Genomic DNA, 57,671 nt, shown 5'->3' with positions numbered 1-57,671 from the left:
TCACCCGTTTCGGGCCGCGTTGTCAGTGGTCCCGTTCACGATGGAGGGGCACGGACCGCCCGGTCCGCGCGCTGCCTCGGAACGGGGGAGACCATGACCATCAGCCGTCCTGAGCCCGTCACCGCCCGCCTCCACTCCGCCGCCCCGCCGTCCTCCCCGGGCGGGCGCCCGGGTGGCGGGGACGTCCACCCCGTGCTGCGCCGGACCGCCGCGCCGCCGGCCGCCCTCGACCTGCTCGCCGACGCCCACCGCACGCTCGCCCGGGCCCGCGTGCTGGAGGACCCGCTGGAGCGGTACGCCACCGCCCACCTGGCCGCGCTGCGCACGGTGGCGGCCGTGCTCGCGGTGCGGGGGCGGCCGGAGAAGAGCCCGCGCCGGCGCAAGGCCATCCGCAGTGCCTGGGAGGTGCTGCCCGAGGTGGCCCCCGAGCTGGCCGAGTGGGCGCTCTACTACGGCGCCGGCGCCCGCCGCCGGGCGGCCGCCGAGGCCGGGATCAGGGGTGCCGCCTCGGCCCGTGACGCCGACGACCTGGTCCGCAACTCCGCCCTGTTCCTGCGCCTGGTCGAGCGCCTGCTCGGCCTGCGCCCGACCCCGCCGGCCCCGCGGCTGCCGCTGGACGGCGACGACCCGCCGGGGGTGACGGGCCCCGCCACCCGCCCGGTCTAAGGTGGAGGCATCCTGATCGATCTGCATGTGCCGAGGAGCCCCGCCTTGTACCCGACGCGTCCCCGCAGTGCCCTGCGTACCGCCGTGGTGTGGGAGGTGGTGCGGGCCGCCCTGGAGAAGCGGGCGGCCGAGCTGGACCAGCCGGTGCTCGACGTGGTCGACACCGGTGGCGGCACCGGCAACTTCGCCGTGCCGGTGGCCAAGCTCGGCCACCGGGTCACCGTGGTCGACCCCAGCCCGGACGCGCTGTTCGCGCTGGAGCGCCGGGCCGCCGAGGCCGGGGTGACGGAGCTGGTCCGGGCCGTCCAGGGCGACACCCAGACGCTGCCCGAGCTGGTCGCCCCCGGCACCGTGGACGCGGTGCTCTGCCACGGCGTGCTGGAGGTCGTGGACGACCCGGCGGAGGCGCTCGGCAGCCTGGCCGGCACCCTGCGCCGGGGCGGCCTGGTCAGCCTGCTGGCCGCCAACCGCAACGGCGCCGTGCTGGCCCGCGCGCTGGCCGGCCACTTCACCGAGGCCCGTACGGTGCTGTCCGCGACCGACGGCCGCTGGGGCGAGCAGGACCCGATGCCGCGCCGCTTCACCGGCGAGGAGCTGGGCCGGCTGGCCGAGGGCGCGGGTCTGCGGGTGGAGTCGGTGCACGGCGTCCGGGTCTTCGCCGACCTGGTCCCCGGGGTGCTGGTGGACGCCGAGCCGGGCGCGATGGAGGCGCTGCTGAAGCTGGAGGAGGCCGCCGCCGAGCAGCCCGCGTTCCACGCCGTGGCGACCCAGCTGCACCTGCTGGCCACCCTGGCCTGAGCGGCCGCGGGACCGTCCGCCGCCGTACGGTTCGCACACCGTGCGGCGGCAGTTCGCCTTCCGGACGCCCCCCGGCCTCGTCCGGGTGGTCCCGAACCTGCCCAGGTCCGAACCGATTCCACCCGTTCGGGCACTTGTCCGCGTCCCGTGGCGTTGAGCCGGGTGCGGCCGTGCCCGGTCGAAGTGGCCCGTCCCACGCGGCGCAGACCACTCCGTAACGGGCCCACGGACCGTATGATCTGGGTAAAGCCGGAAAGCATGACAGCCGGATGTGTGGGGCATATGGACGACACGGGCCGGGTCCCCCCGCACAGGCGTCCGACCGTGTGCCCCGAAGGCTGATTGGACTTTGCCTCCCCGACCGGGGTGGCGGACCGGTCGCACCCGCGACCGACGAGTAGGAGGACTCCGTGCCGCTCTCGGAGCACGAGCAGCGACTGCTCGACCAGATGGAGCGAGCGCTGTATGCCGAAGATCCCAAATTCGCGACGGCGCTTGAGGGAACCGGGCTGCGCACCTACACCCGCCGGCGGGTGTACCTGGCCGTTGCCGGCTTCGTGGTGGGCATCGGCCTGCTGATGGGCGGCATGGTCGTCCCCGACCAGATCTGGGTCAGCGTCGTGGGCTTCCTGGTGATGCTCGGGTGCGCGGTGTTCGCCGTGACCGGCTGGCGCCGCGGCCCCGCCGGCCAGGGCTCCGGCCCCCGGCCGGCCGCCGCGCCCCGCCGCAAGGCCGGGATGATGGACCGGGTGGAACAGCGCTGGCAGCGTCGTCGGGACGAGCAGGCCGGCGGCTTCTGAGCCGCGCACGGCACGCCCGCCGGGGCGCGCACACGCTGGACGAACGCCGGGGCGGGCAGTCGATCGACTGCCCGCCCCGGCGTTCCCGCGTCCGCGCGACGGCCCGTTCGCCCGGGCCCCGCTCAGGACTCCCTGGAGGCCTGCTCGGACTCCGGCTTGCGCTTGCGCCGGGAGACCACCCGCCGCACCGGGCCGGTGACCGCGGCGGACACCCGGCCGACGCTGGTGCCGACCGCCTCCCGGGCCGCCCGCAGGGCGTCCGAGATCCGCCACCACAGCTGGGCCGAGGACGGCGGCAGCAGCACCGCCCTGGTCCGCCCGGCCCGGCCGGCGGTGGCCCGCAGGCCCTGCCGGGCGGTCCGGACGTCCGCCGACAGCGGGGCGGTGGTGACCTGGCCGGCCGGGGCGTAGAGCACCCGTTCGGTGGCCAGCGCCAGCCGCCCGGCGGCCGCCGCCGAGTCCGCGTCCAGCTCGGCCTTCTCGGTGATCCGCCGGGCGGCCGAGCGCGGGGTGCGTGACTCGTCCGGGGGAATTCCGAGGTCCCAGGCGGAGTCGATCAGTTCGTCCCAGGCGGCCAGCACCTGGGCGTCGGTGAGCTCGGCCGGGCCGCCGCCGGGGCCGCGCCGGCCGCCGGGGCCGAGCCGGCGCCGGCGCAGCGCCGACCGCCAGAGCATCGGCACCAGCAGCAGCGCGATCACCAGCACCACCACGGCGGCGCTGCCCAGGACCTGCCCGGACAGCAGCCAGGAGTCCTCGGCGGCGCTGCTGACGGCCTTGCTCCTGCCGCCGCACTCACCCAGCTGGCGCTGCTTCGCGTCGCAGTCCTTGCTGTCGGTCGGCGCCGCGACCGGCGCCGAGCTCTGCGCGGAGGCGGTCGGCTGCTGGGTCGGCGCGGTGGTCGGGGTGGTGGACTGCTCGGTGTAGCGGGGCTGGACGCCGCGGCTCGGGGTGGGCTCGAAGCGCAGCCAGCCGTAGCCCGAGAAGTACAGCTCGGGCCAGGCGTGGTACATCCGGCCGGTCACCGAGTAGACGTTGCCGCCCTTGGCGTCGCCGGGGGTGAAGCCGACGGCCACCCGGGACGGGATCTTCAGGGTGCGGGCCATCGCCGCCATGGTGGAGGCGAAGTGGACGCAGAAGCCCTTGCGGTCGCGCAGGAAGACCGCGATCGCGTTGCTGCCGGTGCCGCCGTTGACCGCGGTGTCGTACTGGAACTGCGGGCCGGTGAACCAGCTCACCAGCGCCATCGCCCGGTCGTAGTCGTTCGTCGCCTTGGCGGTGACCTCGTGGGCCTGCTGCGCGACGACCGGCGGGAGGTCCTGGGGGAGGCCGGTGTAGTGGTCCCGGATGTCCTGCGGCGCGGTCGACGCGGTGCGCAGCTCGTTCGCGGTGGGCCGCACGTCCAGCGCGCTGACGTGGTAGCGCAGGCTGCGGATCGCCCGGTCGTTGGTCGGCAGGACGGTGCGGGTGAGCGGGTCGAGCTTCCAGTCGGACCGGTTGGGGACCTGGACGGAGGCGGCCGGGTAGGGCATCGGCAGCCAGCTCTTCTCCAGCCGGTCGCTGATCTGGAAGTCGCCCTCGATCCGGGGGAGGTTGGCGTCCCGCAGGCCCTCGGGGGCGGGGAAGGAGGACGGGAGGTCGTTGACCGTGGTGCTGCCGAGCCGCCAGTTGGTGCCGTCGAACTGGTCCAGCGCCCCGGTGCGCAGGTAGATCTGGTCGGCGATCTCGCTGTCCAGGGTGTAGCTGAGCAGTTCGTTGTTGGTGGGCTTGGTGACCGCCGACTCCAGGCTGACCAGCGGGTCGAGGCTGGTGGCCGACCCGATGGAGCTCTTGCCCGAGGACCCGCCGGAGTCGGGGCTCAGCAGGCCGGAGTCCCAGTGCGGCAGGACGACCGGCAGCAGCAGCGCCGCGACCAGCGCGAGGACGCCGACCTGCTGGCCGCCCGGGCTGACCCGGCCGGAGCTCGTCCCGTCGCGCGAGCCGCCGTGGAAGACCCGGCCCCAGCGGGAGACCCGGTCCTGCCCCTCGGCGAACAGCAGCACCAGGTAGCCGGCCGACGCCAGGGCGAACCAGAGCCAGCTGCCGTGGTCTCCGGAGAGCCCGTTGCCGACCGAGTACAGCGCCAGCAGCGGCAGCCCGGCCAGCGCCGAGCGCCGGTACGTCACGGCGACGGTGTCCACCACGACGGCGACCAGGCCGACCGAGGTGACCAGGATCAGCCGCAGGCCGGGGTTGGGCGGCGCCGGGATGGCGTACACCTGGATGTCGTCCAGGCCGGAGTTGATGACGTGGTCGAGGGCGCGCAGCGAGGACGGCCCGGGCACCACGCCGCCCAGCAGCGAGCCGGAGCCGGCGAAGCCGATCAGGATCAGCAGGAACAGCACCAGCAGTTGGCCGACGGGCACCGTCCAGCGGTACAGCGGGGCCCGCCGCAGGCCCGCGCCGACCGCCGCGATCACCGCGATCACCAGGAAGGCGTGGGTGATCCAGCTCCTGGTGGTGAGCAGCGGGGTCAGGCAGAGCGACGCGAGGGCGGTGGCCAGCGCCGAGTAGACGGTCAGTTTGGCCCGGGTGGTCACGCGCCGGCCTCTTCTCGGTAGGGGGAGGTCGTCTTGGCGCCGTCGGCGGCCTGCCAGAGGTCCGGGACGGAGTCCCCGGAGCTGACCGGCAGGACGGTCCAGCCGGCCTCGCGCAGCTGCCGGACCCGGTTGCGGAACTCGTCGCCGCCGGTGTCGGGGGCGAGCATCCGCAGGCCCGCCCAGGTGCCGGTGTCGAGGAGGAACGCGACGGCCCCGCCGGTGCGGCTGCGCAGCCGGGCCAGCCGGGCGGTCTGCGCCTCGTCGAGTTCGCCGAGCACGGCGACCAGCAGTCCCTCGCCGCCGGCGCGCAGCGGCTCCTCTGCGCGGGAGAGGCCGGCGCCGTCGGACAGGTCGGCCACCGCGAGCGCGTCCAGGATCAGCCCGGAGGCGTCGGCCGCGGTGTTGCCGCCGCCGGCGCCGGGGCCGGGCACCCACTGGCCGGTGTCGGTGAGCAGCTGGGTCTGGTAGCCGCGCTCCAGCAGGTGCACGGCGACCGAGGCGGCGCAGCTCACGGCCCACTCGAAGGAGGAGGCGGGGCCGATGCCGCGGTGGCCGATCTCCCGGGTGTCCAGCAGGACGGTCGCGCGGGCCCGCTGCGGCTGCTCCTCGCGGCGCACCATCAGTTCGCCGTACCGGGCGGTGGACTTCCAGTGCACCCGGCGCAGGTCGTCGCCGGGCCGGTACTCGCGCAGGATCACGTCGTCGTCGCCGGCCAGCGCCAGGGTGCGGGCACGGCTCTCGCCCTGGCCGCCCCACTCGCCGCTCAGCCGCACGTGCGGCAGGGCCTGGACCTGGGGGACGACGGTGAGGACGTCGGAGGCGGAGAAGGAACGGTTCACCTCGCACATCCCGAACGGGTCGGACAGCCGCAGCTGGAGCGGCCCGAGCGGGTAGCGGCCGCGCAGGTCGGAGCGGACCCGGTAGGAGACCTCGCGGTGGCCGCGCGGCTCGACCCGGTCCAGCACGAAGCGCGGGCGCGGCCCGAGCACGTACGGGACCTTGTCCTCCAGGAGCAGCAGCCCGGTGGGCACCCGGGAGACGTTGTCGACCCGCAGGTGGACCCGGGCCTCCTGGCCGGCCACCGCGCGACGCGGGCTCAGCCGGCGGCCGCTGGCCACCCGGTAGCGGGTGTTGGCGACCACCAGCGCGGCGGCCAGCGGCAGCGCGGCGAGCAGCACGCCGACGCGCAGCAGCGCGTCCTGGTCGAGCAGGTAGGCGCAGCCGACCGCGGTGACGCCGGCGGCGAGGAAGGAGCGCCCCCGGGTGGTGAGGCCGCGCAGCCCGGTCCGCAGTCCTGACGTCGGGTCGGACGGGGCCACCTCAGCCCCTCCGGACGGCCGGGCCGCCCTGCGGGCGCGGCAGCGGCAGCCGGGCGACCAGGTCGGTCACGATCTGCTCGGCGGTGCGGCGGCTGAGCTGGGTCTCGGCGGTCGGCATCAGGCGGTGCGCGAGGACGGGCACGGCCAGGCGCTGGATGTCGTCCGGGGTGACGTAGTCGCGCCCGTCGAGCGCGGCGGCGGCGCGGGCGGCCCGGACCAGGTGCAGGGTGGCGCGCGGCGAGGCGCCCAGACGCAGCTCGTGGCTGGTTCGGGTGGCGCCGACCAGGTCGACGGCGTAGCGGCGGACCGGGTCGGCGATGTGCACGCTGCGCACCAGGTCGACCAGCTTGAGGATGTCGGCGGCGTGCGCCACCGGCTGGAGGTCCTCCAGGGGGCTGGCGCCGGAGTGCACGTCGAGCATCGCGAACTCGGCCTCGGGGCTGGGGTAGCCGATCGAGATCCGGGCCATGAAACGGTCCCGCTGGGCCTCCGGCAGGGGGTAGGTGCCCTCCATCTCGACCGGGTTCTGGGTGGCCACGACCATGAACGGCGAGGGCAGCTCGTAGCTGGTGCCGTCGATGGTGACCTGGCGTTCCTCCATCGACTCCAGCAGCGCGGACTGGGTCTTGGGCGAGGCGCGGTTGATCTCGTCGCCGACCACGATCTGCGCGAAGATCGCGCCCGGGCGGAACTCGAAGTCGCGCTGGTGCTGGTCGTAGATGTTGGTGCCGGTGACGTCCGAGGGCAGCAGGTCGGGCGTGAACTGGATGCGGCGGACGGTGCAGTCGACCGAGCGGGCGAGCGCCTTGGCCAGCATGGTCTTGCCGACGCCGGGCACGTCCTCCAGCAGCAGGTGGCCCTCGGCGAGCAGGACGGTCAGTGCGACCCGGACGGCCTCCGGCTTGCCCTCGATCACGCTCTCGATGTTGGCGCGGATCCGGTCCACGACCGCGGCGAGCTCGGGAAGTCCGGCCCGGTGGTACCCGTCCGTCCCCTGGCCGCCCCCCGCAGGACTGCCGAGACCGGCCTGATCGCTGTAGCTCGTCACCCGTATACGCTCCCTGGCACCCTGTGCCCGCCTCACCCCGAGGCCGGACCCCACCCCATGCTTGACGCGGCCTTCCCGGGGGCGGTTCCGTCGGGAATCCGGTGCCGGGGTAGCGGCCTGCGGCCTGGCCGCCCCAGGTGGTTCGGGGTCTGACCGGCAGGCGCATTCTCCCCTGACCGGTGACCAGAAGTCACCCTCGGGACGGCCCCGGATGCCCGGACGCCGTTGGCCGGGCGGTGCGCGGTGCGGGGCGGTGGTGCGGGTACGGGGTTCAGTGGATTTCGCGCAGGAGCCCGGTGTGGACGTCGAAGACGAAGCCGCGGACGTCGTCGGTGTGCAGCAGGAAGGGCGAGGTGCGGACCCGCTGCATGGACTGGCGGACGTCGCCGTCGAGGTCGACGAAGGCCTCCACCGCCCACTGCGGGCGCTGGCCGACCTCCAGCTCCAGCTCGCGGCGGAAGTCCTCGGTCAGCCCGAGCAGGCCGCAGCCGGTGTGGTGGATCAGCGCGACCGAGCGGGTGCCGAGGGCGCGCTGACTGATGGTGAGGGAGCGGATGGTGTCGTCGGTGACGACGCCGCCCGCGTTGCGGATGACGTGGGCGTCGCCCAGTTCGAGGCCGAGCGCCGCGAACAGGTCGAGGCGGGCGTCCATGCACGCCACCACGGCGATCTTCTGGACCGGGCGGGCGTCCATGCCGCCGTCCCGGAAGGTCACGGCGTACTCGCGGTTGTCCGTGACGAAGCGGTCGATGATGGCGGGTCGCGGGGAGTCGGCAGCGTCGGTCGGCGTCGGCCGGTCGGGGGTCACTGTCATGGTGGCGACGTTAGTGCGATTCGGGCGTCCGCGGTGGGGAGGAGAGCTACAGATCGGGCCGCTGTGATCGAGCGCATAGCCACAACAGGCGGACCGTTCCACGCGTTCGGGAGGGTTTGTCCGGGCTGGTCCCGGAGCGCCCGCGGGGCGGGTGCGCGGGTGGGGCGCGCGGCCGCTCCCGCGGGCCCCCGGCCGGCACCTCCGCGGGGCCACTCCCATGGCTGCGACCTGCGGTGATCCGTACCGCCGCCCGGGTGGTGCGCCGGAGCGGACCATTGACTGGCGGGGCCCGCGCGATAGAGTTTGCGGCGCAGTGGAGCACACCCGCCGGATCCCGTCAACCGGGCTTTTCCGGCCTGGGTGGCCCGGTTGATGCGGCCCGTGGCCTCCACCCGCTCCGTGCCCACCTGGCGCACCTTCCCCGGCGCCGGGCGGTCACGATCTTCCCCCTGGAGCGGGCGGGGACCACGGGCCGCGTCGTCGCGTCGTGCAGTGGTGGGCGAGAATGGTCGGAGCTCCCGGTCGTCGGGCTGCTCCGCACCTGAGGAAGGGCGCCACCGCGCATGACCACCAACGATCCGGGCCCCAAGCACGTTCCGGTCATGCTGCAGCGGTGCATGGACGCCCTGGCTCCGGCGATCTCGCGCCCCGGGGCGGTGGTGGTGGACGCCACCCTCGGCCTCGGCGGGCACAGCGAGGCGCTGCTCACCCAGTTCCCCGAGGTGCGGCTGGTCGCGGTGGACCGCGACCCGCAGGCGCTGAAGCTCTCCGGCGAGCGGCTGGCGCCCTTCGGAGACCGGGCCACCCTGGTGCACGCCGTCTACGACGAGATCCCCGAGGTGCTGGAGCGCCTGGACATCGACCGGGTGGACGGCGTCCTGTTCGACCTCGGCGTCTCCTCGATGCAGCTGGACGAGGCCGATCGCGGTTTCGCGTACGCGCAGGACGCGCCGCTGGACATGCGGATGGACCAGACCCGGGGGATCAGCGCGGCGGAGGTGTTGAACACCTACAGCCACGGTGCCCTGGCCCGGATCCTCAAGGTCTACGGCGAGGAGCGGTTCGCCGGGAAGATCGCCTCGGTGATCCTCCGGGAGCGGGAGAAGGAACCGTTCACCAACAGCGCGCGTCTGGTCGAGTTGGTGCGGAACGCCATTCCGGCGGCGACCCGCCGGACCGGCGGGAACCCGGCCAAGCGGACGTTCCAGGCGCTGCGGATCGAGGTCAACGGCGAGCTGGAGGTCCTGGACCGGGCGATTCCCGGTGCGCTGGAGGCCCTGGCGATCGGCGGTCGGATGGTCGTGATGTCCTACCAGTCGCTGGAAGACCGGCTGGTGAAGCAGTACTTCGCCGCCGGGTCGACCAACACCGCGCCGCCGGGGCTGCCGTTCATCCCGGAGGAGCACCAGCCCTGGCTCAAGCTGATCACCCGTGGTGCCGAGCTGGCCACGGAGGAGGAGATCGAGGAGAACCGGCGCGCCGCGCCCGTACGGCTGCGGGTGGCGGAGAGGATCAGGGACCGTAGCAAGCGGGGCTGAAACGTTGGCCCCGGCGGGGTCCGAAGGGCGGAGGAGAGCAGTGGGGCCGGTGGCCGGTGGGGTCCGGGCGGGGCGGGGATCGTTCCCCGGACAGGGCAGGGCGCGGATCACGGTCCGGCCGGGGCGGCGTCCGGTGCGGGGCCGCACGCCGTTCGCGGTGCTCGTGGTGGTGCTGCTCGCGGCGGGGCTGCTCGGGCTGCTGGCGCTGAACACGGCGCTCAACGAGGGCTCCTTCGAACTGTCCCGGCTGCAGAAGCAGACCACCGTGGCGACCGACGAGAAGCAGGGCCTCCAGCACCAGATCGACCAGAGCTCGGCGCCGGACGCGTTGGCGCGGCGGGCCGCCGAGCTGGGCATGGTCCCGGCCGGCGGGATGGCCTTCCTGGACGTCCCGAACGGCGGCAAGGTGATCGGCACGCCCGGACCGGCGCAGGACAGCCCGCCGGTCAAGCGCTCGACGGTCGACCCGTGGCCGATGAAGCAGCCGGCGCCGAGCGCCCCGGCGGGTGCGCCCCCGGCGAGCGCCCCCCCGGGCGCGCCGAGCCCGGCGGCGACGGCCGGTGACTCCGTGGTCCAGATCAACCCGGCCTCCCCGGCCGCGCCGTCGACCGGAGGTGCGGGCCGATGAGCACGCCACGTCAGCCGTCCGGAGGCTCCGGCAACGGCCGCCGCCAGCCGCCCAAGGGCGCCGCGCCCCGCGCGGCCGCGCCGCGCGGCCAGTCCGCCGGCAAGGCCCAGCCCGCGAAGGGACAACCCGTCAAGGGACAGTCCGCGAAGGGGCAGCCGGCCAAGGGCCAGCCCGCCAAGGCCGCCGCCGCCCGTACGCCCCGGGCACCGCAGCAGCGCCGCCCCGAGGGCCGCCCGCCGGCCCGGAGCCAGGCCGCCGTCCGGCCGCGCCGCCCGCTGCGCCCCAAGGCGCTCCGGCTGGCCGAGCCCAAGCGCCGCCTGCGGGTGATCACCGTGGTGATGTCGCTGGTGTTCTCGGTGTTCGCCGGCCGCCTGGTGCAGCTCCAGCTGCTGGACTCCGACGCGCTGGCCGCCGACGCCAACACCAACCGCTACCTGAACATCCCGATCACCGCCGAGCGCGGCTCGATAACGTCCTCCGACGGGGTGGCGCTGGCCGCCACCGTCGACGCGTACGACATCACCGCCGACCCGGCGATGTTCACCCCGGCGGCGACCGGCATCCCGGACGCCCCGGAGCAGGCGGCCGCCCTGCTGGCGCCGATCCTCGGCGTGCCCAAGGACAAGATCGCCGCCGACCTGCACACCCCCAAGACCCGCTACAAGCGGCTCGCCGCCCAGCAGACCCCGGCCACCAAGAGCCAGATCAGCGACCTCAAGGCGGGCCTGGAGAAGCAGGCCGGCTCGCGGACCTGCCAGGCCCAGAAGCGGCTGCTGACCAAGGCCGCCGACCAGGGCGGACGCACCCGGGTCGACAACGAGTGCGCCAACCCGCTGGCCGGGGTGTTCAACCGGGAGACCCAGAAGCGGATCTACCCCGCCGACGGCCTGGCCGCCAACCTGGTCGGCTTCGTCAACGGTGAGGGCGAGGGCGCCGGCGGCCTGGAGCTCCAGTACCAGAAGCAGCTGGCCGGCAAGGACGGGCACAGCAGCTACGCCCAGGCGGGCGGCCGGCTGGTGCCCACCGCCGGGGGCTCGATGGACCCGGCCGTGCCCGGCACCGACGTGAAGCTGACCATCAACCGGGACATCCAGTGGGCCGCCCAGCGGGCGCTCACCGACCAGGTCGCCAACTCCGGGGCGGAGAAGGGCTACGTCGTCGTCCAGGACGTGAAGACCGGTCAGGTCCTGGCGATGGCCACCGCGCCCGGCTTCAACCCGAACGACCTGAGCACCGCCAAGCAGTCCCAGATGGGCAACGCCGCGCTGGTCGACGCGTACGAGCCGGGCAGCACCGCCAAGCTGATGAGCCTGGCCGCCGTCCTGGACACCGGCAAGGCCAACTGGGACACCAAGGTCACCGTGCCCAACCGGCTGGTCCGGGCCGGCCAGCAGTTCAAGGACGACGTCGAGCACGGCGACTGGTACCTGACCCTGGCCGGGGTGCTGGCCAAGTCCTCCAACATCGGCACCATCGAGGCGGTCGAGACCCTCGGCGCCGACCAGTCGGAGGTCAACAAGACGCTGGACGGCTACATGCGCAAGTTCGGCGTGGGCCAGCCGACCGGTCTGAACTTCCCCGGCGAGACCCCTGGGATGCTCAAGAAGCCGGGGGACCTGGTCGCCTCGGAGAAGTACAACATCGCCTTCGGCCAGGGCCCGCTGCAGATGAACGCGCTGCAGGCCACCTCGGTGTACTCGACCATCGCCAACGGCGGCGTCCGGGTCGCGCCCAGCATCGTCCAGGGCACCACCAGTCCGGACGGCAAGTACACCGCGACCCCGCCGGGCGAGCAGACCCAGGTGGTCAGCGAACAGACCGCCAAGACCCTCACCTCGATGCTGGAGTCGGTCGTCGACGACGAGCAGGGCACCGGCGGCAAGGCCGCCATCCCCGGCTACCGGGTCGCCGGCAAGACCGGCACCGCCAACCGGGGGGCCGCCAACGGCAAGGGCTACGACGGCTACACCGCCTCCTTCATCGGCTTCGCCCCCGCCGACGCCCCCCGGTACACCGTCTCCTGCACCCTCCAGGGGCCGGTCAACGGCCACTTCGGCGGCCAGCTGTGCGGACCGGTGTTCAAGCAGGTGATGGAGTTCACCCTGAAGACCATGCAGGTCCCGCCCAGCGGCAGCCAGGCGCCCAACCTGCCCGTCGAGTGGAAGCCGTGAGCGAGTATGAGCAACGAGCGGGTCGGGCCGGACGGCGGCGCGGCGAAGGGCCGGTTTGGCCCTGGACACCCTTCGGCGGATAGCCTTCCCGCCGTGCCGAAACCCGATCAAATCACCGTGAGTCCGCCCCGCCCGGCCGGGACCGCCGCCCTGCCGCTCGCCGAACTGGCCCGCCAGCTGGGCCTCGATCCCGTCGAGGGGGGCCTCGTCAGCGGCGTCACCCACGACTCCCGGGCGGTGCGCCCCGGCGACGTGTACGTGGCCTTCCCCGGCGCCAACCACCACGGCGCGGCCTTCGCGGCCCAGGCCGCGGCGGCGGGCGCGGCGGCGCTGCTCACCGACCCGGCCGGCGCCGAGCTGGCGGCCGGCACCGGCCTGCCGCTGCTGGTCGTCGACCGGCCGCGGGCCCGGATGGGCGAGCTCGCGGCAGCCGTCTACGGCCGCCCCTCCGAGCGGCTGCTGATGATCGGGCTGACCGGCACCAACGGCAAGACCACCACGTCCTACCTGGTCGAGGGCGGCCTGCTCGGCGCCGGGCGCGCCCCCGGGGTGATCGGCACCGTCGAGATGCGGGTCGGCGACGAGCGGATCAAGAGCGAGCGCACCACCCCCGAGGCCACCGACCTGCACGCGATCCTCGGCGTGATGGCCGAGCGCGGCGCGGACGCGGTGACCATGGAGGTCTCCAGCCACGCGCTGGTCTACGGCCGCACCGACGGGGTGACGTACGACGTCTCCCTGTTCAACAACCTCACCCCCGAGCACCTCGACTTCCACCCGGACATGGAGGACTACTTCCAGGCGAAGGCCCGGCTCTTCCAGCCCGGCAAGTCCCGCCACGGCGTGGTCAACGTGGACGACGAGTACGGCCGCCGGCTGGCCGCCGAGGCCAAGATCCCGGTGACCACCTTCTCCGCCACCGGCGCCGTCGAGGCCGACTGGCGGGCCGTGGACGTCCAGCTCGGCCCGGTCGGCTCCACCTTCCGGGTGCTCGGCCCGGACGGCGCCGAGGCCGACGCGGCCGTGCCGCTGCCCGGCCCGTTCAACGTGGCCAACGCGCTCGCCGCGATCACCCTGCTGGTCGCCGCCGGCCTGCCGCTGGAGCGGGCCGTGGCCGGCGTCGCCGCGGTGCCCGGCGTGCCGGGTCGGCTGGAGCGGGTGGACGCCGGACAGGCGTTCGTCGCCGTGGTCGACTACGCGCACAAGCCGGACGCCCTCCAGGCCGTCCTCGGCTCGCTGCGCGAGGTCACCAAGGGCCGGCTGCACGTCGTCGTCGGCTGCGGCGGAGACCGGGACCCGCACAAGCGCGGCCCGATGGGCGCCATCGCCGCCCGGCTCGCCGACACCGCCCTGTTGACCAGCGACAACCCGCGCAGCGAAGACCCGCTGGCGATCCTCGCCAGCATGCTGACCGGCGCCGCCGCGGTGCCCGAGGCCGAGCGCGGGACCGTCCTGGTCGTCCCCGACCGGGCCGAGGCGATCCGGATCGCCGTCGCCCGCGCCCACGCCGGGGACACCGTGCTGGTGGCCGGCAAGGGCCACGAACTTGGCCAGTACGTACGAGACGAGATCCGCCCCTTCGACGACCGGGAGGTGCTGCGCGAATCCATCACGCAGACCACGGCCGCCCGGGGCGACCGAGGAGTAGAGCAGCAGTGATCGCACTGACCCTCGCCGAGGTGGCCGCCGCAGTCGGGGGCACCCTGGACGGCGCCGACCCCGGCGCCCTGGTGACCGGCCCGGTCGAGGTCGACTCGCGGAAGGTGCGCCCCGGCGGCCTGTTCGCGGCCTTCGTCGGCGAGCGCGTGGACGGCCACGACTACGCGGACGTCGCGGTCGGGGCCGGCGCCGTCGCGGTGCTGGCCGACCGCCCGGTCGGCGTGCCCGCCGTCCTGGTCGACAGTGTGGTGGACGCGCTCGGCAAGCTGGCCCGGGCCGTGGTCGCCCGCGCCGAGGGCACCGCCGTCGTCGCGCTGACCGGCTCGGCCGGCAAGACCAGCACCAAGGACCTGATCGCCCAGCTGCTGCAGCGCCTCGGCGACACGGTCTACCCGCCCGGCTCGCTCAACAACGAGATCGGCCACCCGATGACCGCGCTGCGGGTCGAGCCCGGCACCCGGCACCTGGTCATGGAGATGGGCGCCCGGCACAAGGGCGACATCGAGTACCTCACCTCGATCACGCCGCCCCGGATCGGCGTGGTGCTGAACGTCGGCACCGCGCACGTCGGCGAGTTCGGCTCGCAGGAGGCGATCGCCGAGGCCAAGGGCGAACTCGTCGAGGCGCTGCCCGCCGACGGCGCCGCGATCCTCAACGCGGACGACCGGCTGGTGCGCGCGATGGCCGGCCGTACCAGGGCGAAGGTGGTCCTGTTCGGGGAATCCCCGGATGCCCACGTCCGGGCGACGAACGTTCGGCTGGACGCCGCCGGACGGCCATCCTTCACGCTCACCACCCCGGCCGGTTCCGCGCCCGTGCAGCTGCGCCTGTACGGTGAGCACCACGTCTCGAACGCCCTCGCCGCCGCTGCGGTGGCGGTGGAGCTCGGGATGTCCGTCGACGACACCGCGACCGCCCTGGGCGAAGCGGGTGCGCTGTCCCGCTGGCGCATGGAGGTCGTCGACCGGGCCGATGGTGTCACCGTCGTCAACGACGCCTACAACGCGAACCCCGACTCGATGCGGGCCGCGTTGCGGGCGCTGGTCTCGATGGGGGGACGCGGCCCGGAGCGCCGCCGCACCTGGGCGGTGCTCGGCGAGATGCGGGAGCTCGGCGAGGAGAGCCTGGCCGAGCACGACGCCATCGGGCGGCTCGCCGTCCGACTGGACGTCACCAAGCTGGTGGCGGTCGGTGGACGCGAGGCGGCCTGCATGGAACTCGGCGCGAGGAACGAAGGTTCGTGGGGTGAGGAGTCGGTGCTGGTGTCCGACGCGGACGCGGCGGTCGAGCTGCTGCGCAGTCAACTTCGGCCGGGGGATGTGGTCCTGGTGAAGGCGTCCCGTTCGGTGGGGCTGGAGAAGGTGGCCGAGGCCCTCCTCTCGGACGGTGTGGCCGCGTAATGAAGCAGATCCTCTTCTCCGGCATGATCGGCCTGATCCTGTCGCTGGTCGGTACCCCCGCCCTGATCAAGCTGCTCGCCCGGCAGGGCTACGGCCAGTACATCCGCGACGACGGGCCGAAGGCGCACCACAGCAAGAAGGGCACGCCCACCATGGGCGGCATCGCCTTCATCCTGGCGACCCTGATCGCCTACTTCGGGACCAAGGCGATAACGGGCGAGAGCCCGACGGCCTCCGGCCTGCTGGTGCTCTTCCTGACGACCGGTCTGGGCCTGGTCGGCTTCCTGGACGACTACATCAAGGTGGTCAAGCGCCGCTCGCTCGGTCTGCGGGCCAAGGCGAAGCTGGCCGGCCAGTCCATCGTCGGCCTGGCCTTCGCCGTGCTGGCGCTGCAGTTCCAGGACGACCGCGGGCTCACCCCGGCGTCCCAGCACCTGTCCTTCGTCCGGGACTACGGCTGGTCGATCGGCCCCGTGCTGTTCGTCATCTTCGCCTACTTCATGATCGCCGCGACCTCCAACGGCGTGAACCTGACGGACGGTCTGGACGGCCTCGCCACCGGTGCCTCGGTGATGGCCTTCGGCGCCTACACCTTCATCGGCGTCTGGGAGTACGGGCAGAGCTGCGCCTACTCCGTCACCGCGACCGTCAGCTGCTACGACGTCCGCGACCCGCTGGACCTCGCGGTGGTCGCCGCCGCCCTGATGGGCTCCTGCTTCGGCTTCCTCTGGTGGAACACCTCGCCCGCCAAGATCTTCATGGGCGACACCGGCTCGCTCGCCCTCGGCGGCGCCCTGGCCGGCCTGGCGATCTGCTCGCGCACCGAGCTGCTGCTGATCCTGCTCGGCGGCCTCTTCATGATCATCACCCTGTCGGTGATCATCCAGGTCGGCTCGTTCCGGATGACCGGCAAGCGCGTCTTCAAGATGGCGCCACTGCAGCACCACTTCGAACTCAAGGGCTGGAGCGAAGTCCTGGTCGTGGTCCGGTTCTGGATCATCCAGGGACTCTGCGTGGCCGTCGGCCTCGGCCTCTTCTACGCGGGATACCGGACCGGATGACGAACCCTGACTTTGCGAACCTGCCCGTCGTCGTCGCCGGGCTCGGTGTCTCCGGCATCAGCGCCGCGCGCGTCCTGCACGGCCTCGGCGCCCGCGTCACCGTGGTGGACGGCGGCAGCGGCGCGGGCCTGACCGCCCGGGCCGCCGAGCTGGAGGCGCTCGGCGTCACCGTCCGCCTCGGCGACGGCGACAGCCTGCCCGAGGGCACCCGGCTGGTCGTCACCTCGCCCGGCTGGGCGCCCGACCGCCCGCTGTTCGCCGCCGCCGCGGCGGCCGGCATCGAGGTCTGGGGCGACGTCGAACTCGCCTGGCGCCTGCGCCGGCCGCTGCCCGCCACCGGCGAGCCCGCCCCCTGGCTGGCCGTCACCGGCACCAACGGCAAGACCACCACCGTCCAGATGCTCGCCTCGATCCTCACCGCCGCCGGGAAGCGCACCGCCGCCGTCGGCAACGTCGGGGTGTCGGTCCTGGACGCGGTCCTCGCCGAGGAGCCGTACGACGTGCTCGCCGTCGAGCTCTCCAGCTACCAGCTGCACTGGGCGCCCTCGCTGCGCCCGCACTCGGCGGTCGTGCTCAACCTGGCCCCCGACCACCTCGACTGGCACGGCTCGATGGAGGCGTACGCCGCCGACAAGGGCCGGATCTACCAGGGCAACACCGTCGCCTGCGTGTACAACCTGGCCGACCCGGCCACCGAGGCGCTGGTCCGCGAGGCCGACGTCGAGGAGGGCTGCCGGGCGATCGGCTTCGGCCTCGGCGCGCCCGCCCTGTCGAACCTCGGCGTGGTGGACGGGCTGCTGGTGGACCGCGCGTTCGTGGCCGACCGGGCCAAGAACGCGGCCGAGCTGGGCACCGTCGAGGACGTCAGCCCACCCGTCGCCCACCACCACCCTTCCGAGGAAGGCGCTGCGCGCCGCCCCGCTGCCCCGCACAACATCGCCAACGCGCTCGCCGCGGCGGCGCTGGCCCGGGCGTACGGCGTCGAGCCGAAGGCCGTCCGGGAGGGCCTGCGGGCCTTCCGCCCGGACGCCCACCGGATCGCCGAGGTCGGCGTGGTCGACGAGGTCACCTACATCGACGACTCCAAGGCCACCAACACCCACGCCGCCGCCGCCTCGCTGGCCGCCTACCGGCCGGTCGTCTGGATCGCCGGCGGCCTGGCCAAGGGCGCGACCTTCGACGACCTGGTCCAGGGCGCGGCCGGGCGGCTGCGCGCCGCCGTGCTGATCGGCGAGGACCGCGCGCTGATCCGGGAGGCGCTGGAGCGACACGCTCCGGATGTCCCGGTGATCGAGGCGGCCGAGGGCCAGACTGGCGCGGTGGCGATGGCGGAGGTCGTCCGGACGGCCGCCTCGCTCGCCCGGCCGGGTGACACGGTGCTGCTGGCACCGGCCTGCGCCTCGATGGACATGTTCACCAACTACGGCGAGCGCGGCGACCTCTTCGCCGCCGAGGTCCGGCAGCTGGCGGACCGCGGGGAGTGAGCCGAAGGGCCGTACCGGGCCGGGAGCGGCCCGGCGGCGGGTGAGCCGTGAAGAGAGAGTGAGCGGGGAGTGGCTGGGCAGGGCAGGGCGGGTTCCGGAGCACCGGAGCGGGAGGCCGCCGAGCCGTGGCGCGTGATCTCGGCCACCACGACCAAGTACAAGTCGGCCGGACCGCTGGCCCGGGTACGGGCCTTCCGGTACCGGGTGCGGTACTGGCTGGACCGGCCGCTCACGCCCTACCTGCTCGTCATCGGCACGACGCTGCTGCTGGTGGTGCTCGGCCTGATGATGGTCTTCTCGGCCTCGCAGATCCTCGCCCTGGGCCAGCACCACTCGGCGCAGTACTACTTCCTCAAGCAGCTGATCGCGGCCATCCTCGGCCTGGTCCTGCTGATCGGCTTCGCCTCCGTGCCGCTGGCGGTGCTGCGGGTGATCGTCTACCCGGTGATGTTCGGGGTGATCGGCGCGCTCGCGCTGGTCGCCGTACCCGGCATCGGGGTGCGGATCAACGGCAACCAGAACTGGCTGGACTTCGGCTTCTTCCAGTTCCAGCCCTCGGAGTTCGCCAAGCTCGCGCTGGTGCTCTGGGGCGCCGACCTGCTCGCCCGCAAGCAGAAGGCCGGCACCCTCACCACCTGGAAGCACCTGCTCGTCCCGCTGGTGCCGGGCGCCCTGCTGCTGCTCGCGCTGATCATGCTCGGCGGCGACATGGGCACCTCGATGATCCTGGTGGCGATGCTGTTCGCGCTGCTCTGGATGGTCGGCGCGCCGCTGCGGCTGTTCGTGGCCACCGTCGGGGTGGCCGTGGTCGTCTGCACCGCGCTGGTGATCACCGTCCCGCACCGGGCGGAGCGCCTGGGCTGCATCGGCGTCACCAAGCCCGACCCGGACGGGGCCTGCTTCCAGGCGCTGCACGGCGTGTACTCGTTCGCGCTCGGCGGAGGCTTCGGCACCGGTCTCGGTGCCGGCGTGGAGAAATGGGGCCAGCTGCCCGAGGCGCACACCGACTTCATCTTCGCCGCGACCGGCGAGGAACTGGGCCTGGTGGGGACGCTGTCGGTGATCGGTCTCTTCGCGGCACTAGGCTACGCGGGTATCCGTGTGGCCATCGGTACGAAGGACCCCTTCGTCAGGTACGCCGCGGGAGCCGTCACCACCTGGATCATGGCGCAGGCCATGATCAACCTGGGGTCGGCGCTGGGACTGCTGCCCATCGCGGGCGTCCCGCTCCCGCTGTTCTCCTACGGCGGTTCCGCCATGCTGTCGGCCATGTCCGCGATCGGTGTGCTGCTGTGCCTGGCGCGCAGCACCTCGGGCGCGAAGGCGGCGCTGGCCGCCCGGAGCAAGAACTCCCGGATCAGGAGACGACTGGCCCGGGTGCTGCCACGACGACGAACCACAGCGCGCCCGGCCCCGGGGCCGGCACGCAGGGAGCGGTGAATTTCGGTGCATGTCGTACTCGCCGGCGGGGGGACCGCCGGTCACATCGAGCCGGCGCTGGCCCTCGCGGACGCCCTCCGCAGGCACGACCCGTCCATCGGGATCACCGCCCTGGGAACCGAGCGCGGACTGGAGACCCGGCTGGTGCCGGAACGCGGCTACCAGTTGGAGCTGATTCCGGCCGTCCCGCTGCCCCGCAAGCCCACCCCCGAGCTGATCACCGTCCCCGGCCGGCTGCGCGGCACCGTCCGGGCCGCCCAGGAGATCATCGAGCGGGTCAACGCGGACGCCGTGGTCGGCTTCGGCGGCTACGTCGCGATGCCCGCCTACCTGGCCGCCAAGCGGGCCGGCGTGCCGATCGTGGTGCACGAGGCGAACGCCCGTCCGGGCCTGGCCAACAAGATCGGCGCCCGCTACACGGACTTCGTCGCGGTCTCCACGCCGGACAGCAAGCTGCGTGACTCCCGGTACATCGGCATCCCGCTGCGCCGGACCATCGCCACCCTGGACCGGGGCGCCGCCAGGCCGGAGGCCCGGCACTACTTCGGCCTCGACCAGCGGCTGCCCACCCTGCTGGTCTCCGGCGGGTCCCAGGGCGCGCGCCGGCTCAACGAGGTGGTCACCGCGATCGCCCCGCGGCTCCAGCAGTACGGCGTGCAGATCCTGCACGCCGTCGGCCCGAAGAACGAGCTGCCGCAGGTCGAGGACATCCCCGGGATGCCGCCGTACCGCGCGGTGCCGTACGTCGACCGGATGGACCTCGCCTACGCGGCGGCGGACCTGATGCTCTGCCGGGCCGGCGCCATGACCGTCGCCGAGCTGGCCGCCGTCGGGCTGCCCGCCGCGTTCGTCCCGCTGCCGATCGGCAACGGCGAGCAGCGGCTGAACGCCCAGCCGATGGTCAAGGCCGGCGGCGGCCTGCTGGTGGACGACGCCGAGCTGACCCCGGAGTGGGTGCTGCAGAACGTGCTGCCGGTGCTCACCGACCCGCAGCGGCTGTGGGACATGAGCCGGGCCGCCGCCGAGTTCGGCCGCCGGGACGCCGACGACCTGCTGGTCGGCATGGTCTACGAGGCGATCCAGGCCTCCCGCGGCGGTCGCCGCCGTGGCTGACGGCCGGCTCGCCGACCCGCTGGAGGAAGAGCTGGAGGCCGAGGAGTCCGCTCCTCGGCTCCGGCTCTCCCGGCGGGGCATCGTGGTGCTGAGCGTGCTCGGCGCCGCGGTGCTGGGCGTGCTGGCCTGGGTGGTGTTCTTCTCCTCGGTGCTGGACGTGCGCGAGGTCGCGGTCCAGGGGCCGAAGGACGAGAAGCTGACGGCGGACCAGGTCCGCGAGGCGATCGGCGGGATCGGTGACGGCCCGCTGGCCAGAGTGGACCTGGACGCCGTCCAGCGCCGGGTGGAGGCGATCCCCCGGGTGGCGAAGGCCGAGGTGTGGCGGGGCTGGCCGCACACCCTGCGGGTGAAGGTCGTCCAGCGCACGGCGGTGGCCGCCGTCAAGGGGGAGGACGGTCAGTTCACCCAGGTGGACGCCGCCGGCGTGAGCTTCGCCACCGAGGCGGCCCCGCCGGAGGGGGTGCCGGTGGTGGAACTGCGGCTCAGTCAGCAGGCCAAGGACGCGGACGGGGTGATCTCCCGTTCGCAGCTGGTTCAGGGCGCGGTGTCGGTGGCCGCCGGACTGCCGCCCGAGGTGGCGAAGCGGGCCGGAGCGGTGCTGGTGCACTCGTACGACGATATTCAGCTGCAGCTCAGCGGGGGTGCGACGGTGCGTTGGGGGAGCCCGGAGCAGACCGACCGCAAGGCCCGGACGCTGGTCGCGTTGATGGCTCAGAAGGGCTCGAACTTCGACGTGAGTGCGCCGGAGGCGCCGGCGGTGTCGGGATGATCCGGTAGGTTCTGTGCCTGAGGGAGGGGTTGACGCTGTGAAGTGTCGGCCCGACCCTTGGTGGTCACCCCGGTTTCATGTGCCGGCCGATGATCACATAGGCTCAAAAGAAAAGGGGAAGCTCGGCGTGTTCGTTGAAACACGTGCCTGGAGCCACCTAGTGTCCTGTGTCACCAGACTGTGCCCCCTGGTGATGTGACGGAGGCACAGGACTAACCCTAAAGGTCAAGTTTAGGGTTGGGGTCGGCGGTCGGCATTTCGGACATTCAGTCGGAAACCAGGCTCCCTACCCATCGACATCCGTCGGTACGATCCCCCGTCGGGTCGGGCCGACCCGGAAATTCGAGGCGAGAGGCCTTCGACGTGGCAGCACCGCAGAACTACCTCGCAGTCATCAAGGTCGTCGGAATCGGCGGCGGTGGTGTCAACGCCATCAACCGGATGATCGAGGTCGGTCTCAAGGGCGTCGAGTTCATCGCGATCAACACCGATGCGCAGGCCCTCCTGATGAGCGACGCCGACGTCAAGCTCGATGTGGGCCGTGAACTCACCCGGGGCCTCGGCGCCGGCGCCAACCCCGAGGTCGGCCGCAAGGCCGCCGAGGACCACCGCGAGGAGATCGAGGAGGTCCTCAAGGGGGCCGACATGGTCTTCGTCACCGCGGGTGAGGGTGGTGGCACGGGCACGGGCGGCGCGCCCGTGGTCGCCAACATCGCCCGTTCGCTCGGCGCCCTGACCATCGGCGTGGTCACCCGCCCCTTCACCTTCGAGGGCCGCCGCCGCGCCAACCAGGCCGAGGACGGCATCGCGAGCCTGCGCGAAGAGGTCGACACCCTCATCGTGATCCCCAACGACCGGCTGCTGTCCATCTCGGACCGCCAGGTCAGCGTGCTCGACGCGTTCCGCTCGGCCGACCAGGTCCTGCTCTCCGGTGTCCAGGGCATCACCGACCTGATCACCACCCCCGGCCTGATCAACCTCGACTTCGCCGACGTCAAGTCCGTCATGTCGGAGGCCGGTTCGGCGCTCATGGGCATCGGTTCGGCCCGCGGCGAGGACCGTGCCAAGGCGGCCGCCGTGATGGCGATCTCCTCGCCGCTGCTGGAGGCCTCGATCGACGGCGCCCGCGGCGTGCTGCTCTCCATCTCGGGCGGCTCCGACCTCGGCCTGTTCGAGATCAACGAGTCGGCCCAGCTGGTCAGCGAGGCCGCGCACCCCGAGGCCAACATCATCTTCGGCGCGGTCATCGACGACGCGCTCGGCGACGAGGTCCGGGTCACCGTCATCGCGGCCGGCTTCGACGGCGGGCAGCCGCCGGCGATCGTCCGCGACCCGGTGGTCAAGGCCACCCCCGCCGCGTCGGCCACGCCGCCGGCCGCCCCGGAGCGCCCGGCCACCCGGCCGTCCTACGGGAGCATCGGCTCGGTGACGTCGCGTTCGGAGGGAGAGACCCACGCCGCGCCGCGCGCCACCGAGACCGTGACCACCGCCCCGGTGCCGCCGCAGGTGCAGCCGGTCCGGCAGCCGTTCGTCGAGAGCCCGGCGGAGGAGCTCGACGTCCCGGATTTCCTTAAGTGATCGATCACGCCGTACGCGCGGGTGCTCACTTCGCCTTCACCGACAGGTGGGGCGGGGTGAGCACTTCGCCGTACGGGGAGCTCAACCTCGGCGGGGCGGTGGGGGACGACCCGGAGACCGTCCGGGAGAACCGGGCGATCGCCGCCGGGGAGCTCGGGCTCGACCCGGCCGACGTGGTCTGGATGAACCAGGTGCACGGCGCGCGGGTCGCCGTGGTGACGCAGCGCCAGTCGCCGGGGGACGTCCCCACGGTGGACGCGGTGGTCACCGACCGGCCGCTCGCGCTCGCCGTCCTGACCGCCGACTGCACTCCGGTGCTGCTGGCCGACCCGGTGGCGGGTGTGGTGGGCGCGGCCCACGCGGGCCGGCCCGGGCTGGCGGCCGGGGTGGTGCCCGCGGTCCTGCGGGCGATGGTCGAACTGGGGGCCGAACCCGGCCGGATCGCCGCGGCCACCGGCCCGTCGGTCTGCGGCCGGTGCTACGAGGTGCCGGCCGACCTGCGGGCGGAGGTCGCCGCGGTGGTGCCCGCCGCGTTCGCCGAGACCTCCTGGGGAACACCGGCGCTGGACGTGGCCGAGGGGGTCGCGGCCCAGCTGGCCGCCGCCGGGGTCACCGGGTTGGTGCGGTCACCGGTCTGCACCCTCGAATCCGCGGATCACTACTCCTATCGCCGCGAGCAGCGCACCGGCCGGCTCGCGAGCTACGTCTGGTTGGGCTCTGATCATTGATGACGAACGACATCTACGGACCGTTCCCGGGGAGTCGCGGCGGCCTTCCCGACCAGAGCTGGCTGGAGACCCTGACGGAGGGGCAGCGGGCCCGGTACGAGGAGCTGGGGACCAACCTCGACGTGGTCGAGCGGAGGATCGCCGACGCCTGTGCGGCTGCCGGACGGCCGCGCGACGAGGTCACCCTGGTCGTCGTCACCAAGACCTACCCCGCCGAGGACACCGCGCTGTTGGCCGGACTGGGTGTGACGGATGTCGCGGAGAACCGCGACCAGGACGCCGCACCCAAGGCAGAGCAGTGCAGAAACCTTCCTCTTGACTGGCACTTCGTCGGACAGCTGCAGACCAACAAGGTCCGCTCGGTCGTCCGGTACGCGAACCACGTGCACTCGGTGGACCGGCTGCGGCTGGTCGGGTCGCTCTCCGCGGCGGTGCTCAAGTCCGAGCGCCCGGAGCTGGGTTGCCTGGTGCAGGTGGCCCTGGACAAGGAGCACGGCGAGGGGGCCCACCGGGCCGGAGTCGCCCCGGAGGACGTCGCGGAACTCACGGACGCGATCGCCGACACGCCCGGACTGCGGCTGGACGGTGTGATGACCGTCGCTCCGTTGGCCGGTCCGCTCGCCGGAGACCCGCTCCGTGCCTTCGAGCGGCTGACGGAAATCGCAACCGCAGTACGCACGACCCATCCTGCTGCCACCATGGTCTCCGCGGGAATGAGCGGTGACCTTGAGCAGGCGATTGCCGCCGGGGCGACACATGTGCGCGTCGGAACGGCGGTACTCGGAGTGAGGTCACCCCTCAGGTAACGTCACCGGGTAGTAGATCAGACTGCAGGACAAAATAGGACAGAATCTAGCAGCTCCTCGGAGCGCTAGCGAACCGTGGATCGCAGCTCCGCGGCCCCCACCCCACGAACTCTGACCGGCCGTCGGCCTGACGGGCCGTCGTGGGTGGACCGCGGAATCCGCAGGCAGGGCCGCACGGCCTGGCCGCCGGGACGGAGTCGGTCCGCACGGAGCGAGCAGAGCGAGCGACCATCGGAAGGTGCGCGTTTCGCGAAGCCGCCACCGAGCGCCAGCGAGGTGGCTATGAGCGGAGGAGACAGGAGCATGGCCGGCGCAATGCGCAAGATGGCGGTCTACCTCGGCCTCGTGGAGGACGAGACGTACGACGGTCAGGGGTACGACCCTGACGACGACTACGACGCGGACCCCGAGCCGATTCGAACGGGACAGCGGACCGAGGACATCCCCCGGCCGGCCGCCGCGCCCGCCCCGGTCTCCTCGATCACTCCGCAGCCGGTCCCGGCCGCGGTGCCGATCCGGCAGGAGACCCCGAGGATGGCCCCAGTGTCGTCCATCACACCCGAACGCCGCCACAACCTGGAGAAGAGCGCCCCGGTGATCATGCCCAAGGTAGTGAACGAACGAGAGCCCTACCGCATCACCACGCTGCACCCGCGGACCTACAACGAGGCCCGTACCATCGGGGAACAGTTCCGTGGCGGGACCCCCGTGATCATGAATCTGACCGAGATGGACGACACCGACGCGAAGCGACTCGTAGACTTCGCCGCTGGACTCGTCTTCGGTCTGCACGGCAGTATCGAGCGCGTGACACAGAAGGTGTTCCTGCTGTCGCCTGCTAACGTCGATGTCACGGCGGAGGACAAGGCTCGGATCGCCGAGGGTGGGTTCTTCAACCAGAGCTGACCCGGCCACGACTTTACGTGTGGATCTGATCAACAGTGGATTAGCGACAGGTGACGAGCGGCAGGCCCAAGGGCCCGGAACCGGGGAGAGGGAAACGCGATGGACATCGTGTGGGCGGTGCTCTACTACGCCCTGACCGTCTTCCTGGTGTTCCTGCTCGTGCGACTGGTCATGGACTGGGTCTTCCAGTTCGCGCGTTCGTGGCGGCCCGGCAAGGCCATGGTCCTGGTCCTGGAGGCCACGTACACTGTCACGGATCCGCCGCTCAAGCTTCTTCGGCGGTTCATTCCGCCGTTGCGTTTCGGGGGCGTGGCGCTCGACCTGTCCTTCTTCGTACTGATGATCATTGTGTATGTCCTGATCTCGCTTGTGCGGCCCTAGTCGTAGGTGAGCGATGCGACAGGATGCCGGTGTGCCGACGATCACGTTGAGGTGAAGAGATGCCATTGACCCCCGAGGACGTTCGGAACAAGCAGTTCACGACCGTCCGCCTGCGCGAAGGCTATGACGAGGACGAGGTCGATGCCTTCCTCGACGAGGTCGAAGGAGAGCTGACCCGCCTGCTTCGCGAGAACGAGGACCTGCGCGCCAAGCTGGCCGCCGCGACTCGCGCCGCCGCGCAGAACCAGGCGAACATGCGGAAGGAGCCGCCGCAGGACGCCCGTTCGGGCGCCCCCGTTCCGGCCGCCATATCCGGCCCGCCGGTTCCCGGCCAGCAGGGCCCCGGCCCGCAGCAGCAGCAGATGGGCCCCGGTGGTCCGCAGCAGCAGCAGATGGGCGGCCCGCAGCAGCAGATGGGCAACCAGCCGCTCGGCCTGCCCTCCGGCGCCCCGCAGCTCCCCGCCGGCCCCCAGCAGATGGGCGGCCCGCAGCAGCAGCAGATGAACCAGACCATGGGCGGCCAGCAGCAGCTGGTCCAGCCGATGGGCGGTCAGATGCTCCAGCCCATGGGCGGCCCTGGTGGCCCGCAGCAGATGGGCAACCCGATGGGCCAGGGCATGGGCCAGCAGCAGCAGATGCAGCCGATGGGCGGCCCCATGGGCGGCCCGCAGCAGCAGCAGATGGGCGGCCCCATGGGCGCCCCCATGCAGCAGCAGGGCCCCGGTGGCGACAGTGCCGCCCGCGTCCTGGCGCTCGCTCAGCAGACCGCCGACCAGGCGATCTCGGAGGCCCGTTCCGAGGCCAACAAGATCGTCGGCGAGGCCCGCAGCCGCGCCGAGGGCCTGGAGCGCGACGCCCGTGCCAAGGCCGACGCCCTGGAGCGGGACGCGCAGGAGAAGCACCGCGTCGCGATGGGCTCGCTGGAGTCCGCGCGCGCCACGCTGGAGCGCAAGGTCGAGGACCTGCGGGCGTTCGAGCGCGAGTACCGGACGCGCCTCAAGTCGTACCTGGAGACCCAGCTGCGCCAGCTGGAGTCGCAGGCCGACGACTCGCTCGCCCCGCCGCGGATCCCCGCCACCGCGTCGCTGCCGCCGGCGGCCTCGTCGATGGCTCCGGCCGGTGCCGGTGCGATGAGCGGTGCCCCGGCCTTCGGTGGCAACCAGCCGGCCTTCGGCGGCAACGCGCCGTCGTTCGGCGGGCAGAGCTCCTTCGGCGGCAACCCGCCGGCGCCGAGCTTCGGCGGTCAGGCGTCCGGTGGCAACACCGGCGCGCCGCAGATGCAGCCGGCCGGGATGACGCAGCCGATGGCGGCCGTCCGCCCGCAGCCTCCGCAGCCGATGCAGCAGGCTCCGGCGCCGATGCGGGGCTTCCTGATCGACGAGGACGGCGACAACTGAGGTTGTAGCGAGGCCTTTTGAGAGCGCCCCCTGTTCGACCCGCGGGTCGAACAGGGGGCGCTCTGCTGTGGTGCGGACGAGGGTGGGGGACGGGCGCGCGCGGGGTGGTGACGTCGCTTCGGGGGCGCGCGGGTACGGCGAAGCCGCCGTCGCCCCGGGCGGGGTGACGGCGGCTTCGGAGTCGGTCAGGCCTTGCGGAGCTGGAAGGCGAGGCCGAGGGCTTCGTCGGCGAAGGTCTCGGAGTCCCAGTCGGCCGTGCCGGCGGCGAAGTCGGTGGCCAGGACCTCCTCGGCGACGAGGGGGCCGTGCTCGGCGATGGCCTCGGCGGTCTCCTCGGTGGTGGCCCGCCAGCGCAGGACGATCCGGTCGGCGACGTCGAGACCGGAGTTCTTGCGGGCCTCCTGGATCTGGCGGATGGCGTCGCGGGCGACGCCGAGCCGCTTGAGCTCCGGGGTGATGGCCAGGTCGAGGGCGACGGTGGCGCCGGACTCATTGGCGACGGCCCAGCCCTCGCGCGGGGTCTCGGTGATGATCACCTCGTCCGGGGAGAGGGCGACCGGCTCGCCGTTCAGTTCGACCGAGGTCTCGCCGTCGGCGCGCAGTTCGGCGGCCAGGCGGGCGGCGTCGGTGGCGGCGACCGCCTTGGCGACGTCCTGCACGCCCTTGCCGAACCGCTTGCCCAGGGCGCGGAAGTTGGCCTTGGCGCTGGTGTCGACGAGCGAGCCGCCGACCTCGGCGAGCGACTCCAGGGTGGAGACGTTGAGCTCCTCGGCGATCTGCGCGCGCAGGTCGGCGGGCAGCTCGTCCCAGCCCTGGGCGGCGATCAGCGCGCGGGACAGCGGCTGACGGGTCTTCACGCCGGACTCGGCGCGGGTGGCCCGGCCGAGCTCCACCAGGCGGCGGACCAGCGCCATGTGCCGGGAGAGGTCGGTGTCGATCAGCGACTCGTCCGCCTGCGGCCAGGTGGCCAGGTGGACCGAGGCCGGGGCGTCCGCGGCGACCGGGACGACCAGGTCCTGCCAGACCTGCTCGGTGATGAACGGGGTCATCGGGGCCATCAGGCGGGTGACCGTCTCCAGCGCCTCGTGCAGGGTGGCGAGCGCGGCCGCGTCGCCCTGCCAGAAGCGGCGGCGGCCGCGGCGGACGTACCAGTTGGACAGGTCGTCGACGAAGCCGGACAGCAGCTTGCCGGCGCGCTGGGTGTCGTACGCCTCGAAGGCGGCGTCGACCTCGCGGACCAGGGTGTTCAGCTCGGAGAGCACCCAGCGGTCCAGCTGCGGGCGGTCGGCCGGGGCCGGATCGGCCGCCGAGGGGGACCAGCCGGCGGTGCGGGCGTACAGGGCCTGGAAGGCGACGGTGTTCCAGTAGGTGAGGAGGGTCTTGCGGACCACCTCCTGGATGGTGCCGTGGCCGACCCGGCGGGCCGACCAGGGCGAACCGCCGGCGGCCATGAACCAGCGGACGGCGTCGGCGCCGTGCTGGTCCATCAGCGGGATCGGCTGCAGGATGTTGCCCAGGTGCTTGGACATCTTGCGGCCGTCCTCGGCCAGGATGTGGCCCAGGCAGACGACGTTCTCGTAGCTGTTCTTGTCGAACACCAGGGTGCCGACCGCCATCAGCGTGTAGAACCAGCCACGGGTCTGGTCGATCGCCTCGGAGATGAACTGCGCCGGGTAGCGCTTCTCGAACAGCTCCTTGTTCTGGTACGGGTAGCCGTACTGGGCGAAGGGCATCGAGCCCGAGTCGTACCAGGCGTCGATGACCTCGGGGACCCGGGTCGAGGCGCCGCCGCACTCGCGGCAGGCGAAGGTCACGTCGTCGATGTACGGGCGGTGCGGGTCGAGCTCGCTCTGGTCGGTGCCGGTGAGCTCGGAGAGCTCGGCCAGCGAGCCGACGCAGGTGAGGTGGCCCTCCTCGCAGCGCCAGATCGGCAGCGGGGTGCCCCAGTAGCGGTTACGGCTGAGCGCCCAGTCGATGTTGTTGTTCAGCCAGTCGCCGAAGCGGCCGTGCTTCACGTTCTCCGGGTACCAGTTGGTGGCCTCGTTCTCCCGGATCAGGGCGTCCTTGACCGCGGTGGTGCGGATGTACCAGGACGGCTGCGCGTAGTAGAGCAGCGCGGTGTGGCAGCGCCAGCAGTGCGGGTAGCTGTGCTCGTACGGGAGGTGGCGGAAGAGCAGGCCGCGCTCCTTGAGGTCCGCGACTAGGGCCTCGTCGGCCTTCTTGAAGAACTGGCCGCCGACCAGCGGGACCTCGGGGGCGAAGGTGCCGTCGGCGAGCACCGGGTTGACCACCGGCAGGCCGTACCTGCGGCAGGTCGCGAGGTCGTCCGCGCCGAAGGCGGGCGACTGGTGGACGATGCCGGTGCCGTCCTCGGTGGTGACGTAGTCGGCGTTGAGGACGTAGTGCGCGTTCTCGATCTCGACCAGGTCGAACGGGCGGCGGTAGGCCCAGCGCTCCATCTCGGCGCCGGTGAAGGACTCGCCGGTGGCCTCCCAGCCCTCGCCGAGGGCCTTGGCGAGCAGCGGCTCGGCGACGACCAGCTTCTCCTCGCCGTCGGTGGCCACCACGTAGGTGACCTCCGGGTGGACGGCGGCGGCGGTGTTGGAGACCAGGGTCCACGGGGTGGTGGTCCAGACCAGCAGCGCGGCCCGGCCGGCCAGCGGGCCGCTGGTCAGCGGGAAGCGGACGAAGACCGAGGGGTCGACGACGGTCTCGTAGCCCTGGGCCAGCTCGTGGTCGGACAGGCCGGTGCCGCAGCGCGGGCACCAGGGGGCGACCCGGTGGTCCTGGACCAGCAGGCCCTTGTCGAAGATCTGCTTGAGCGACCACCAGACGGACTGGACGTACGACGGGTCCATCGTCCGGTAGGCCTCGTCGAGGTCGACCCAGTACCCCATGCGGGTGGTCAGCTCGGTGAAGGCGTCGGTGTGGCGGGTCACCGACTCGCGGCACTTGGCGTTGAACTCGGCGATGCCGTACGCCTCGATGTCCTGCTTGCCGGAGAAGCCCAGCTCCTTCTCGACGGCGAGCTCGACCGGGAGGCCGTGGCAGTCCCAGCCGGCCTTGCGGGCGACGTGGTAGCCCTTCATCGTCCGGAAGCGGGGGAAGACGTCCTTGAAGACGCGGGCCTCGATGTGGTGGGCGCCGGGCATGCCGTTGGCGGTCGGCGGGCCCTCGTAGAAGACCCACTCGGGGCGGCCCTCGGACTGCTCCAGGCTGCGCTGGAAGATCTTGTTGTCCTGCCAGAACGACAGGATCTGGTGTTCGAGGGCGGGCAGGTCCACCTGTGCGGGGACGGAGTTGTAGGTGCTCATCGCGGGCGTCATACCTCCGGCGGATGTGAACGGGATCCGACGGAGGGACGAGACGGCGAGCCGCCCCGCGGTACCACCCTCCTTGGCCGCGGTGCTGCTGCGGCCCTCTTGTTTGGGCTTGCTGCCGGGTCTAGTGGGCCGGCCCGCGCGGTGGCGGGCGGCCGTTCTTCCGGCGGCTCCGGGGTGATCTTCCCGCCGTGCACACCCCCGGGCTCGCACCGTCCCCGGGTCGCTGGTGGCTGCGTACGTCGGTACTCGTCCCATCTGCGCCTTGCAGGGCCAGTGTATCGGCCGGGCGAGTCGGTTTGTCCAAATCGTTTTTCCCCGCGGTGGACGGCCGGGGCGCTCCGGGGCCGGCGGCGGTGGTGGTTAGGCGGGGGTGATCTGGGCACAAGTCTGGTCAGCGCGCGGGGCGTGGCGGCTGGGGCGGCTGCCTGGGTGGGGTCATCATGGGGCGTCGGAATGTCATGTTGTGACCGGTTTTGATCGGGATTATCGTTCCGGCACTGGAGGCCGCCGGGAACCGGCGGCTCGATTCGTTCGTAGATGGGGTCGAAGCCATGGCTGAGAAGGCAACCGGCGCGGGTACCGCCACCAAGCGGGCACGCAAGGCCGTGGCGGCCGATCCAGGGGAGGGGACCGTGACCACTACCGCACGGCAGAAGAGCAGCACCGACACCGTCACCGTGCCGCGCGGCGCCGAGTCGGTGGACCCGGCCACGCTGCCGGTCCGGCCCGGCGAGGACCCGTGGACCACCGACGAGGTCCACGAGCTGCACACCGAGCTCATCAGCGAGCTGGAGCGGCTGCAGAACGAGATCGACGCCGCGGAGGCGGCCATCTCCGGCCTGATGCGTGACTCCAACGACGGAGCCGGTGACGACCAGGTGGACGCCGGTACGAAGAACATCTCGCGGGAGAGCGAGCTCGCGCTCGCCAACAACGCCCGGGACAGCCTCGCCCAGACCGAGCGGGCCCTGACCAGACTGGAGGGCGTCGGCTTCGGCACCTGCGAGTCCTGCGGGCAGGCCATCGGGAAGGCCCGGATGCAGGCCTTCCCCCGGGCCACGCTCTGCGTGCAGTGCAAGGCCAAGCAGGAACGCCGCTGACGCGGCCGACCGGGGCGGCGCAGGGGGTCGGGCTTGCCGTACGCTCGACCCCGTAACGTCGCCTGAATCCTCGGGACACGTCCGGTTCGGAGGTGTCCGGTACGGCGACCAATGGGCCCACCCTCCCCCACCTCCAACCGGGGGAGCTCCACCGGCAGCGGAGCGGATCATCAGTACGCAAGGTTCCCCCCAGACGCGGGACGACGCCGTCCCGACCCCCGCCGAAGCCGTGGAGGTGGCCGTGGCCGAGTCCACCGAGCCCGCCGAGCCTGCTGGGCCCACCGAGGCGAGCGCCCCGGCCACGGCGGAGGCGCCGAAGGGCCGTCGGCGGGTCGGCGTGCTGATGGTCGTCGCGCTGCTCGCCTTCCTGATCGACCTCGGCAGCAAGCTGCTGGTCGTGGCCCGGCTGGAGAACCACGCGGCGATCAAGGTGATCGGGGACGTCGTCACCTTCCAGGTCATCCGCAACTCAGGCGCCGCCTTCGGCATGGGGCAGGCGCTGACCGTCGTCTTCACGATGATCGCCTCGGCCGTCATCGTGGTGATCTGGCGGATCGCCCGCCGGCTGTACAGCCTGCCCTGGGCGATCGCGCTCGGGCTGCTGCTCGGCGGGGCCCTGGGCAACCTCACCGACCGGCTGTTCCGCTCGCCGGGCGTCTTCCGCGGGCACGTCGTCGACTTCATCTCCGTCCAGCACTTCGCGGTCTTCAACCTCGCCGACTCGGCGATCGTCTGCGGCGGAATCCTCGTCGTGCTGCTCTCCTTCCGGGGCAGCAACCCGGACGGCACCGTCCACCAGCAGGGCGGCAAGACCGAGTAGCAGGGGCCCCCGGGCGGTCGGGCGGGCGGCGGAGGGCCGCGGTTCCGGCATACTCGTACGGGTGAGTACCGCAGCGCAGATCCGCAGCCTCCCCGTACCCGACGGCCTGGAGGGCGAGCGCCTCGACGCCGCCCTCGCCCGGATGTTCGGCTTCTCCCGGACGAAGGCCGCCGAGTTGGCCGCCGACGGCAAGGTGACGCTCGACGGCGCCGTGGCCGGAAAGTCGGACCGGGTGACCGCCGGCTCCTGGCTGGAGGTCGAGATCCCGGCCCCCGCCGCCCCCGTGCGGATCATCGCCGAGCCGGTCGAGGGCATGCGGATCATCCACGACGACGAGGACATCGTGCTCGTCGACAAGCCGGTCGGCGTCGCCGCCCACCCCAGCCCCGGCTGGACCGGCACCACCGTCATCGGCGGGCTCGCCGCGGCCGGCTACCGGATCTCCACCTCCGGCGCCGCCGAGCGCCAGGGCGTCGTGCACCGGCTGGACGTCGGCACCTCCGGGCTGATGGTCGTCGCCAAGTCCGAGCGCGCGTACACCGACCTCAAGCGGCAGTTCCACGACCGGATCACCGAGAAGCGCTACCACGCCCTCGTGCAGGGGCACCCGGACCCGCTGAGCGGCACCGTGGACGCGCCGATCGGGCGGCACCCCAGCTCGGACTGGAAGTGGGCCGTGACCAAGGACGGCAAGCCGTCCGTCACCCACTACGACCTGATCGAGGCCTACCGCTCGGCCTCGCTGCTCGACATCAAGCTGGAGACCGGGCGCACCCACCAGATCCGGGTCCACATGTCCGCGCTGCGCCACCCCTGCGTGGGCGACCTGACCTACGGCGCCGACCCGACGCTGGCCAAGCGGCTCGGGCTGACCCGGCAGTGGCTGCACGCCGTGTCGCTCGGCTTCGAGCACCCGGCGGACGGGCAGTGGGTCGAGTTCTCCAGCGAGTACTCGCCCGACCTGCGCAAGGCGCTCGACATCATCTCGTCGGAGAGCTGAGATGACGGCGGCCATCCGGACCGCGGCGGGCGCCGCGGACCTGGCGCTGGTGCGGGACGTGCGGCGCGAGGTGTTCATCGTCGAGCAGAACGTGCCGGAGGAGCTGGAGTACGACGAGTACGACGCGACCTCGGTGCACCTGCTGGCCGTGGCGGCGGACGGGACCGCGCTCGGGACCGGACGGCTGATCTTCGGGGAGCAGGCGCTGAAGCTCACCGGGGGTGTCGAGGGCAGGGTGCTGCTCGGACGCCTCGCGGTGGTGTCGGCGGCCCGGAGGACCGGGCTCGGGGCCCAGCTGGTGCGGGCGATCGAGGCGGCCGGGCTCGACCGCGGGGCCGTCGAGGTGGAACTGCACGCGCAGGTGCGGGCGCTGGGGTTCTACGAGCGGCTGGGGTACGCGGCCGAGGGCCCGGTGTACGAGGACGCGGGGATACCGCATCGGACGATGACGCGGGTGCTGTAGGGCGCGCCCTGTGGATCCCCGTACCCCTGGTGGGGTGCGGGGATCTCCGTCGTCCCGTGCCGTACCAGGGCGCAACGGGGTGAACGGGGCGGAAGCGGCGGCTTCGGCGGTGGCCTTATCGGACGCCTACCCGGGGGGCGGATACGATCAGCCCCCATGGAGTTCGGTGGGGCGTGGCGCCGGTGGCGCAGCCGGGGTACGACGGTGCGGCGCAGGGTGGTGGCCGGTGCGGTGGCCCTGGTGGTGGTGGCCGGGGTCGGTACGGCGACGGTGGCGTCCGGCGGTGAGCCGGCGGTCCATCAGGAGGACCGTTTCCTCGCCATGCCGGAGACCCCCGGCAGTGACCAGCAGGTCCAGGTGGACACCTCCTTCTTCACCACCGGCAGCACCCCGCGCCCGGCGGTCCTGCTCGCGCACGGCTTCGGCGGTTCCAAGGACGGCGAGCGCGAACGCGCCCAACAGCTGGCCCGGCAGGGCTACGCGGTGCTGACCTGGTCGGCGCGCGGCTTCGGGCACTCGGGCGGGAAGATCGGCCTCAACGCGCCCGACCGCGAGGTCGAGGACGTCAAGCACCTGGTGGACTGGCTGGCCCAGCGGCCCGAGGTGCAGCTCGACGGGCCCGGCGACCCCCGGGTCGGCATCACCGGTGCCTCGTACGGCGGCGCCGTCTCGCTGCTGGCCTCCGCGTACGACCACCGGATCGACGCGGTGGCCACCCAGATCACCTGGTGGAACCTCGCCGACGCGCTGTTCCCGCAGGGCGTGCAGGGCTCGGGCGCCGTCGACGGTGTGTTCAAGAAGCTCTGGGCCGGGATCTTCTTCACCACCGGCGCGGCCGGCGACCTCGGGCCCTCCGGCGGCGCGCCGCGCGGCGGCGGGGCCGGGCAGGGCGGGCCGGGGCAGGGCGGCGACGCCGCGGGCGGGCCGGTCGGCTGCGGGCGGTTCCTGGAGTCGCTCTGCCAGATGTACGACCGGGTCGCCACCGCCGGGCACGCCGACCCGGAGGCCGTCGCGCTGCTGGACCGCTCCAGCCCGTCCTCGGTGGCCGCGCAGCTCAAGGCGCCCACCCTGGTCGTGCAGGGCCAGCAGGACTCGCTGTTCCCGCTCGACCAGGGCGACCGGATCGCCCGGGCCGTCGCGGCCAACGGGGCGCCGGTCTCGGTGGACTGGTTCGCCGGCGGGCACGACGGCGGCACCGACACCAGCGCCCGGGTCGACGACCGGGTGACCGCCTGGTTCGACCACTACCTGAAGGGGCAGGGCGACGACACCGGCCCCGCGTTCCGGGTCACCCGCACCGGGGGCGTCGACTCCACCGGCTTCCAGGCCGTGCTGCGCGGCGCCTCCGCCGACCGCTACCCGGGCCTGGGCGGAACCGGCTCCCATGGTGTCGAACTGGCCGGTGGTGAGCAGACCATCGCCAACCCGCCCGGCGGGGCCCCGCCGGGGATCTCGACGCTGCCCGGGATCGGCGCGCTCAGCCAGGCCGCATCGCTGGGCGCCGGGCTGTCGCTCGACTTCCCCGGCCAGCACGCCGCCTTCGACTCCGCGCCGCTGGACCAGCCGCTGCACCTGACCGGGCAGCCCACCGTGCCCGTCCAGGTGCGCGCCGACCGGCCGGACGCGGTGCTCTTCGCCAAGCTGTACGACGTGGGCCCGGACGGCAAGGCCGTGCTCCCGCAGCAGCTCGCCGCCCCGCTGCGGGTCACCGGCGCCGACGCGGGCCGCACCGTCACGGTCGCGCTGCCCGCCGTCGACCACACCTTCGCCGCCGGGCACCGGCTGCGGCTCGTCCTGGCCGCCACCGACCTCGCGTACGCCTCGCCCGTCGAGCCCGCCACCTACCGGGTCGCGCCAGCCGGGGCGCTCACCGTGCCGACCGACGACGAACTCGTCACCGAGGCCACGCCGCTGCCCGCGCGCACCTGGCTGCTGCCGCTGGCGGCCGTCGTGGTGGCGCTCGGCCTGGTGCTGTCGCCCCGGCTGCTGCGCCGCCGTCGGCGGGGGGCGGGCGACGGGCCGGCGTACGATCCGGCGCTGGCCGGGGTGCCGTTGCAGATCACCGGCCTGAGCAAGCGCTACAAGGGCGCTCAGGACCGTTACGCCGTGCGGGAGTTGGGCTTCCGGGTGGAGCAGGGGCAGGTGCTCGGCCTGCTCGGGCCCAACGGCGCCGGCAAGACCACCACGCTGCGGATGCTGATGGGCCTGATCCGGCCCGACGCGGGCGAGATCCGGATCTTCGGCCACCTGGTGCGCCCCGGCGCACCGGTGCTCTCCCGGGTCGGCGCCTTCGTCGAGGGCGCGGGCTTCCTGCCGCACCTCACCGGCCGGGCCAACCTGCGGCTGTACTGGCAGGCCACCGGCCGGCCGGAGGAGGACGCCCGCTTCGACGAGGCGCTGGCCATCGCCGGTCTCGGCGAGGCGCTCGACCGCGCGGTGCGGACCTACTCGCAGGGCATGCGGCAGCGGCTCGCCATCGCCCAGGCCATGCTCGGGATGCCGGACCTGCTGATCCTCGACGAGCCGACCAACGGGCTCGACCCGCCGCAGATCCGCGAGATGCGCGAGGTGATGATCCGGTACGCCGCCGCCGGCCGTACCGTCATCGTCTCCAGCCACCTGCTCGCCGAGGTCGAGCAGAGCTGCACGGACCTGGTGGTGATGGACCGCGGGCGGCTGATCACCACCGGAGCCGTCGGCGAGATCGTCGGTGCGGGCGAGCTGCTGTTCCTCGGCGTGCCCGCCGGGTACGAGCCCGGGTCGGTCGTCGAGAAGGTGGGCGCGCTGGCCGGGGTCGGTTCGGCGGAGGCTGTCGAGGGCGGGCTGCTGGTGCGCCTGGACGGGCTGGCGGCGCACGAACTGCTGGCCGAACTGGTGCGCCTCGGCGTGCCGGTGGAGAGCGCCGGGCCGCAGCGGCGGCTGGAGGACGCGTTCCTGTCGTTGATCGGAGGTGCGGCGTGAGCAGTGGCGTGAGTGGTGGGGCGAGCGGTGACGTGAGCAGTGGCGTGAGTGGTGGGGCGAGCGGTGACGTGAGCAGCGATGTGAGCAGTGGCGCGAGCGGCGTCGTGTCGGCGGACCACGCCGAGGGGTACCGGGCGGGCCGGACGCTGCCGCTGCGGGTGGAGGCGATGCGCCAACTGCGCCGCCGCCGCACCCTGGTGATCGGCGCGGTGCTGGCCGCCCTGCCGTTCGTGATGCTGGCCGCGTTCCAGATCGGCGGCACCCCGAGCCGCCCCGACCGGACCACCTTCATCGACCTGGCCACCGCGTCCGGGCCCAACTTCGCCGCCACCATGCTGTTCGTGGGCACCGGCTTCCTGCTGGTCATCCCGGTGGCGCTGTTCTGCGGCGACACGGTCGCTTCCGAGGCGAGCTGGTCCTCGCTGCGCTACCTGCTGGCCGCGCCGGTGCCCCGGGCCCGGCTGCTGGCCCGCAAGTTCGCGGTCGGGCTGGCGTTCTCGGCGGTGGCGGTGGTGATGCTGCCGCTGATCGGGTTGGTCGTCGGCACCGCCGCGTACGGCTGGGGGGACCTCAAGCTGCCCACCGGGGCCAGCCTTTCGGCCGGGGAGGCGCTGCCCCGGCTGGCCGTCGCGGCGGCCTACGTGTTCCTCGCCGAGATCGTGATCGCCGCGCTGGCGTTCTGGCTCTCCACGGCGACGGACGCGCCGCTGGGCGCCGTCGGCGGGGCGGTGTTCGCGTCGATCATCACCGGGGTGCTGGACGCCGTCACGGCGCTGGGGGGCCTGCGGGAGTGGCTGCCCGCGCACTGGCAGTACGCCTGGGCGGACGCCCTGCAGCCGCAGTTGGAGTGGGGCGGCATGGTGCAGGGCGTCTCGCTGTCGCTGTCGTACGCGGCGGTGCTGCTCGCGCTGGCGTTCCGGGGGTTCGCGCGCAAGGACGTGGTGTCGTAGGGCCGTCGTGCTGCGGGCCCGCCGCGTGGGTGCGGCGGGCCCGGGTGACAGACGTGGGGCCCGGCGTGGGGGCCCGGGGTGGGGTCAGGCGATCGGGGCGTTCGCGCGCTCGATCCGCTGGGTGCCGGTGCGGGTGCGGTAGGAGCGGGTCCAACTGCTGGTCGCGTTCTTGCGGGTGCGGTCGGAGAGGACGTAGTAGTCCATCTGGGTCTGCTCGGGCGTGATGTCCAGGACTCCGTAGCCGTGCGAGTCCAGGTCGACCCACTTGACGTGCGGGTTGGCCGTCCTGATCGCGGTGCCGGCCGCCAGTGAGACGGTCTGCGGGGCGACCTTCAGGAGGTCGTCGACGTTGTCGGAGGTCACCGAGGTGACCACGAACTCGGTGGCGACACTGCCGGACAGCGGGTAGGTGGCGGCCTCGTTCGGGACGTCGGCGGCCCATGCGGAGTGGATGTCGCCGGTCAGGAAGACGGTGTTGGTGATGCCGTTCGCCTTGAGGTGGCCGAGCAGCTCGCGGCGGTCGTGGGTGTAGCCGTCCCACTGGTCGGGGTTGACCGCCACGCCCTCGCCTGGCAGGCCGAGCAGCTTGGCCAGCGGGCGCAGCAGGTAGTCGGGCAGCGAGAGGAAGGCGACCGGGGAGATCATCACCTCGTTGCCGATCAGCCGCCAGGTGGTGTCGGAGGCGGACAACCCGGCCTTGAGCCAGTCCAGTTGGGCGCGGCCGGTGAGGGTGCGGTCGGCCGAGTCGACGGCACCGCTGCCCGTCTTCGCCTGCTGGGAGCGGAACGAGCGCTGGTCCATCAGGTGCAGGTCGGCGAGCTTGCCGTAGCGCAGGCGGCGGTAGGTGGTGCCGGCGATCGAGGGCCGGACCGGCATCCACTCGAAGTAGGCCTGCTTGGCGGCGGCCATCCGGTCGGCCCAGGCGCCCTCGGTGCCCGGGGTGTGGTTCTCGGCGCCGCCGGACCAGGCGTCGTTGGCGAACTCGTGGTCGTCCCAGATCGCGATGGTCGGGAGCTTGGCGTGCAGGGCCTGGAGGTCGTCGTCGGTCTTGTACTGGCCGTGCCTGGTGCGGTAGTCGGCGAGGGTGAGGATCTCGTGGGTGGGGGCGTGCGGGCGCACGACCGTGCCGCGGGCGCAGAACTCGCCGGTCTTGTACTCGTAGATGTAGTCGCCGAGGAAGAGGAAGGCGTCCAGGTCGCCGCGGGCGGCGAGGTGGCGGTAGGCGGAGAAGTAGCCGCCCTCCCAGTTGGCGCAGGAGGCGACGCCGAACCGCAGCCGGGAGAGGGCGGCGTCGGTGGCGGGGGTGGTGCGGGTGCGGCCGGTGGGGGAGGCGGCGGTGCCGGTACCGGCGGTGGCGGTGGCGGTGAAGCGGTACCAGTAGGGGGTGTCCGGGGTCAGGCCGCGGACGTCGGCCTTGACGGTGTGGTCGGCGACGGCGGTGGCGGTCACCGTGCCGCTCGCGACGACGCGGGTGAAGGCCTGGTCGGCGGCCAGCTCCCAGCGGACCTCGGTGTCGGGGCCGAGGCCCGAGCCGGGGACGGCCTCGGGGCGGGGCGTCACCCTGGTCCAGAGCAGGACGCCGTCGGGGAGGGGGTCGCCGGAGGCTATGCCGTGCAGGAAGCGGGGGGCGGCTTCGGGGGTTCCGGGGGCCTGGGCGGCTCCGGCGGCCTGGGCCGGCTCGGCGGCTTCGGCGGGGGTGGGGAGGGCGATCGGGAGGGCGGCGGTCGCGCCGGCGGCCAGCGCGCCGGCCTTCAGGACCTGGCGGCGGCGCGGGTGGGCGGGGGTCATGTCATGGACAAGATCGTTCACGTCCGGAAGGTTACCCGCTAGTAAAGCGTAGGTAAATCAGGTGACCTGACGACCCGTCGTGGAGGGGAAAGGGGCTGCGGTTCGGCGCGGGCGGGCCGGGGAAGTCGGGGCGGGCCGGCCGGGGAAGTCGGGTCGCCGGATCATGCGGGATCATGGGGGAGTACCCGCCCTCAGCTGCCGAAGGACCCCGACCGTGGCCCAGATCGTCCTCTTCCACTCCGCCCTCGGGCTGCGCCCCGCCGTCCACGCCGCCGCCGACCGGCTGCGCGCCGCCGGGCACACCGTGCACACCCCGGACCTGTACGACGGGCGGACCTTCGACGACATCGAGGCCGGACTGGCGTACCAGGAGGAGGTCGGCGGCAGCGAGGAACTGCTGCGCCGGGCCGTCACCGCCGCCGCTCCGCTGTCGGACGGCGGCCTGGTCTACGCGGGCTTCTCGCTCGGCGGCTCGCTCGCGCAGAACCTCGCCCTCGCCGACGACAAGGCCCGCGGCCTGCTGCTCCTGCACGGCACCTCCGACCTGCGCGAGGACGCGGCCACCGAGATCCCGGTGCAACTGCACGTCGCCGAGCCGGACCCGTTCGAGACCGAGGACTGGCTGAACGCCTGGTACCTGGGGATGCGGCGGGCCGGGGCCGACGTCGAGGTTCACCGCTACCGGGGCGCCGGGCACCTGTTCACCGACACCGAGCTGGCCGACTGCGACGCCGAGGCGGCGGAGCGGGCCTGGGCCATCGCGCTGGACTTCCTCGGCGAGCTGGATTCCTGACCGGGAGGTGAGGGGGTCGTCGGGGCGGCCGGTCAGCCGGCGAGCCCCGGCACCACCAGGCCGGACTCGTACGCGATCACCACGGCGTGGGTCCGGTTCTGCGCGCCGAGCTTGGTCAGCACGTTCCCGACGTGCGTCTTCACCGTCTCCAGGCTCACCCTGAGCGACTCCGCGATCTCCGGGTTGGACTGGCCCGTGGCCATCGACCGCAGCACCTCCTCCTCCCGCACCGTCAACGCCGCCCGGGGCAGCGCCTCGGCGGAGTCCAGCGGGCGGGCGGAGACCATCCGGCGCAGCGCCGCCGGGAAGAGGATCGCCTCCCCGGCCGCCGCCACCCGCACCGCCTCCGCGATCTGCCGTACCGGAAGCCGCTTCAGCACGAACCCGCTCGCCCCCGCGCTGAGCGCGGCGGTGACGTAGCCGTCGTTCTCGAAGGTGGTGATCACCACGACCTTCGGCGGCGCGGCCGACTCGGCCAGCAGCTGCCGGGTGGCCTCGATCCCGTTGCGGCGCGGCATCCGTACGTCCATCAGGACCACGTCCGGCCGCAGCCGCTGCGCCTGGTCGACCGCGTCGACGCCGTCGGACGCCTCCCCGACCACCGTGATCCCCGGCTGCACCGCGAGCAGGGTGCGCAGGCCGCTGCGGGTCACCTCGTCGTCGTCCGCGATCAGGAGGGTGACGGGGGCGTTGCCCGGGGCGTCGGTGGGGTCCGGGCCGGTCATGCCGACAACCGCACGGGCAACTGCACGGCCAGCCGCCAGGCCTGGGGCCCGTCCGGCCCGGCCTCGATCTCGCCGTGCAGCAGCCGGACCCGCTCGGCCAGGCCCGGCAGGCCGTGGCCGGACGTCGGGAAGGCGCCCTGGCGCGGACCCGTCCCGGTCCGGTTGACCACGCTGAGCTCCAGGGTGTCCGGCCCGGCCGCCACCCGGACCTCGATCGGGCCGCCGGCTCCGTGCCGCAGCGCGTTCGTCAGCCCCTCCTGGAGGATCCGGTACGCCGCTCGGGAGAGCGTCCCCTGCACCTGCGCCAGCTCGCCGGACAGCTCCGGCTCCACCACCGCGCCGGCGTGCCGCAACCGGTCCAGCAGCTCGGGCAGGTCGGCCAAGGTCCGGGCCGGGGCCGCCCCCGATTCCTCCTCGCGCAGCGCACCCAGCACGTAGTCCAGGTCCTCCAGGGCGGCCCGGGTCGACTCCTCGATGCTGCGCATGGCGGCCCGCGCCGCCACCGGGTCGGCGGAGAGCACCTCGCCCGCCACCGCCGCCTGGATCGTGGCCGCCGTCAGGGTGTGCCCGATCGAGTCGTGCAACTCGTGCGCCAGCCGGTTGCGTTCGGCCAGCCGGCGCTCCCGCTCCGCCGCCATCGCCAGCCGCTCGGCCGCCGACGGCCCCAGCAGCTTCGGGGCCAGACCGCGCAGGGCGCTCGCCACCGCCGCGCACACCACCGGCGCCAGCAGCAGGCAGGCCGCCGCCACCACCCAGCTCCAGACGCCCGTCACCTGCACCGACCGGTCGGGCCAGCTCAGCCGGGCATCACCGGAGACCCAGCCGCCCGGCAGGGCCACGGCCGCGCCGAGCAGGACGAGGCTCACCAGGCCCCCCACCCAGCCCAGCGCCACGTGCAGCAGCAGCCACAGCGGGGTGCGCCAGCGGTCGGTGCCGGGGGTGTCCGCCGCCCGGGTGTCGGACACCGGATCCGGCAGCGGCACCCGCAGCAGCCGGCGGGCGCCGCCGATCAGCACCCGCCGGGTGGTGCGGGCCAGCCCGACCACGGCGAGCAGCGCCGCCCAGGCCAGCAGGGTGAGCACCGCCCGTGCGAGGTAGGGGCCGGACGGCCAGGCCATCATCGGCAGCATCGCGAACGGCAGCAGCGGCAGGCTCGCCAGCGCGCCGAGGAAGGCGAACAGCACACCCGAGTACGTGGAGCCGCGCAGCAGCGGCCGGATTCCCCTGATCATGATCACCAGTATTGCGGCGCAGCTCGTGGGGGTCCTCCCCCGATCGGGGGAGCGTTCGTTCCGGCCTTCCGGCCTCGGTCCTTCCGGCCTCGGCGTTTCTGCTCCGGCGGGAAAGCTACGGCGAGGCGGCCCCGGAGGCATCGGCGCGGCCCCGGGTGAGCAGGCGGGTCGTGCTGCCGTCGTCCTCCGTGATGTCGCGGACGTGCCGGAAGCCGATCCTGCCCAGCAACGCCAGCGAAGCGAGGTTGGCGTCGGCGACCGTCGCGTGCACCTCGGCCAGCCCCAGGGCGGTGAAGCCGTAGTCGACGATCGCGGCCGCCAGTTCGGTGCCCAGGCCGCGGCCCCACGCCTCCGGGGCCAGCGCGTAGACGATCTCGAAGCCCTCGACCACGGTGGTGGGCTTGATCTCGGCGTGCCCGACGAGGCGGCCGTCGTGCCGCACGGCCCAGACGTCGAACCGGTTCGAGGCGTAGACCTGGGTGAAGACGCGGCCGAACAGGGCCCGGTCCTCGGCCTCGGACTGCGGGCCGTCGCCCATCCACCGGGACACCTGCCGGTTCTGGAACAGCGCCACGAAGTCCTCTTCGTCCGCGAGGACGTAGGGGTCGAGCAGCAGGCGCTCGGTACGCAGGGTCGGGGTCATGTCGGGCGACGGTACGGGGGCCGTCGCCCGCCCGGCAAGCGGCTTTCGGGAGGTTGGAGCACCGGTGGCGATCGCGGTCGAACGGGTGTCGGGGGCGGCGTCGTGGGGATCACATCGCGGGCTCCGAACGGACGGATATCATCCGGGAATGGTCAACCTTCGCACCCGCACGGTGGTTTTCGATCTCGACGGCACGCTCTGCTTCGACGGGCGGACGATCGACGGTCGGATCCTGACGGCGATCGGGGAGTGCGAGCGGGCCGGGTACCGGGTGGTCTTCGCGTCGGCCAGGCCGGTTCGGGACATGCTGCCGGTGCTCGACGGCGCCTTCCCGGCCGCGATGCTGATCGGCGGGAACGGGAGCCTGGTGTCGGTCGACGGGCAGGTGCGGGCCCGGGCCGTGTTCGAACCGGCGGTGCTGGGCGGGCTGATGGCGGCGGTCGCGCGCTACGAGGCGGGCTATCTCGCGGACGGGCCCTGGGACTACGCGTACACCGGGCCGGTGGACCACCCGATCCGGGGCCGCGTCGACCAGGGCGGCCTGGCGAGCCGGGTGGAGCTGGCCGAGCTGCCCGAGGTGGTGAAGTTCCTGGTCGTCGAGGCGTCGGACATGGCGGAACTCGCCGAGGCCGGCCGGGGGCTCGGGCTGATGGTGAACCACCACCTCGACGAGGCGATCATCGACTTCGCGCCCGGTTCCACGACGAAGTGGGAGGCCCTGACGTCGATGGGCATCGGCGCGTACGCGGCCTTCGGCAACGACATCAACGACTTCGACCTGTTGCGCAACGCCGAGCGGGCGGTGCGGGTCGGCACGCATTCCGGGCTGGACGGCGTCGCCCACGTCAGCGTCGCGGCCGAACCGGAGGCGGTGGCGGCCGAGATCGCGCTGCTGGCGCGGACGGCCGAGGACCGGTAGGGCGCCGGGGTGCCTGCCGCCACAGGTGCCTGATCCGGGCGGCCGCCTTCTGAACCAGCCTTGATCTCAAGGGCGGTTGAGGTTCTACGGTGGCCGTGTTCCGGTGATCGCTCGAAGGGGGCGAATGGACATGGCAGTCCGGGAGTACTCGCAGGAGGAGCTGGCCGCCCAGCCCATCGGCGCGTGGAGCGGTGAGGCGTGCCGGCGGGTGGTCGGGGCCCTCCGTGCGCAGTTGGCGGTGGAGGACCTCACGCAGCCGCACTGGTGGACGCTCAACCACGTGGCCGGAGATCCGGGCCGGTGGACCCGGGCGGCGTTGGTCGAGCGGCTGGCGAGGTACGAGGACCTCGGGATCGACTTCGGCGGCGTCTTCGACGACCTCGTCGCCCGGGGGTGGCTGACGGAGGAGGCGGGGGCCATGACGCTGACCGAGGCGGGGGAGGCCGGCCGCCTCCGGGCGCGGGAGCGCAATCTGCGGGTGCACCGGCAGACGCACGAGGGCATCGGCGCGGCCGAGTTCGCGACCACGATCGACGTCCTGCGTCGGATGGTCGCCAACCTGGGGGGCGACGGGAACCTGCCCGACTGAAGGGTGTCGAGGTGGCCGCAGCGCGGGAAGTCGGGTAGGTCGACTTCCTGCGCTGCTCTCATGTGACGCAGGTCACGTCGAACGCAGAACCTGCGCGCGGTCGCGGGCGTCTGGCTGGTGTGAGATCACGCAGGAGAGCACTGGACGAGCTGGACGAGGAACGCCTCGTCCGGCTGATCGCCAGAAGTGACCGCGCGGCGTTCGACGAGCTGTACCGGCGCACGTCGCCGTGGCTGGCGGTGCGGTTGCGCCGTCGCTGCGCGGACGAGCAGATCGTCGCCGAGGTCATGCAGGAGACCTATCTGGCGGTGTGGCGCGCGGCCGGCGCGTTCGCCGGGAGCGCCGTCGGCGGGACGGCCGTCGGGTGGCTGTGGACGATCGCGGCGCGCCGCCTCGTCGACGCCTTCCGCCGTCGTGCCCACCACGCCGAACCGCCGGCCGCCGCCGCCGAGCGGGCCGTGGTGCCCGCGGCGGAGGAGGAGGCGCTCGCCGGGACCGTCGGCGGCGACGTGGGCGACGCCCTGCGGCGGCTGGCGCCGGAACTCCGAGACGTACTACAGGCGACGGTGCTCGACGGGCTCTCCGTCCGGGAGACCGCCGTCCTGCTCAGACTGCCCGAAGGCACGGTCAAGACCCGTGCCCGCCGGGCCCGGATCGCGATGCGGGAGGCGCTGGCATGAACGCGGAACACGCGTCGAGGCGGCTGATCGACGACTACGCGCGTGGTGACACGGCGATGGCCGCGGACACGGTGTGGGCGCTGGAGGCCCACCTGGAGACGTGCGCGCCGTGCCGGAGCCTGCTGGCGGCCTCCGTGGCCACCGAGGCGCCCGGCGTCGCCGCGCTCGTCGACACCGTCCGGGCCGGTCTGGACGCGCAGTTGGGCGTGGCCGTCGGGGCGCCCCGACGGCGGCACCGCCCGACGTGGGTGTCGGCCTGGCTGACACCGGCCATGACCCCGTGGCTGGCGATGACCGCCGTCGTCACCCTGGTGGCGCTGCTGCTGGACGTGGCCGCGCCGGCGAAGGTCTTCGGCGGCGCCTCGATGGTGGCGCTGATCGCGCCCGTGCTGCCGCTGTGCGGTGTCGCCGCGTCGTGGTCGCGCGGTCTGGACCCGGCGCACGAACTGACCGCCTCGACCGCCCGGGCCGGCCTGGCCCTGCTGCTCAGGCGCACCACCGCGGTCCTCGTGGTGGTCGTGCCCGGGCTCCTGCTGGGGGGATGGCTGACCGGGAACACGACGGTCGCGCAGTGGCTGCTGCCCTCCCTGGCCTTCACCTCCACCGCCCTGGCGCTGGGCAGCGTGGTCGGCGTGACCCGCGCCGCCGTGGGGCTGGTGGCCGGGTGGGGCGCCGCCGTCGTGGTGCCCGCGTTCGTCACCGGCCGCATCCCCGCCGTCCTCGAACTCGCCCTGCACCGCGACCAGTTGCCCGTGTGGGGGCTGCTCCTCGCACTCGGCATCTGCGCCGTGATCACCCGCAGGGACGCGTACTCAACGCTGTGAAACCCATGTCCACCCTGGAAAGGGACCATCGCATGACGTATACGGCGAGCGCGGCCGACACCGCGCCGAAGACCTACGCCTGGGAGATCCGGGCCAGCGGCCTGAGGGTGCGCGTCGGACGGAGCAAGATGGCCGTCGACGGGCTCGACCTGTCCCTGGGCATCGGCGCCCACGGGCTCCTCGGGCCCAACGGGGCGGGCAAGACCACCCTGATCCGGACGCTGGCCACCGTGCTGCGCCCCACCGAGGGCGAACTGGAGATGCTCGGCACCTCCCTGGGGGGCAGGGTGGGCGACCACCGGGCCCTGCGCCGCCAGATCGGCTACCTGCCGCAGGACTTCGGCTACTACAAGCGCTTCACGGTGCGCGAGTTCGTCGAGTACATGGCCTGGCTGAAGGAGGTGCCGAAGGCGGACATCCCCGGGGCCGTGCAACGGGCCGTGGAACGGGTGGGCCTGGCGGACCGCGCCGACCACCGGATGAAGACCCTGTCCGGCGGCATGGTGCGGCGGGCCGGCATCGCCCAGGCCATCGTCAACTCCCCCGCGGTGCTGCTGCTGGACGAGCCGACGGCCGGCCTGGACCCGGCGCAGCGGCTGCGCTTCCGCGAGCTGTTGCAGGACCTGGGCCGCGACACCTGCGTGGTCGTCTCCACCCACCTGGTCGAGGACGTCGCGGCCGCCTGCTCCGACGTGGTGCTGTTCGCCGACGGCCGCCTCGTCTTCCAGGGCACGCCGGACGAGTTGGGTGCGGCAGGCAGCCCCGACCACCCGGGCGACAGCCCCCTGGAGCGCGGCTACTCGGCGCTGCTCCGCAACTCCGGGCAGCAGGGGAGCGCCTGGTGAACGGACGTGTGCTGCGAACCGAACTGAAGCGCTCCGCCGCCCCGTGGGCCGGAGTCGTCGTCCTGGGCGGCAGCCTGGCGGTCTTCTTCCCGTTCGACGCGTTCTGGTGGCACGGCACCGCGGGGTGGACGGCCCAGTGGACCACCATGGCCATGTGGACCCGGTCCCTGTTGTCCTTCTGGTGGCCGTTCGTGGTCGGCATCGGGGCGGTGTACGGGCTGCGCGAACCCCGCTCGGGGATGACCGAGCTGTTGTCGACCACGCCGCTGCCGGCCTGGCGCCGTGCGGCGCTGCCGACCGGTGCGATCGCGCTCGCGCTGGCGGCGGGCTTCGGCCTGCTCGTCCTGGCGGGCGGAATCCAGGTGGCGCTCGGTCCGACCACCTACACCCCCCTCGGGTGGCTGCCGATCTCACTGGTGGCGGTACTGGCCCTGGTCGCGGGCGCCGTGTTCGGCATGGGTGTCGCGCGGGCGCTGCCCTCCGTCCTCACCCCGCCGGCGCTGGTGGTGGTCGTCCTCGTGGCGACGGGCCTGCTCCTGCGCGTGAACAGTGAAGGGGCGGTACCGACGGGCAGGGTGTCGAACCGCTTCGCCCAGCTGAACCCGGCGACCGCGGAGCCGCGGCAGATGCTGCTGACCCTGGCCGGCTCCGTCCACCTCGGCCAGACGCTCTGGCTGCTCGGCCTGCTCGCCACCGGCTTCGCGCTGCTGGTGGCCGTGACCCGCCGGGCCCGGCTGCTCGCGGTGACTCCCGTCCTGGCCGGCCTGGCCCTGGCCCTGCTGGTCATCCCGGCCGCTGCGCGCGACACCTACGTCGTCGACAAGGCCGCCGCGACGCTGGTGTGCGACGGGCCGGTGTGCGTGACGCAGGCGAGCCGTTCGCGCCTGGCCGAGCTCGCGTTGCGCAGCAAGGACGCGATGCGCGTGCTGCACGACGTCCTGGGCGACAAGGCGCCGACCTCGGTGCGCGAGGACACCGCGCTGCACGAGCTCGCCGAGGCGCGCGAACTCTCCGCAGACGTGCTGCTGGTCGACTTCAACGATCGGATGCTCGCCGACGCGACAGGTGAGAAGCTGACCCGCGCGCTGATCGGCAGGGGCCTGGCACCGAGCTGCTACCCGGACAACGACCGGGAGGGCGGGGGGAGCTACGACGTCCTCGGCCAGAGCCTCGCCGTGAGCTGGGCCCTCCACGACCCCCAGCTCCAACCGCTGAAGGAGAAGGGCACCGACGCGTACGCGATCAAGCTCTGGGCGGAGGCCGACGCCGCGTGGCAGAAGCTGATGGCGCTGCCACCGGCCGAGCAGCGCTCGCAGATCGTCGAGCTGCACGCCGCCGCCCTCTCCTGCGCGGGGTACAAGCAGATGCAGAAGCTGGCCGGGGAGGCGTCGCAGTGAGGTGGCTGATGCTGTACGCGCGTTCACGGCAGGTGCCCACGTCGGCCGCCGCGGTCACGTTCATCGCGCTGGTGGTGTGGGCCTTCAACCGGGGCGGCGGTACGGGTGCGGCGGATGCGGCGGACTCGATCAACCCGGTCGCGTACTTCGTGCTCGCCGCGGGCGTGGCGGCCGGCTCCGTCGGGCTCGGCGGGCAGGACCCCGCACTGGACAGGACGGCCGCGATCCGGTGGGCGCCCCGCCGGGCGGCGCACGCGCTGCTGATCGGCGCGGTCGCCGGTGCGGCGCTGCTGGCGGTCCAGGCGGCGGGGCCGAAGTTCGCCCCCACCGAGGTCGTCGTCCGGGACAGCGCGGGCCTGGTCGGCCTGGCCGGGCTCGGGGTGGTGCTGTGCGGGGCGCACCTCGCCTGGACCCTGCCGACCGGCTGGCTCGCGATCACCGTCCTCGTCCCGCCGATGCCGCCCAACGTCGTGGGGAAGTCGCTCGGCTGGATGGTCTACCCGGCCGGCACGGAGGCGTCCACCTGGGCCGCGGTGGCCTTGCTGGTGACCGGCGCCGGGGCCTACGCCCTGGCGGGACCGCGCAGGTAACGGGCCCGCCCCGCGCTCCGCTTCCCCTCGGCGAGTCGGGGGAGCGGAGCGCGGGGCGTTCTGCCGCGGACCGTCAGTCGCGGCTGCCCAGGGTGTCGTGCGAGACCTGCCAGAGCAGGGCGGCCGCCTCGGGGTCGAGGGCGTAGTCGGCGACGCCGCTGCGGGCGCTGAGTTCGCCGCGGACGGCTTCGTTGCAGTCCTCGAAGTAGCGGCCGCTGACGCCCGCCAGCAGCGGTGAGGCCGCGAGCAGGACGGAGGTCGCCGCGCCCTGCTCGGTGGTCTTCCACAGCAGCTCCGCGCCGTTGGCGGCCTGGGCGCGCAGCCGGTCGAGCTCCTCCTCGGAGACGTGGCGCTGGAGGGCGGTCCGGATGCCGCCGGGCATCAGGGCGTTGACGGTGATGCCGTCCGCCGCCCAGCGCTTGGCGGCCTCGACCGCGAACAGGACGTTGGCGGTCTTGGACTGGCCGTAGGCGGACCAGGGCTCGTAGGCGCGCTCGCGGAAGTGGATGTCCTCGAAGACGACCGGGGAGCGGTGGTGGGCGCTGGAGCTGACGGACACCACGCGGGCGCCGCCGTCCCGGGCCAGGGCCGCGTGCAGGCCGGTGGCCAGCGCGAAGTGCCCGAGGTGGTTGGTGGCGAACTGGAGCTCCCAGCCCTCCGGCGTGCGGAGCTCGGGCGAGGCCATCACGCCGGCGTTGTTGACCAGGATGTGCAGGGGCCCGTCCCAGGCGGCGACGAACGCGGCGACGGAGGCCTGGTCGGCGAGGTCCAGCGGCGCGACCCGGACGTCCTTGTTGCCGGTGGTCGCGGTGATGTCCTCGGCGGTGCGGGCGCCGGCGTCGAGGTTGCGGACCGCGAGGGTGACCTGTGCGCCCGCCGAGGCGAGGGCGCGTGCGGTCTCGACGCCGATGCCGGAGGCGCCGCCGGTGACGACGGCGCGGCGGCCGGTCAGGTCGGTGCCGGAGACGACCTCGGCGGCGGTGGACTCGGCGCCGAAGGGGGTGGTGAGGCGCGGGGTGTTGGCGTTCATGATCTTCCCGTCTGGCTGGGTGACCGGAGCTGGGGGTGCGCGGGAGGGGGCGGCCGGTAGAGTGGAAACCGGAGGGCCCTCCGCATGTCTCCAGACTAAGCGGAGCATCCTCCGTTTGCAACCCGAGGAGGACCAGCCGTGACCACCGCCGACCCCCGGCCGCTGCGCGCCGACGCGCGCCGCAACCGCGACCGACTGATCGAAGTAGCCGCGCGGGCCTTCGCCCAGGACGGGCCGGACGCGACGCTCGGGGCGATCGCCAAGGAGGCCGGCGTGGGCATCGGCACCCTCTACCGGCACTTCGCCACCCGCGAGGAACTCGTCGAGGCGGTCTACCGCAGCGAACTCGCCAAGCTGTGCGACTCCGCCGCGGAACTGCTGGACGGCAGGGGGCCCGACGCCGCGCTGCGCGCCTGGATGGACGGCTTCGTCCGCTACATGACCACCAAGCGCGGGATGTCCGACGCGCTGCGCGCGCTCATAGCCTCCGGCAACGACCCCTTCTCGCACAGCCGCGCGATGCTGACCGCCGCGATCACCCAACTCCTGCGGGCCGGGGCCGAGTCGGGCGCGCTGCGCGCCGACGTCGAACCGGAGGACGTGCTGTTCAGCCTCAGCGGCCTGTCCATGGCCGCGACCACCCCCGAGCACCACGCCCGGATGGAACGCCTCCTCGACCTCCTGATGGACGGCCTGCGCTACCACGCCGCCTCCGGGCGGGGAGCCCGCTGAGAACGGCGAAGGGCGCCGGCCGTGCGGCCGGCGCCCTTCGCCGTGACTCCGGCCTGGCCTGATACGGGCCGGCCTGGCCTGGTCGGTCAGAGGAGCTGGAAGGACCACTCCTGCTTCCAGCCGCCCTCACAGCTCCACACCCCGAGCTGCTTGAAGTCGGAGTCGTGGGTGAGGCAGTCGTCGTCGCCGATCTGGATCCGGTACTTGCCGTTGCCGAGGCCGACGAACTCCCACTTCTGGTTGGAGGTGTTGCCCCACGCCTGCTGCTCGGCGACGTAGGTCTCGGGGTTCTCGGTGAGGTTGTACCCGAGGTCGTTGACGATCCGGTAGCGGTCCCCGCCCAGCGGCTTGATCGTCCAGGTGGACCCCTTGTACCCCAGGATCCCGCCCACGATCGGGGCGCCCCAGGTCGAGGTCTCGGTGGGGGCCGAGGCGCCCAGGCCGTTGGAGAGCTTCAGGAACAGCGGCCGCTCGGTCGGGACGGTCGGCTTGGTGTCCGGCTTCGGCTTGGGGTCCGGCTTGGGCTTCGGGTCCGGCTTCGTCGGGTTGGTCGGATCGGTCGGGGTGATCACGCCGCCGGACGCGGACTCCAGAACCCACGCCTGCTGCCAGCCCGACTTGCACGTCCACACGCCGAGCTGCTTGAAGTCGGCGTCGTGGGCGAGGCAGTCGTCGTCGGAGATCCGGATCTGGTACTTGCCGTTGCCGACTCCGACGAGCTCCCACTTCTGCTTCGAGGAGTTGCTCCACGGCTGGAGTTCGGCCATGTAGTTGCTGTTCTCGGTGAGTTCCAGCCCGTACGAGCTGGTGATCCGGTAGCGACCGCCGCCGACCGGGGTGAGCTTCCACTTGGACTCGTTGCCACCCCGGATCCCGGCGACGACCGACGCGCCGGCGGAGCCGTTGACCGGGACGGCACCCAGGCCGTTGTCGAGCTTCAGGGTCACGTCGGCGCCGTTGCTGCCGCCGCCTCCGCCGGGCGTGGGCGGGTTGGTGGTCGGCGGGGTGCCGCCCCAGGCCCAGTTCTGGTTGGGCGCGTCCCGCTTGTCCTCGGAGCCGCAGGCCCAGGCCGCCACGGTGCTGCCGTTGGCGGTCTGGCCGTTGAAGTCGTCGATGCAGACGTCCTTGGACCGGTCGTCCATGTCCGCCATGTGCCGGAAACCGCCGCTGGCCGACATGTTCCAGCGCTGACCGGGGATCTCCAGGCAGTTCCAGACCTGGAGCTTGGTCCCGTTCGCGGTCTTGTTGGCCTCCAGGTCGAGGCACTTGCCGTTGGCGGCCTGGAGCTTGTACCCGTTGTAGGTCCACTTCTGGGCGTCGCTGCCGTTGCACTCCCACATCTGCACGGGGGTGCCGTTCGCGTTGCCGTTGCCGTTGACGTCCAGGCAGGCGTGGTAGCCGGGGCTGGAGTCGGGGGTCAGGCTGCCGGTCCTGGTGCCGTAGCCGGACCGCGCGGGGAAGTGGATGGTGCGCACGTCGCCGTCGCACTTGTAGGGCCGTGCGGTGCCCGCCCGGCAGGTCCACGGCTCCTTCTTGACGGTGTCGCCGTCATTGCCGATGAACGCCCAGTTCATGTAACCGCCGTCGCCGCGGTTGCGGATGGTCGAGTCCCCCTGGAAGACCCAGATCCGGAATATGTCGTAGCCGGAGGGCTCCTTCTTCTCCTTGTCCATGAAATGGTTGAGCTTGTAGGTGGTGTCGATCAACACCCCCTTCATGTCGGACTTGTACTCGTTCTTGAACCACTCGGTGTCATACAGGTCGGTGCCCACGGTCTTGAACACCATGACGTTGAACCCGGGAAACTTCGCGCTCAACTTCGACGCGGTGCTCTGGGTGAACTCCGCGTTGTCCAGCTTGTTGAGGTTGGCGGCGTTGCGCATGAGCCTGATCGTGTCGAAGGCGGAGCCGATCAGCGCGGTCATGCAGTTGCCGCCGCCCACCGAGGCCGGGGTTCCGCAGGTCTTGTCCGCGTGGAGGGGTGACTCCGCGGCCTGGGCCTGCACGGTCAGGCCGGCGACCCCGGCGACTGCGGCGATTCCGCAGGCCAGAGCGCGTTTGAGGCGGGACAGGGGTTTCATGTCAGATCCATCTTTCTACTCGGCAAAGATGGATCGTAGACATCGGAATCCTCCGCCCCGCGACTCCATACGGAATCCATATGGCGAGATCGAGAGTCTTGACGCCTTTTTACGCCACCCCGGCCGGTGGGTTTTCGGATGAACCCGAATGCCGGATGACCCGTCAACCGGCTTCCGGTGGCGGAGGTGGAGTTCGGGGCATCAGGACATCGGGCGCCACCTGTCGGTGGGCAGAGTCTAGGGTGGGAGCCGCGGCCACGCCGGTGATCACCGGTGGCCGCAGCGGGGTTGCTGTAGCCCGTGTCATGACGACGAACGTGGATACCGAAGGTTGGAGGACCCGCGAAGTGTCAGCATCGCCAGAGTTCCGTGGCTTCGACTTGGTGCGGCGTGGTTACGAACGCCAGCAGGTCGACCTCTATCTCAGGGCCCTGTCCGAAGCCGGTTCGCCGCCACCCCCGCCGGCGTTCGAGATCGTGCGGCGGGGCTACGACCGTGAGCAGGTCGACGCGCGCATCGCGGACCTCCTGAGCGGCAGGGGCACCAAGGGCTAGACCCGAAGTCTCGGCTCCCGAAAGGGGCGAGGTGTCAGTCGGGCTGGATTCTCGGCAGGTCGGTCGAGACCAGTTCGGCAGCGCGCGCGGGGTCGCCGTCCGCGCGGGTGAGCAGCGCCTCGATGTCGTAGCCCGTCGGCTCCGAGGCGGCGTGGATGTCGAGGGAGCGGCCCCAGCCGCAGCGTTCCATCGAGACGGCGGCGTCCAGGTCGGGGCGGAGCCGGTGGAGCGTGCAGACCAGTTCCCAGGCGAAGGCGTCGAGGCGGGCCCGCCGGACCGGGTTGCAGGCGTTCACGGCGTCGGTGGTCCAGTCGTCTCCGGGCTCGTACTCCGGGAGGGGCGGCAGGAGTTCGGGGTCGTCCGTGATCGGCTCCGCGCTGAACGTGAGGGCGTGTGCGCCCTCGGGGCTGCCGATCAGTTCGGCGAGGAGCGGGACGACGCGGGGGTCGTGCCGACTGGCCAGTCCGTGGATCGCTTCCATGCGGGTCTCGTCGTGCTCGTCGGCCGTCCGCGCCCAGAGCGCGGCCCGGATCGCGGGGCTGTCCGCCGCGGACTGGACGCCGAGGGTGAACGTCGCCCAGTCGCGGACGTGCGGGTTCTGGTCCTGGGTCAGCCTGATGAGGGTGTGGATGTCCGGCCCGTCCGGCAGGCCGGTGAGGACCTCCGCGAACGAGCGGGCCACCCCCTCGCGGACCTCGGCGTCAGGATGCCCGGCGAGGGCGACGAGGACGGGGACGGCGCGCGGGTCGTGCGTCTGCTCGATCGCGCGCGCCAGGGCCCGCAGCACGTGGTCGTCGGTCTCCCGCTGCGCGAGGGCGACCAGTGCGGTGGCCGTCCCGGCGCGGGTTGCCTCGTGGTGATAGCTGGTGTCGCGCAGCAGGTCGCAGCCCGCTGTGCGCTCGATCGGATCGGTCGAACCGATCAGCTCCAGGCCGAGCGGCAGCGCCGCCTCGTCGGCGGCCGCCCGCCACAGCAGCGGTGAGTACTCGTTCCAGCCGTCGTGGTCGTCCGGATCGTCCGAGGCGGTGATGGCGCGCATTGCCGACAGTGCCCGCGTGACCAGTTCCGCCACGGTGTCCGTTTCCATGCGGGCATTCTGGTGCACGAAACCGCGAGTGCGCGCGGGAATTGTCGGCCCGACCGCGCTTCCGGTCCACGGACGCGTCGACGCCGGCGGGCGTGTGCGGGTGTCGCAGGTGCCCTCGGGAAGGATCTTGACGTGGTCATGAGCAGGGGTGATCATAGCGGAGCGCCGCGCAACGCCGATGTGCAAGAAGGTCGTTGAAGGCGCTCGGCCTGGGTCGTCAGGGGATTTCCCGGACAGGGCCCATCCCTTTCGAAGGGTCGGCGGTGCGGAAGCCGGCCGGCTGCGGAGTCGGCCTTGACGAAAGGGAGTTGGTGGACGTTACGAGGTTGTGGGTCCGTTGGTGCCGATCCGTTCGCTCGGTCGCGGCCTTCCCGGTGAGATGGTTCGGCCATGGCCGGGCTCCGGCCGCCGCCCCTCCGGTGGCGCCGATGCTGCTTGCCGCCGCCCGGAACAACTCGTCCTGGTGCGAGGCGATGTGTCGGGCGCACGGGTTCTCCGGAGAGATCTCCGACGTCGCGTGGGTGAATCTGAAGAAGAGTCTCACGTACTACCCGAACCTGGTGATCCTGAGCCCGTCGATGTCCGGCTCGGAGGTTCTCGACGTACTGCGGGAGGCGCCGCTGGGGCCGCTTTTCGTCAAGGACAGTTTCGCCAACGCCGACCTCCTCCCGGGGAACTATCGCATTCTCATCGAGGCGGAGTGGATCCACCGGCCGGCCGCAGCCGCGGCCCCGGCGCAGGTGGCGTCACGGGACGGCGCCGACCAGCGGTGGCGGCGTATCACCGGCACCGATGAGCTGCGGACGTGGGAGCGGGCATGGGCGGGCGGCGACACGTCGGTGAACACGTTCCCCGAAACCCTTCTGCTCGATGACGGCGTGATCTTCCTCGGGAGATTCTCGGGCGACGGCCTGGTGGCGGGAGCCGTGCTCCACCTGAGCCATGGTGTGGCGGGGGTGTCGAACGTCTTCGGACCCTCGGGGGAATCTTCCCGGACATGGGCCGGTCTCATCTCCTGTGCTCACGAAGAGGCACCGGGAATCGACCTGGTCGGGTACGAGCGGGACGCGGAGCTGGCGGCTGCCGAGGCAAACGGATTCTCGCCGTTGGGGCCGGTCCGGATATGGCAGCAGATCCCCGGAAGCCAGTAGATACCTGCCCGTCCCGCGCGGAGGGGTGCAGAAGAAGCCTGAAGAAGTCCGAAGAAGTCCACGGGGAGATCAGGAATGAATTCAACGACGGAAACAGAACTCGGCGGCGCGCGGAGAACCCTGCGTTTCACCATCCGCTATCTCAGCTATCCGATCCTCATGGTGCTGACACTCGGGGCATCCATCACCCTGGTCGACACCTCGTTCCCGCAGTGGGCCATCGTGCCGATGGTCACCCTCTTCGCCTCGGTGTACGTGGCCGTCCTGGAGCGGGTCCAGCCGTTCTACGAGGGCTGGAACCGCTCGCGCAAGGACGTCGTCTCGGACGCCACCTCCAGTCTGGTGGCCCTGCTGGTGGTCGCCCGGCTGATCGAGCCGCTGTTCCTCTCGGTCCTGTTCGCCGGATCCGTCCTGCTTTCCGAAGAGCTGGACAGCACATTGTGGCCGACGAGTTGGCCTCCCGTCGCCCAGGCCGCGCTGGCGCTCCTGGTGGGAGAGTTCTTCTACTACTGGATGCATCGCTGGATTCACGGTTCGCGGGTCTTCTGGCGCTTCCACGCGGTGCACCACAGCTCGGAGCGGCTCTACTGGCTCAACTCCGCCCGGTTCCACCCCATCGACTTCTTCCTCGACGACGTGGCGATCGTCTTCCCGCTGGCCCTGACCGGGTGGACGCTGCACAGCCTCTCCGGCCTGATCATCCTCCTCACCTTCTACAACTGCCACGGCGTCACCATGCACTCCAACATGGACGTCCGTCTGGGCCCGCTGAACTACCTGGTGCCCGGACCGGAAGGGCACCGTTGGCACCACTCCAGGGACCTGAGCGAAGCCAACAAGAACTTCGGCGGCAAGGTCGTCCTGTGGGATCTGCTGTTCGGGACCTTCTACCTGCCCGCTGACCGGATGCCGCCCGAGGACATCGGCCTGGCCGACCAGGTCCGGCTGCCGGACTCCTACCTCGGCCTGCTGCTGGCTCCCTTCCGCTGGTCCAAACTTCCGCTGCGCAAGGCCGAAGCGGCTTCCGGCGCCGTCCTGGTCGAGGAAAAGGCGGGCAGCGCCTGATCCCGCGGCGGGCGGCGCGTGAGCGGCACTGGGGAGCGGTGGTCGAACTCGCCGGCTTCGGCTGCTTGGCGGCGGGTGGTGGGTTGTTCCCCGTTGGTTGTTCGGCGCAGGAAGTCGGGCCGGCCGACTTCCTGCGCGTGGGGCGTCTCGCGATCCGTCACCTGTTCGGGGCCCCCGCAATGGCCGGTGCAAGAGGCCACTTGGGCCGGGGAAAACGCAACTTCGACAGGCGTCGCGGAGGCGGCTGCCTTCACCCCTGGTCCTCGGCGATCGCCCACGGTCGCACGGGAGTTCCACCGGTTGGGACTTCCGCTGGTCGTGACGGCGATGTCCGGTGACGGTCGAGCCGGGCCACGACAGGTGGAACCCGGCCGGGCAGGTCGGAACTACCGGAGACGTGTCGCCGTCCGGACGAAGTCGGCGACGGCTCTGGACCGGCTGTGCGGTGGCCAGGCGATCACGGTGGTGACCTTCGGCGCGTCCAGCACGGGCACCGCCGCGAGGTCACCGTGCAGTTGGGCTCGGCACGACTCCGGTGAGACCGCGCAAGCCCGGCCGAGCGCGACGAGCTGCAACAGCTGCGCGTGGTCGCGGACCTGGGGGCCGGGGCCGGGTGGGTAGGTGCCGTCGGGGTTGGGCCAGCGTGGCAGGGGCAGGCCCGGCAGCCCGGTGATGTCGGCCATGTGCACGTGGTCCCGGGCGGTGAGCGGATGCCCGGTCGGCAGGACCACCACCTGGCCCTCCGTGCCGAGTTCTTCGGTGTGGAGCCTGGCCGTCGAGTCGAACGGCCGGTGCAGCAGCGCCACGTCGGCTCGGCCTTCGAGCAGAAATCGTGCCTGCTCGGCCGGGCCGCACAGGATGACGTCGACGGGGACCGCGCCGGGTTCGGCGGCGTACGCGCCGAGGAGTTCCGCCAGCAGTTCGCTGGACGCGCTGGCTTTCGTGACCAGGACCAGGCCGGGGCGGCCGGTGGGGGAAGCGGCGGCGCGGCGGGTCCGACGCTCGGCGGCGTCGACCGCCTCCAGGGCCGCCCGGCCCTCGACCAGCAGGACCGAGCCGGCCTCCGTCAGCGTGACGGTGCGGCTGGTCCGATCCAGCAGCGCTGCCCCGAGCCGTCGTTCGAGCTGCTGGATCGCCCGTGACAGCGGCGGTTGCGCGATCCCGAGGCGCTGCGCGGCGCGCCCGAAGTGCAGCTCTTCAGCGACGGCGACGAAGTAGCGCAGTTCCCGGGTCTCCATCCGGCCACGGT

50 protein-coding genes are annotated in these 57,671 nt (G+C 72.7%); 37 read left to right on the top strand and 13 right to left on the bottom strand.

Annotated features, from left to right (window positions below; translation table 11 throughout):
- The first annotated feature begins 93 nt into the window (after positions 1-93).
- The 3 genes from AB0O82_RS12740 to AB0O82_RS12730 all read left to right on the top strand — a co-directional run bounded on the left by AB0O82_RS12740 (position 94) and on the right by AB0O82_RS12730 (position 2,264).
- Positions 94-666 (top strand): SAV_6107 family HEPN domain-containing protein, encoded by a 573-nt coding sequence (locus AB0O82_RS12740; RefSeq protein ID WP_363582938.1) that lies wholly within the window; start codon positions 94-96, stop codon positions 664-666.
- A 45-nt stretch (positions 667-711) separates the two neighbouring features.
- Positions 712-1,464, top strand: coding sequence for a methyltransferase domain-containing protein (locus AB0O82_RS12735; RefSeq protein WP_363378597.1), 753 nt, complete (start codon positions 712-714; stop codon positions 1,462-1,464).
- Between the two features lie 410 nt (positions 1,465-1,874).
- Positions 1,875-2,264: a DUF3040 domain-containing protein gene (locus tag AB0O82_RS12730; RefSeq protein WP_350884379.1), complete on the top strand. Its 390-nt coding sequence runs from the start codon at positions 1,875-1,877 to the stop codon at positions 2,262-2,264.
- A gap of 122 nt (positions 2,265-2,386) precedes the next feature.
- Here the strand turns inward: AB0O82_RS12730 and AB0O82_RS12725 are convergent, their stop codons facing one another.
- The 4 genes from AB0O82_RS12725 to AB0O82_RS12710 form a co-directional block, all read right to left on the bottom strand.
- On the bottom strand, positions 2,387-4,840 hold the full coding sequence (locus tag AB0O82_RS12725) for a DUF3488 and transglutaminase-like domain-containing protein (protein ID WP_363582936.1): 2,454 nt from the start codon (positions 4,838-4,840) through the stop codon (positions 2,387-2,389).
- The gene (locus AB0O82_RS12720; protein ID WP_363582934.1) at positions 4,837-6,159 is read right to left on the bottom strand and encodes a DUF58 domain-containing protein; all 1,323 of its coding nucleotides are present in this window, start codon (positions 6,157-6,159) and stop codon (positions 4,837-4,839) included. Before AB0O82_RS12720 ends, AB0O82_RS12725 begins: the two co-directional genes overlap by 4 nt.
- A 1-nt stretch (position 6,160) precedes the next feature.
- The gene (locus AB0O82_RS12715) at positions 6,161-7,105 is read right to left on the bottom strand and encodes a MoxR family ATPase (RefSeq protein ID WP_363583028.1); all 945 of its coding nucleotides are present in this window, start codon (positions 7,103-7,105) and stop codon (positions 6,161-6,163) included.
- A 373-nt stretch (positions 7,106-7,478) separates the two neighbouring features.
- A complete protein-coding gene (locus AB0O82_RS12710; protein WP_063347243.1) occupies positions 7,479-8,021 on the bottom strand; it encodes a carbonic anhydrase in 543 nt (180 codons plus the stop codon).
- A 563-nt stretch (positions 8,022-8,584) separates the two neighbouring features.
- Between AB0O82_RS12710 and rsmH the strand changes: the two genes are divergently transcribed.
- From rsmH to AB0O82_RS12630, 16 genes are all read left to right on the top strand, one after another.
- Positions 8,585-9,559 carry a 16S rRNA (cytosine(1402)-N(4))-methyltransferase RsmH gene (rsmH, locus tag AB0O82_RS12705; protein ID WP_363582932.1) on the top strand — a complete coding sequence of 325 codons (975 nt, stop codon included), beginning with the start codon at positions 8,585-8,587 and terminating at the stop codon, positions 9,557-9,559.
- A 133-nt stretch (positions 9,560-9,692) separates the two neighbouring features.
- On the top strand, positions 9,693-10,187 hold the full coding sequence (locus tag AB0O82_RS12700; protein WP_363582930.1) for a hypothetical protein: 495 nt from the start codon (positions 9,693-9,695) through the stop codon (positions 10,185-10,187).
- Positions 10,184-12,358, top strand: a complete 2,175-nt coding sequence (locus AB0O82_RS12695) for a penicillin-binding protein 2 (RefSeq protein WP_363582928.1) — start codon at positions 10,184-10,186, stop codon at positions 12,356-12,358. Before AB0O82_RS12700 ends, AB0O82_RS12695 begins: the two co-directional genes overlap by 4 nt.
- 93 nt (positions 12,359-12,451) lie before the next feature.
- The gene (locus AB0O82_RS12690) at positions 12,452-14,017 is read left to right on the top strand and encodes a UDP-N-acetylmuramoyl-L-alanyl-D-glutamate--2,6-diaminopimelate ligase (protein ID WP_063347240.1); all 1,566 of its coding nucleotides are present in this window, start codon (positions 12,452-12,454) and stop codon (positions 14,015-14,017) included.
- On the top strand, positions 14,014-15,417 hold the full coding sequence (gene murF, locus AB0O82_RS12685) for a UDP-N-acetylmuramoyl-tripeptide--D-alanyl-D-alanine ligase (protein ID WP_363582926.1): 1,404 nt from the start codon (positions 14,014-14,016) through the stop codon (positions 15,415-15,417). The genes AB0O82_RS12690 and murF overlap by 4 nt, the downstream gene beginning before the upstream one ends.
- Complete coding sequence (gene mraY, locus AB0O82_RS12680) at positions 15,417-16,478, top strand: phospho-N-acetylmuramoyl-pentapeptide-transferase (protein WP_350884360.1); 1,062 nt, start codon at positions 15,417-15,419, stop codon at positions 16,476-16,478. The genes murF and mraY overlap by 1 nt, the downstream gene beginning before the upstream one ends.
- Positions 16,475-17,962 (top strand): UDP-N-acetylmuramoyl-L-alanine--D-glutamate ligase, encoded by a 1,488-nt coding sequence (gene murD, locus AB0O82_RS12675; RefSeq protein ID WP_363582924.1) that lies wholly within the window; start codon positions 16,475-16,477, stop codon positions 17,960-17,962. The genes mraY and murD overlap by 4 nt, the downstream gene beginning before the upstream one ends.
- A 174-nt stretch (positions 17,963-18,136) precedes the next feature.
- Positions 18,137-19,402, top strand: a complete 1,266-nt coding sequence (gene ftsW, locus AB0O82_RS12670; protein WP_363583026.1) for a putative lipid II flippase FtsW — start codon at positions 18,137-18,139, stop codon at positions 19,400-19,402.
- 6 nt (positions 19,403-19,408) lie between these two features.
- Entirely contained in the window at positions 19,409-20,515 is a 1,107-nt protein-coding gene (gene murG / locus AB0O82_RS12665) for an undecaprenyldiphospho-muramoylpentapeptide beta-N-acetylglucosaminyltransferase (RefSeq protein ID WP_063347235.1), read from the top strand.
- A complete protein-coding gene (locus AB0O82_RS12660; RefSeq protein WP_363582922.1) occupies positions 20,508-21,284 on the top strand; it encodes an FtsQ-type POTRA domain-containing protein in 777 nt (258 codons plus the stop codon). Before murG ends, AB0O82_RS12660 begins: the two co-directional genes overlap by 8 nt.
- Positions 21,285-21,647: 363 nt before the next feature.
- Positions 21,648-22,862 (top strand): cell division protein FtsZ, encoded by a 1,215-nt coding sequence (gene ftsZ, locus AB0O82_RS12655; RefSeq protein WP_363582920.1) that lies wholly within the window; start codon positions 21,648-21,650, stop codon positions 22,860-22,862.
- Positions 22,859-23,590: a peptidoglycan editing factor PgeF gene (gene pgeF / locus AB0O82_RS12650; protein ID WP_363582918.1), complete on the top strand. Its 732-nt coding sequence runs from the start codon at positions 22,859-22,861 to the stop codon at positions 23,588-23,590. The genes ftsZ and pgeF overlap by 4 nt, the downstream gene beginning before the upstream one ends.
- 71 nt (positions 23,591-23,661) lie before the next feature.
- Positions 23,662-24,396, top strand: coding sequence for a YggS family pyridoxal phosphate-dependent enzyme (locus tag AB0O82_RS12645; RefSeq protein WP_063351048.1), 735 nt, complete (start codon positions 23,662-23,664; stop codon positions 24,394-24,396).
- A gap of 303 nt (positions 24,397-24,699) precedes the next feature.
- Positions 24,700-25,302, top strand: a complete 603-nt coding sequence (gene sepF, locus AB0O82_RS12640) for a cell division protein SepF (RefSeq protein WP_031071810.1) — start codon at positions 24,700-24,702, stop codon at positions 25,300-25,302.
- Between the two features lie 99 nt (positions 25,303-25,401).
- Positions 25,402-25,683, top strand: coding sequence for a YggT family protein (locus tag AB0O82_RS12635; RefSeq protein WP_063347232.1), 282 nt, complete (start codon positions 25,402-25,404; stop codon positions 25,681-25,683).
- A 59-nt stretch (positions 25,684-25,742) separates the two neighbouring features.
- Positions 25,743-27,080, top strand: coding sequence for a DivIVA domain-containing protein (locus AB0O82_RS12630; RefSeq protein ID WP_363582916.1), 1,338 nt, complete (start codon positions 25,743-25,745; stop codon positions 27,078-27,080).
- Positions 27,081-27,265: 185 nt separating this feature from the next.
- Here AB0O82_RS12630 and ileS read toward each other — a convergent pair whose 3' ends face one another.
- The gene (gene ileS / locus AB0O82_RS12625; RefSeq protein WP_363582914.1) at positions 27,266-30,394 is read right to left on the bottom strand and encodes an isoleucine--tRNA ligase; all 3,129 of its coding nucleotides are present in this window, start codon (positions 30,392-30,394) and stop codon (positions 27,266-27,268) included.
- Between the two features lie 641 nt (positions 30,395-31,035).
- On the opposite strand from ileS, the gene AB0O82_RS12620 reads away from it, so the two are divergent.
- The 6 genes from AB0O82_RS12620 to AB0O82_RS12595 all read left to right on the top strand — a co-directional run bounded on the left by AB0O82_RS12620 (position 31,036) and on the right by AB0O82_RS12595 (position 37,697).
- On the top strand, positions 31,036-31,503 hold the full coding sequence (locus tag AB0O82_RS12620) for a TraR/DksA family transcriptional regulator (protein ID WP_244293330.1): 468 nt from the start codon (positions 31,036-31,038) through the stop codon (positions 31,501-31,503).
- A gap of 241 nt (positions 31,504-31,744) precedes the next feature.
- Positions 31,745-32,323 (top strand): signal peptidase II, encoded by a 579-nt coding sequence (gene lspA / locus AB0O82_RS12615; protein ID WP_363582912.1) that lies wholly within the window; start codon positions 31,745-31,747, stop codon positions 32,321-32,323.
- A 61-nt stretch (positions 32,324-32,384) separates the two neighbouring features.
- Positions 32,385-33,323, top strand: coding sequence for an RluA family pseudouridine synthase (locus tag AB0O82_RS12610; RefSeq protein ID WP_363582910.1), 939 nt, complete (start codon positions 32,385-32,387; stop codon positions 33,321-33,323).
- Between the two features lies 1 nt (position 33,324).
- Positions 33,325-33,786, top strand: a complete 462-nt coding sequence (locus AB0O82_RS12605; protein ID WP_363582908.1) for a GNAT family N-acetyltransferase — start codon at positions 33,325-33,327, stop codon at positions 33,784-33,786.
- A gap of 156 nt (positions 33,787-33,942) precedes the next feature.
- Positions 33,943-36,747, top strand: a complete 2,805-nt coding sequence (locus AB0O82_RS12600; RefSeq protein ID WP_363582906.1) for an alpha/beta fold hydrolase — start codon at positions 33,943-33,945, stop codon at positions 36,745-36,747.
- 68 nt (positions 36,748-36,815) lie between these two features.
- Complete coding sequence (locus AB0O82_RS12595) at positions 36,816-37,697, top strand: ABC transporter permease subunit (protein ID WP_363582904.1); 882 nt, start codon at positions 36,816-36,818, stop codon at positions 37,695-37,697.
- An 84-nt stretch (positions 37,698-37,781) separates the two neighbouring features.
- On the opposite strand, the gene AB0O82_RS12590 is transcribed toward AB0O82_RS12595, so the two are convergent.
- Positions 37,782-39,485, bottom strand: coding sequence for an alkaline phosphatase D family protein (locus tag AB0O82_RS12590; RefSeq protein WP_363583024.1), 1,704 nt, complete (start codon positions 39,483-39,485; stop codon positions 37,782-37,784).
- A 163-nt stretch (positions 39,486-39,648) separates the two neighbouring features.
- On the opposite strand from AB0O82_RS12590, the gene AB0O82_RS12585 reads away from it, so the two are divergent.
- Positions 39,649-40,278, top strand: coding sequence for a dienelactone hydrolase family protein (locus tag AB0O82_RS12585; protein ID WP_363582902.1), 630 nt, complete (start codon positions 39,649-39,651; stop codon positions 40,276-40,278).
- A gap of 32 nt (positions 40,279-40,310) precedes the next feature.
- Here AB0O82_RS12585 and AB0O82_RS12580 read toward each other — a convergent pair whose 3' ends face one another.
- The 3 genes from AB0O82_RS12580 to AB0O82_RS12570 form a co-directional block, all read right to left on the bottom strand.
- Entirely contained in the window at positions 40,311-41,003 is a 693-nt protein-coding gene (locus AB0O82_RS12580; RefSeq protein WP_363582900.1) for a response regulator transcription factor, read from the bottom strand.
- On the bottom strand, positions 41,000-42,235 hold the full coding sequence (locus AB0O82_RS12575; RefSeq protein WP_363582898.1) for a histidine kinase: 1,236 nt from the start codon (positions 42,233-42,235) through the stop codon (positions 41,000-41,002). Before AB0O82_RS12575 ends, AB0O82_RS12580 begins: the two co-directional genes overlap by 4 nt.
- Positions 42,236-42,350: 115 nt before the next feature.
- Positions 42,351-42,878, bottom strand: coding sequence for a GNAT family N-acetyltransferase (locus tag AB0O82_RS12570; RefSeq protein WP_363582896.1), 528 nt, complete (start codon positions 42,876-42,878; stop codon positions 42,351-42,353).
- A 148-nt stretch (positions 42,879-43,026) separates the two neighbouring features.
- Between AB0O82_RS12570 and AB0O82_RS12565 the strand changes: the two genes are divergently transcribed.
- From AB0O82_RS12565 to AB0O82_RS12535, 7 genes are all read left to right on the top strand, one after another.
- Positions 43,027-43,797, top strand: coding sequence for an HAD family hydrolase (locus tag AB0O82_RS12565; protein WP_363582894.1), 771 nt, complete (start codon positions 43,027-43,029; stop codon positions 43,795-43,797).
- Positions 43,798-43,921: 124 nt separating this feature from the next.
- Positions 43,922-44,386, top strand: a complete 465-nt coding sequence (locus tag AB0O82_RS12560) for a MarR family transcriptional regulator (RefSeq protein ID WP_363582892.1) — start codon at positions 43,922-43,924, stop codon at positions 44,384-44,386.
- Positions 44,387-44,505: 119 nt separating this feature from the next.
- Positions 44,506-45,066, top strand: coding sequence for an RNA polymerase sigma factor (locus tag AB0O82_RS12555; protein WP_350884320.1), 561 nt, complete (start codon positions 44,506-44,508; stop codon positions 45,064-45,066).
- Positions 45,063-45,890: a zf-HC2 domain-containing protein gene (locus AB0O82_RS12550; RefSeq protein ID WP_363582890.1), complete on the top strand. Its 828-nt coding sequence runs from the start codon at positions 45,063-45,065 to the stop codon at positions 45,888-45,890. The genes AB0O82_RS12555 and AB0O82_RS12550 overlap by 4 nt, the downstream gene beginning before the upstream one ends.
- Positions 45,891-45,922: 32 nt before the next feature.
- Entirely contained in the window at positions 45,923-46,735 is an 813-nt protein-coding gene (locus AB0O82_RS12545) for an ABC transporter ATP-binding protein (RefSeq protein WP_350884316.1), read from the top strand.
- On the top strand, positions 46,732-48,132 hold the full coding sequence (locus tag AB0O82_RS12540) for a hypothetical protein (RefSeq protein WP_363582888.1): 1,401 nt from the start codon (positions 46,732-46,734) through the stop codon (positions 48,130-48,132). Before AB0O82_RS12545 ends, AB0O82_RS12540 begins: the two co-directional genes overlap by 4 nt.
- The gene (locus AB0O82_RS12535; protein WP_363582886.1) at positions 48,129-48,722 is read left to right on the top strand and encodes a hypothetical protein; all 594 of its coding nucleotides are present in this window, start codon (positions 48,129-48,131) and stop codon (positions 48,720-48,722) included. Before AB0O82_RS12540 ends, AB0O82_RS12535 begins: the two co-directional genes overlap by 4 nt.
- A gap of 73 nt (positions 48,723-48,795) precedes the next feature.
- Here the strand turns inward: AB0O82_RS12535 and AB0O82_RS12530 are convergent, their stop codons facing one another.
- Positions 48,796-49,752, bottom strand: a complete 957-nt coding sequence (locus AB0O82_RS12530; protein ID WP_363582884.1) for an SDR family NAD(P)-dependent oxidoreductase — start codon at positions 49,750-49,752, stop codon at positions 48,796-48,798.
- Between the two features lie 138 nt (positions 49,753-49,890).
- Between AB0O82_RS12530 and AB0O82_RS12525 the strand changes: the two genes are divergently transcribed.
- Positions 49,891-50,484 carry a TetR family transcriptional regulator gene (locus AB0O82_RS12525; RefSeq protein WP_363582882.1) on the top strand — a complete coding sequence of 198 codons (594 nt, stop codon included), beginning with the start codon at positions 49,891-49,893 and terminating at the stop codon, positions 50,482-50,484.
- 86 nt (positions 50,485-50,570) lie between these two features.
- Here AB0O82_RS12525 and AB0O82_RS12520 read toward each other — a convergent pair whose 3' ends face one another.
- Complete coding sequence (locus tag AB0O82_RS12520; RefSeq protein ID WP_363582880.1) at positions 50,571-52,565, bottom strand: ricin-type beta-trefoil lectin domain protein; 1,995 nt, start codon at positions 52,563-52,565, stop codon at positions 50,571-50,573.
- A gap of 305 nt (positions 52,566-52,870) precedes the next feature.
- Here AB0O82_RS12520 and AB0O82_RS12515 point away from each other — a divergent pair, with 305 nt between their 5' ends.
- Positions 52,871-53,119, top strand: coding sequence for a hypothetical protein (locus AB0O82_RS12515; RefSeq protein ID WP_363582878.1), 249 nt, complete (start codon positions 52,871-52,873; stop codon positions 53,117-53,119).
- 34 nt (positions 53,120-53,153) lie between these two features.
- On the opposite strand, the gene AB0O82_RS12510 is transcribed toward AB0O82_RS12515, so the two are convergent.
- Complete coding sequence (locus tag AB0O82_RS12510; RefSeq protein ID WP_363582876.1) at positions 53,154-54,206, bottom strand: HEAT repeat domain-containing protein; 1,053 nt, start codon at positions 54,204-54,206, stop codon at positions 53,154-53,156.
- 428 nt (positions 54,207-54,634) lie between these two features.
- Here AB0O82_RS12510 and AB0O82_RS12505 point away from each other — a divergent pair, with 428 nt between their 5' ends.
- The gene (locus AB0O82_RS12505; protein ID WP_363582874.1) at positions 54,635-55,357 is read left to right on the top strand and encodes a hypothetical protein; all 723 of its coding nucleotides are present in this window, start codon (positions 54,635-54,637) and stop codon (positions 55,355-55,357) included.
- 159 nt (positions 55,358-55,516) lie between these two features.
- Positions 55,517-56,422 (top strand): sterol desaturase family protein, encoded by a 906-nt coding sequence (locus AB0O82_RS12500; protein WP_363582872.1) that lies wholly within the window; start codon positions 55,517-55,519, stop codon positions 56,420-56,422.
- A 386-nt stretch (positions 56,423-56,808) separates the two neighbouring features.
- Here AB0O82_RS12500 and AB0O82_RS12495 read toward each other — a convergent pair whose 3' ends face one another.
- Entirely contained in the window at positions 56,809-57,660 is an 852-nt protein-coding gene (locus tag AB0O82_RS12495) for a LysR family transcriptional regulator (protein WP_363582870.1), read from the bottom strand.
- Between the last annotated feature and the right edge of the window lie 11 nt (positions 57,661-57,671).

It is taken from the genome of Kitasatospora sp. NPDC088264 (assembly GCF_040685715.1).
Taxonomy (GTDB): Bacteria; Actinomycetota; Actinomycetes; order Streptomycetales; family Streptomycetaceae; genus Kitasatospora.
This window is presented reverse-complemented; position numbering and strand designations above follow the sequence as displayed.

Bases quoted from the DNA above. Each gene is read 5' to 3' on its own strand.
- AB0O82_RS12740 (WP_363582938.1), top strand. From the start codon at position 94: ATGACCATCAGCCGTCCTGAGCCCGTCACCGCCCGCCTCCACTCCGCC.
- AB0O82_RS12710 (WP_063347243.1), bottom strand. From the start codon at position 8,021: ATGACAGTGACCCCCGACCGGCCGACGCCGACCGACGCTGCCGACTCC.
- rsmH (WP_363582932.1), top strand. From the start codon at position 8,585: ATGACCACCAACGATCCGGGCCCCAAGCACGTTCCGGTCATGCTGCAG.
- AB0O82_RS12695 (WP_363582928.1), top strand. From the start codon at position 10,184: ATGAGCACGCCACGTCAGCCGTCCGGAGGCTCCGGCAACGGCCGCCGC.
- mraY (WP_350884360.1), top strand. From the start codon at position 15,417: ATGAAGCAGATCCTCTTCTCCGGCATGATCGGCCTGATCCTGTCGCTG.
- murD (WP_363582924.1), top strand. From the start codon at position 16,475: ATGACGAACCCTGACTTTGCGAACCTGCCCGTCGTCGTCGCCGGGCTC.
- sepF (WP_031071810.1), top strand. From the start codon at position 24,700: ATGGCCGGCGCAATGCGCAAGATGGCGGTCTACCTCGGCCTCGTGGAG.
- AB0O82_RS12635 (WP_063347232.1), top strand. From the start codon at position 25,402: ATGGACATCGTGTGGGCGGTGCTCTACTACGCCCTGACCGTCTTCCTG.
- AB0O82_RS12630 (WP_363582916.1), top strand. From the start codon at position 25,743: ATGCCATTGACCCCCGAGGACGTTCGGAACAAGCAGTTCACGACCGTC.
- ileS (WP_363582914.1), bottom strand. From the start codon at position 30,394: ATGAGCACCTACAACTCCGTCCCCGCACAGGTGGACCTGCCCGCCCTC.
- AB0O82_RS12605 (WP_363582908.1), top strand. From the start codon at position 33,325: ATGACGGCGGCCATCCGGACCGCGGCGGGCGCCGCGGACCTGGCGCTG.
- AB0O82_RS12600 (WP_363582906.1), top strand. From the start codon at position 33,943: ATGGAGTTCGGTGGGGCGTGGCGCCGGTGGCGCAGCCGGGGTACGACG.
- AB0O82_RS12590 (WP_363583024.1), bottom strand. From the start codon at position 39,485: ATGACCCCCGCCCACCCGCGCCGCCGCCAGGTCCTGAAGGCCGGCGCG.
- AB0O82_RS12585 (WP_363582902.1), top strand. From the start codon at position 39,649: ATGCGGGATCATGGGGGAGTACCCGCCCTCAGCTGCCGAAGGACCCCG.
- AB0O82_RS12580 (WP_363582900.1), bottom strand. From the start codon at position 41,003: ATGACCGGCCCGGACCCCACCGACGCCCCGGGCAACGCCCCCGTCACC.
- AB0O82_RS12575 (WP_363582898.1), bottom strand. From the start codon at position 42,235: ATGATCAGGGGAATCCGGCCGCTGCTGCGCGGCTCCACGTACTCGGGT.
- AB0O82_RS12570 (WP_363582896.1), bottom strand. From the start codon at position 42,878: ATGACCCCGACCCTGCGTACCGAGCGCCTGCTGCTCGACCCCTACGTC.
- AB0O82_RS12565 (WP_363582894.1), top strand. From the start codon at position 43,027: ATGGTCAACCTTCGCACCCGCACGGTGGTTTTCGATCTCGACGGCACG.
- AB0O82_RS12560 (WP_363582892.1), top strand. From the start codon at position 43,922: ATGGACATGGCAGTCCGGGAGTACTCGCAGGAGGAGCTGGCCGCCCAG.
- AB0O82_RS12550 (WP_363582890.1), top strand. From the start codon at position 45,063: ATGAACGCGGAACACGCGTCGAGGCGGCTGATCGACGACTACGCGCGT.
- AB0O82_RS12545 (WP_350884316.1), top strand. From the start codon at position 45,923: ATGACGTATACGGCGAGCGCGGCCGACACCGCGCCGAAGACCTACGCC.
- AB0O82_RS12530 (WP_363582884.1), bottom strand. From the start codon at position 49,752: ATGAACGCCAACACCCCGCGCCTCACCACCCCCTTCGGCGCCGAGTCC.
- AB0O82_RS12520 (WP_363582880.1), bottom strand. From the start codon at position 52,565: ATGAAACCCCTGTCCCGCCTCAAACGCGCTCTGGCCTGCGGAATCGCC.
- AB0O82_RS12515 (WP_363582878.1), top strand. From the start codon at position 52,871: ATGACGACGAACGTGGATACCGAAGGTTGGAGGACCCGCGAAGTGTCA.
- AB0O82_RS12510 (WP_363582876.1), bottom strand. From the start codon at position 54,206: ATGGAAACGGACACCGTGGCGGAACTGGTCACGCGGGCACTGTCGGCA.
- AB0O82_RS12505 (WP_363582874.1), top strand. From the start codon at position 54,635: ATGCTGCTTGCCGCCGCCCGGAACAACTCGTCCTGGTGCGAGGCGATG.
- AB0O82_RS12500 (WP_363582872.1), top strand. From the start codon at position 55,517: ATGGTGCTGACACTCGGGGCATCCATCACCCTGGTCGACACCTCGTTC.
- AB0O82_RS12495 (WP_363582870.1), bottom strand. From the start codon at position 57,660: ATGGAGACCCGGGAACTGCGCTACTTCGTCGCCGTCGCTGAAGAGCTG.